The sequence below is a fragment of the Vibrio sp. 10N.261.51.C6 genome (genome assembly GCF_041471785.1).
GTDB lineage: Bacteria > Pseudomonadota > Gammaproteobacteria > Enterobacterales > Vibrionaceae > Vibrio > Vibrio crassostreae_C.
The window spans coordinates 57,672-115,342 of the sequence record NZ_JBFRPB010000022.1 but is presented as its reverse complement, the minus strand read 5'-3'; the positions used below and the strand labels follow the sequence as shown (position 1 = coordinate 115,342).

General features: G+C 44.5%; 51 protein-coding genes and 1 tRNA gene (2 of these 52 cut by a window edge). 25 read left to right on the top strand and 27 right to left on the bottom strand.

Annotation, left to right across the window (positions count from 1 at the left end; genetic code table 11):
* Positions 1–1,266, top strand: partial view of a multifunctional CCA addition/repair protein gene (locus AB4375_RS06775; RefSeq protein WP_017069478.1) — the 3' portion only. It extends 51 nt beyond the left edge of the window; 1,266 of the gene's 1,317 nt are visible here — the last part of the coding sequence; its start codon lies beyond the left edge, outside the window; its stop codon occupies positions 1,264–1,266.
* A gap of 91 nt (positions 1,267–1,357) precedes the next feature.
* Here AB4375_RS06775 and AB4375_RS06770 read toward each other — a convergent pair whose 3' ends face one another.
* From AB4375_RS06770 to folB, 3 genes are read right to left on the bottom strand one after another with little or no spacing between them, the layout of a single operon-like run.
* Positions 1,358–2,161, bottom strand: coding sequence for an undecaprenyl-diphosphate phosphatase (locus AB4375_RS06770; RefSeq protein ID WP_017069477.1), 804 nt, complete (start codon positions 2,159–2,161; stop codon positions 1,358–1,360).
* Positions 2,162–2,176: 15 nt separating this feature from the next.
* Complete coding sequence (gene folK, locus AB4375_RS06765; RefSeq protein WP_017061413.1) at positions 2,177–2,659, bottom strand: 2-amino-4-hydroxy-6-hydroxymethyldihydropteridine diphosphokinase; 483 nt, start codon at positions 2,657–2,659, stop codon at positions 2,177–2,179.
* Positions 2,656–3,015 (bottom strand): dihydroneopterin aldolase, encoded by a 360-nt coding sequence (folB, locus tag AB4375_RS06760; RefSeq protein ID WP_004735969.1) that lies wholly within the window; start codon positions 3,013–3,015, stop codon positions 2,656–2,658. Before folB ends, folK begins: the two co-directional genes overlap by 4 nt.
* Positions 3,016–3,153: 138 nt before the next feature.
* On the opposite strand from folB, the gene plsY reads away from it, so the two are divergent.
* Positions 3,154–3,750, top strand: a complete 597-nt coding sequence (plsY, locus tag AB4375_RS06755; RefSeq protein ID WP_009847793.1) for a glycerol-3-phosphate 1-O-acyltransferase PlsY — start codon at positions 3,154–3,156, stop codon at positions 3,748–3,750.
* A gap of 44 nt (positions 3,751–3,794) precedes the next feature.
* Here plsY and AB4375_RS06750 read toward each other — a convergent pair whose 3' ends face one another.
* Both AB4375_RS06750 and tsaD read right to left on the bottom strand, forming a co-directional pair.
* Positions 3,795–4,610: an alpha/beta fold hydrolase gene (locus AB4375_RS06750; protein ID WP_017069476.1), complete on the bottom strand. Its 816-nt coding sequence runs from the start codon at positions 4,608–4,610 to the stop codon at positions 3,795–3,797.
* Positions 4,611–4,716: 106 nt separating this feature from the next.
* Positions 4,717–5,733 (bottom strand): tRNA (adenosine(37)-N6)-threonylcarbamoyltransferase complex transferase subunit TsaD, encoded by a 1,017-nt coding sequence (gene tsaD / locus AB4375_RS06745; protein WP_017061410.1) that lies wholly within the window; start codon positions 5,731–5,733, stop codon positions 4,717–4,719.
* A gap of 257 nt (positions 5,734–5,990) precedes the next feature.
* Between tsaD and rpsU the strand changes: the two genes are divergently transcribed.
* From rpsU to AB4375_RS06715, 6 genes are all read left to right on the top strand, one after another.
* Positions 5,991–6,206, top strand: a complete 216-nt coding sequence (gene rpsU / locus AB4375_RS06740; RefSeq protein ID WP_004396009.1) for a 30S ribosomal protein S21 — start codon at positions 5,991–5,993, stop codon at positions 6,204–6,206.
* 25 nt (positions 6,207–6,231) lie between these two features.
* A complete protein-coding gene (locus AB4375_RS06735) occupies positions 6,232–6,675 on the top strand; it encodes a GatB/YqeY domain-containing protein (protein WP_017069475.1) in 444 nt (147 codons plus the stop codon).
* 119 nt (positions 6,676–6,794) lie between these two features.
* Positions 6,795–8,558 (top strand): DNA primase, encoded by a 1,764-nt coding sequence (gene dnaG / locus AB4375_RS06730; protein ID WP_372051236.1) that lies wholly within the window; start codon positions 6,795–6,797, stop codon positions 8,556–8,558.
* A 99-nt stretch (positions 8,559–8,657) separates the two neighbouring features.
* On the top strand, positions 8,658–10,502 hold the full coding sequence (gene rpoD, locus AB4375_RS06725; RefSeq protein ID WP_017061407.1) for an RNA polymerase sigma factor RpoD: 1,845 nt from the start codon (positions 8,658–8,660) through the stop codon (positions 10,500–10,502).
* A gap of 163 nt (positions 10,503–10,665) precedes the next feature.
* A tRNA-Ile gene (locus AB4375_RS06720) sits at positions 10,666–10,741 on the top strand.
* A gap of 204 nt (positions 10,742–10,945) precedes the next feature.
* Entirely contained in the window at positions 10,946–12,214 is a 1,269-nt protein-coding gene (locus AB4375_RS06715; RefSeq protein ID WP_372051235.1) for an O-acetylhomoserine aminocarboxypropyltransferase/cysteine synthase family protein, read from the top strand.
* Between the two features lie 102 nt (positions 12,215–12,316).
* Here AB4375_RS06715 and glmS read toward each other — a convergent pair whose 3' ends face one another.
* Positions 12,317–14,149 carry a glutamine--fructose-6-phosphate transaminase (isomerizing) gene (gene glmS, locus AB4375_RS06710; protein ID WP_017067690.1) on the bottom strand — a complete coding sequence of 611 codons (1,833 nt, stop codon included), beginning with the start codon at positions 14,147–14,149 and terminating at the stop codon, positions 12,317–12,319.
* Positions 14,150–14,256: 107 nt separating this feature from the next.
* A complete protein-coding gene (locus AB4375_RS06705) occupies positions 14,257–15,027 on the bottom strand; it encodes a DeoR/GlpR family DNA-binding transcription regulator (protein ID WP_017061404.1) in 771 nt (256 codons plus the stop codon).
* Positions 15,028–15,456: 429 nt separating this feature from the next.
* On the opposite strand from AB4375_RS06705, the gene pykF reads away from it, so the two are divergent.
* Positions 15,457–16,869: a pyruvate kinase PykF gene (gene pykF, locus AB4375_RS06700; protein ID WP_017061403.1), complete on the top strand. Its 1,413-nt coding sequence runs from the start codon at positions 15,457–15,459 to the stop codon at positions 16,867–16,869.
* A 176-nt stretch (positions 16,870–17,045) separates the two neighbouring features.
* Entirely contained in the window at positions 17,046–17,717 is a 672-nt protein-coding gene (locus AB4375_RS06695) for a GntR family transcriptional regulator (RefSeq protein WP_080582236.1), read from the top strand.
* Between the two features lie 581 nt (positions 17,718–18,298).
* Here the strand turns inward: AB4375_RS06695 and AB4375_RS06690 are convergent.
* The 10 genes from AB4375_RS06690 to AB4375_RS06645 all read right to left on the bottom strand — a co-directional run bounded on the left by AB4375_RS06690 (position 18,299) and on the right by AB4375_RS06645 (position 33,355).
* The gene (locus AB4375_RS06690) at positions 18,299–20,182 is read right to left on the bottom strand and encodes a diguanylate cyclase (protein WP_372051234.1); all 1,884 of its coding nucleotides are present in this window, start codon (positions 20,180–20,182) and stop codon (positions 18,299–18,301) included.
* A 113-nt stretch (positions 20,183–20,295) separates the two neighbouring features.
* A complete protein-coding gene (gene ilvN, locus AB4375_RS06685; protein WP_008219984.1) occupies positions 20,296–20,790 on the bottom strand; it encodes an acetolactate synthase small subunit in 495 nt (164 codons plus the stop codon).
* Between the two features lies 1 nt (position 20,791).
* Positions 20,792–22,549: an acetolactate synthase 3 large subunit gene (locus tag AB4375_RS06680; protein ID WP_017062926.1), complete on the bottom strand. Its 1,758-nt coding sequence runs from the start codon at positions 22,547–22,549 to the stop codon at positions 20,792–20,794.
* A gap of 460 nt (positions 22,550–23,009) precedes the next feature.
* Positions 23,010–24,818: a long-chain fatty acid--CoA ligase gene (locus AB4375_RS06675; RefSeq protein ID WP_017068818.1), complete on the bottom strand. Its 1,809-nt coding sequence runs from the start codon at positions 24,816–24,818 to the stop codon at positions 23,010–23,012.
* Between the two features lie 202 nt (positions 24,819–25,020).
* Complete coding sequence (leuO, locus tag AB4375_RS06670) at positions 25,021–25,980, bottom strand: transcriptional regulator LeuO (RefSeq protein WP_017061397.1); 960 nt, start codon at positions 25,978–25,980, stop codon at positions 25,021–25,023.
* A gap of 346 nt (positions 25,981–26,326) precedes the next feature.
* Positions 26,327–27,382 (bottom strand): MJ1255/VC2487 family glycosyltransferase, encoded by a 1,056-nt coding sequence (locus AB4375_RS06665; protein WP_017068817.1) that lies wholly within the window; start codon positions 27,380–27,382, stop codon positions 26,327–26,329.
* 54 nt (positions 27,383–27,436) lie between these two features.
* Positions 27,437–27,961, bottom strand: a complete 525-nt coding sequence (locus tag AB4375_RS06660; RefSeq protein ID WP_017068816.1) for a phosphatase PAP2 family protein — start codon at positions 27,959–27,961, stop codon at positions 27,437–27,439.
* A 293-nt stretch (positions 27,962–28,254) separates the two neighbouring features.
* Positions 28,255–31,362, bottom strand: a complete 3,108-nt coding sequence (locus AB4375_RS06655) for an efflux RND transporter permease subunit (protein ID WP_017068815.1) — start codon at positions 31,360–31,362, stop codon at positions 28,255–28,257.
* Positions 31,359–32,696, bottom strand: a complete 1,338-nt coding sequence (locus AB4375_RS06650; protein ID WP_372051233.1) for an efflux RND transporter periplasmic adaptor subunit — start codon at positions 32,694–32,696, stop codon at positions 31,359–31,361. Before AB4375_RS06650 ends, AB4375_RS06655 begins: the two co-directional genes overlap by 4 nt.
* The gene (locus AB4375_RS06645; RefSeq protein ID WP_017068813.1) at positions 32,696–33,355 is read right to left on the bottom strand and encodes a TetR/AcrR family transcriptional regulator; all 660 of its coding nucleotides are present in this window, start codon (positions 33,353–33,355) and stop codon (positions 32,696–32,698) included. Before AB4375_RS06645 ends, AB4375_RS06650 begins: the two co-directional genes overlap by 1 nt.
* Before the next feature lie 568 nt (positions 33,356–33,923).
* Between AB4375_RS06645 and leuA the strand changes: the two genes are divergently transcribed.
* The 5 genes from leuA (at position 33,924) to AB4375_RS06620 (ending at position 39,741) form a co-directional block, all read left to right on the top strand.
* Entirely contained in the window at positions 33,924–35,471 is a 1,548-nt protein-coding gene (leuA, locus tag AB4375_RS06640; RefSeq protein WP_017066940.1) for a 2-isopropylmalate synthase, read from the top strand.
* A gap of 98 nt (positions 35,472–35,569) precedes the next feature.
* Entirely contained in the window at positions 35,570–36,661 is a 1,092-nt protein-coding gene (gene leuB, locus AB4375_RS06635) for a 3-isopropylmalate dehydrogenase (RefSeq protein ID WP_372051232.1), read from the top strand.
* A gap of 111 nt (positions 36,662–36,772) precedes the next feature.
* The gene (leuC, locus tag AB4375_RS06630) at positions 36,773–38,185 is read left to right on the top strand and encodes a 3-isopropylmalate dehydratase large subunit (RefSeq protein ID WP_017062936.1); all 1,413 of its coding nucleotides are present in this window, start codon (positions 36,773–36,775) and stop codon (positions 38,183–38,185) included.
* Between the two features lie 14 nt (positions 38,186–38,199).
* Positions 38,200–38,802: a 3-isopropylmalate dehydratase small subunit gene (gene leuD / locus AB4375_RS06625; protein WP_017062937.1), complete on the top strand. Its 603-nt coding sequence runs from the start codon at positions 38,200–38,202 to the stop codon at positions 38,800–38,802.
* Between the two features lie 156 nt (positions 38,803–38,958).
* Positions 38,959–39,741 carry a DUF547 domain-containing protein gene (locus AB4375_RS06620; protein ID WP_017061387.1) on the top strand — a complete coding sequence of 261 codons (783 nt, stop codon included), beginning with the start codon at positions 38,959–38,961 and terminating at the stop codon, positions 39,739–39,741.
* Between the two features lie 95 nt (positions 39,742–39,836).
* Here the strand turns inward: AB4375_RS06620 and AB4375_RS06615 are convergent, their stop codons facing one another.
* Positions 39,837–40,382 carry a DUF924 family protein gene (locus AB4375_RS06615; RefSeq protein ID WP_372051231.1) on the bottom strand — a complete coding sequence of 182 codons (546 nt, stop codon included), beginning with the start codon at positions 40,380–40,382 and terminating at the stop codon, positions 39,837–39,839.
* Between the two features lie 57 nt (positions 40,383–40,439).
* Positions 40,440–41,294, bottom strand: coding sequence for a co-chaperone DjlA (djlA, locus tag AB4375_RS06610; RefSeq protein ID WP_017061385.1), 855 nt, complete (start codon positions 41,292–41,294; stop codon positions 40,440–40,442).
* Positions 41,295–41,443: 149 nt separating this feature from the next.
* Between djlA and lptD the strand changes: the two genes are divergently transcribed.
* The 6 genes from lptD to AB4375_RS06580 all read left to right on the top strand — a co-directional run bounded on the left by lptD (position 41,444) and on the right by AB4375_RS06580 (position 48,224).
* Positions 41,444–43,780 carry an LPS assembly protein LptD gene (gene lptD, locus AB4375_RS06605; protein WP_032546258.1) on the top strand — a complete coding sequence of 779 codons (2,337 nt, stop codon included), beginning with the start codon at positions 41,444–41,446 and terminating at the stop codon, positions 43,778–43,780.
* Positions 43,781–43,823: 43 nt separating this feature from the next.
* A complete protein-coding gene (gene surA, locus AB4375_RS06600) occupies positions 43,824–45,122 on the top strand; it encodes a peptidylprolyl isomerase SurA (RefSeq protein WP_136982213.1) in 1,299 nt (432 codons plus the stop codon).
* Positions 45,109–46,101, top strand: coding sequence for a 4-hydroxythreonine-4-phosphate dehydrogenase PdxA (pdxA, locus tag AB4375_RS06595; protein ID WP_372051230.1), 993 nt, complete (start codon positions 45,109–45,111; stop codon positions 46,099–46,101). Before surA ends, pdxA begins: the two co-directional genes overlap by 14 nt.
* A complete protein-coding gene (gene rsmA, locus AB4375_RS06590; protein ID WP_017062942.1) occupies positions 46,098–46,913 on the top strand; it encodes a 16S rRNA (adenine(1518)-N(6)/adenine(1519)-N(6))-dimethyltransferase RsmA in 816 nt (271 codons plus the stop codon). Before pdxA ends, rsmA begins: the two co-directional genes overlap by 4 nt.
* Positions 46,914–47,001: 88 nt before the next feature.
* The gene (apaG, locus tag AB4375_RS06585; protein WP_372051229.1) at positions 47,002–47,382 is read left to right on the top strand and encodes a Co2+/Mg2+ efflux protein ApaG; all 381 of its coding nucleotides are present in this window, start codon (positions 47,002–47,004) and stop codon (positions 47,380–47,382) included.
* 29 nt (positions 47,383–47,411) lie between these two features.
* The gene (locus AB4375_RS06580) at positions 47,412–48,224 is read left to right on the top strand and encodes a symmetrical bis(5'-nucleosyl)-tetraphosphatase (protein ID WP_372051228.1); all 813 of its coding nucleotides are present in this window, start codon (positions 47,412–47,414) and stop codon (positions 48,222–48,224) included.
* Positions 48,225–48,269: 45 nt separating this feature from the next.
* On the opposite strand, the gene folA is transcribed toward AB4375_RS06580, so the two are convergent.
* The 6 genes from folA to rplU all read right to left on the bottom strand — a co-directional run bounded on the left by folA (position 48,270) and on the right by rplU (position 52,361).
* A complete protein-coding gene (gene folA / locus AB4375_RS06575) occupies positions 48,270–48,800 on the bottom strand; it encodes a type 3 dihydrofolate reductase (RefSeq protein ID WP_372051227.1) in 531 nt (176 codons plus the stop codon).
* Positions 48,801–48,871: 71 nt separating this feature from the next.
* On the bottom strand, positions 48,872–49,345 hold the full coding sequence (locus AB4375_RS06570) for a threonine/serine exporter family protein (RefSeq protein WP_017062945.1): 474 nt from the start codon (positions 49,343–49,345) through the stop codon (positions 48,872–48,874).
* Positions 49,345–50,112, bottom strand: coding sequence for a threonine/serine exporter ThrE family protein (locus tag AB4375_RS06565; RefSeq protein ID WP_017061378.1), 768 nt, complete (start codon positions 50,110–50,112; stop codon positions 49,345–49,347). Before AB4375_RS06565 ends, AB4375_RS06570 begins: the two co-directional genes overlap by 1 nt.
* A gap of 164 nt (positions 50,113–50,276) precedes the next feature.
* Positions 50,277–51,449 carry an Obg family GTPase CgtA gene (cgtA, locus tag AB4375_RS06560; RefSeq protein ID WP_017061377.1) on the bottom strand — a complete coding sequence of 391 codons (1,173 nt, stop codon included), beginning with the start codon at positions 51,447–51,449 and terminating at the stop codon, positions 50,277–50,279.
* A 323-nt stretch (positions 51,450–51,772) separates the two neighbouring features.
* On the bottom strand, positions 51,773–52,030 hold the full coding sequence (rpmA, locus tag AB4375_RS06555; protein ID WP_004735905.1) for a 50S ribosomal protein L27: 258 nt from the start codon (positions 52,028–52,030) through the stop codon (positions 51,773–51,775).
* 19 nt (positions 52,031–52,049) lie between these two features.
* Positions 52,050–52,361 carry a 50S ribosomal protein L21 gene (gene rplU, locus AB4375_RS06550; RefSeq protein ID WP_004740823.1) on the bottom strand — a complete coding sequence of 104 codons (312 nt, stop codon included), beginning with the start codon at positions 52,359–52,361 and terminating at the stop codon, positions 52,050–52,052.
* A gap of 268 nt (positions 52,362–52,629) precedes the next feature.
* Between rplU and ispB the strand changes: the two genes are divergently transcribed.
* On the top strand, positions 52,630–53,601 hold the full coding sequence (gene ispB / locus AB4375_RS06545) for an octaprenyl diphosphate synthase (protein ID WP_017061376.1): 972 nt from the start codon (positions 52,630–52,632) through the stop codon (positions 53,599–53,601).
* Between the two features lie 103 nt (positions 53,602–53,704).
* On the opposite strand, the gene AB4375_RS06540 is transcribed toward ispB, so the two are convergent.
* Positions 53,705–53,896, bottom strand: a complete 192-nt coding sequence (locus AB4375_RS06540; RefSeq protein WP_372051226.1) for a hypothetical protein — start codon at positions 53,894–53,896, stop codon at positions 53,705–53,707.
* 124 nt (positions 53,897–54,020) lie between these two features.
* On the bottom strand, positions 54,021–54,956 hold the full coding sequence (gene mdh, locus AB4375_RS06535) for a malate dehydrogenase (RefSeq protein WP_009847834.1): 936 nt from the start codon (positions 54,954–54,956) through the stop codon (positions 54,021–54,023).
* Positions 54,957–55,288: 332 nt separating this feature from the next.
* Here mdh and argR point away from each other — a divergent pair, with 332 nt between their 5' ends.
* From argR to AB4375_RS06520, 3 genes are all read left to right on the top strand, one after another.
* Positions 55,289–55,759: a transcriptional regulator ArgR gene (argR, locus tag AB4375_RS06530; RefSeq protein ID WP_004740827.1), complete on the top strand. Its 471-nt coding sequence runs from the start codon at positions 55,289–55,291 to the stop codon at positions 55,757–55,759.
* Positions 55,760–56,101: 342 nt separating this feature from the next.
* On the top strand, positions 56,102–57,070 hold the full coding sequence (locus AB4375_RS06525; RefSeq protein ID WP_017061374.1) for a TAXI family TRAP transporter solute-binding subunit: 969 nt from the start codon (positions 56,102–56,104) through the stop codon (positions 57,068–57,070).
* 254 nt (positions 57,071–57,324) lie between these two features.
* On the top strand, positions 57,325–57,671 hold the 5' end (the start) of the coding sequence (locus AB4375_RS06520) for a TRAP transporter permease (RefSeq protein ID WP_372051225.1). Its footprint extends 2,233 nt past the window's final position; the window shows 347 of its 2,580 coding nt (coding positions 1–347); the start codon lies at positions 57,325–57,327; its stop codon lies beyond the right edge, outside the window.

The window sequence follows — 57,671 nt, the reverse complement described above, 5'->3', positions numbered from 1 at the left end:
CAAATTTACGATAGCCTACCAAAAGACAACGGGCTACAACGCTATCTAGTCGGTGGAGCAGTGCGCGATAAGCTGCTCAATATTGATAGTTATGATAGAGATTGGGTCGTGGTAGGGAGTACCCCTCAAGAGATGGAAAACCTTGGCTTTACTGCTGTGGGAAAAGATTTCCCGGTATTCTTGCACCCAAAAACCAAAGAAGAGCACGCACTGGCTCGCACTGAGAGAAAATCAGGCTCTGGTTACACAGGCTTCGAATGTTACTTCGCGCCAGACGTGAGTTTGGAAGAAGACCTGATGCGTCGAGATCTGACCATCAACTCTATAGCTCAAGATGATAAAGGCCAACTTCACGATCCTTATCATGGCCAGAAAGATCTCTCGGATCGTATCTTAAGACACGTTTCAGACGCTTTTGTTGAAGACCCTCTTCGTGTACTGCGTGTGGCTCGCTTCGCCGCCAAGCTTCACCATCTTAACTTCACGGTTGCACCTGAAACCATGGATATGATGAGTGAGATCGTCCAATCTGGTGAGCTGGCACACCTTACTGCAGAGCGAGTTTGGCAAGAGTGGCATAAGTCTCTTAGTACACCGCACCCTGAAGTGTTCCTCTCTGTCTTGAAAGAGTGTGGTGCATTGGCAGTCGTATTACCTGAGATTGACGCTCTATTTGGCGTCCCTCAACCTGAAAAATGGCACCCTGAAATCGACACGGGTATTCACACTCTGATGGTTGCTCAGCAAGCCGCACTATTAAGCCCATCGCTACCGGTACGCTTTGCAGCTCAAGTGCATGACTTAGGTAAAGGCGTCACACCACAAGCTGAATGGCCAAGCCATAAAATGCACTGCCACACAGGTGTTAAGATAATCAAGAAACTGTGTGAGCGAGTGAGAGTGCCCAATGAGTTCAGAGACCTTGCGTTGTTAGTGTGCGAGCAACATTCTAATATCCACCGCGCAGGCGAGCTCAAACCAACCACCTTTCTCAAGGTTCTCAACAAGTTCGATGTTTGGCGTAAGCCAGATAGGCTCGACGATATACTACTTTGCTGCCAGGCCGACCACGCAGGCCGAAAAGGATTAGAAGATCAGCCTTATCCTCAAAAAGCGCGCTTTGAAGTCGCCTACCAAGCGGCGCTTCAAGTCGAAGTAAAAGCGATCATTACCGATGGTTTTAAAGGCAAAGATATTCGAGAAGAACAAGAGAAACGCAGAGCCATCGCAATTGAAAACGCCCTATCAGAACTCGCTAGCAGTTAATCGTCGCCGCTCTACCTAAAACGTATAAAAAGCCCGCAGTTAAGCGGGCCTTTTGTTTCAATTCTTACAGCGAGACCGTTGCCTGTGTCTGTTACTGCATCATTAAGAAAGCAAACAGACCACAACCTAGAATCAGGCGGTAGATAACGAACGGTGTCATGCCCATACGAGAGATAAGCTTCAAGAAGAAGTGGATACAGATGTAAGCACTGATGAAAGACACCGCAACGCCCGTTAGCAAAGTGCCAACATGGATTGGATCACCGCTTGTCACCAACTTAAGACCTAAATAACCACCAGCCAGAGTGATGATTGGGATAGACATCAAGAAAGAGAGTCGAGCCGCCGCTTCACGTGTGAAACCAAGGTAAAGCGCCGCGGTAATGGTTGCGCCAGAACGAGACGTGCCCGGAATGATCGCCATTGCTTGAGCAAGACCAATAAACAGCGCCTTTTTCCAACCCGCTTGGTATTCGTCATCGCGCAGGCTTGAGTTCTTGTCCACCCACCATAACAATAGACCAAAGATAATCGTTGTCGTCGCGATCACCCACGCACTGCGTAAGTAAAGCTCAACAATATCTTTCATCAACAAGCCAAAGATACACGCAGGAATCGTCGCGAGAATGATCATCCACGCTAACTTCGCTTCTTTACTACGATCACCTTTAAACACTGAACCAAAGAATGCGCTCAACAGAGAGACCACTTCTTTACGGAAATAGATAACAACAGCTGCCAAAGTACCAACGTGGACAGCGACATCAAAGGCCAAACCTTGATCTTCCCAGCCTAAAACAGCAGAAGGAAGGATTAGGTGTGCAGAACTGGAAATAGGTAAAAACTCTGTAAAGCCTTGCACCAACGCCAATATAAACGCTTCAAAATAACTCATTACTTACCTTAAAAATTATAGTTTTATATCTACGACAGAGAGCGAGTCTAATTGCTGCATCTTCTGCCATATTTCACTGACGGTTCTTCCGTCTTGCGGGATCACTCGCGCAGGACAAAGATCATAAAGCGGTTGTGTTACAAAAGGATATTTGTAGATATCACTGCGTGGTAATTCTGGCTCACGCTCAGAAACCTCCTCTCCAAACAGCACAATATCAAGATCGAGTTTTCGATCTTGTAGTTTGTGCGCATCTTGAGAGCGACCCCATTTAAACTCAATTTTACGCAGCTGCTGTGAAAATTCAGTCAATGAGAGTGACGTGTCGAGCTCTATCACAAAGTTATAAAACGGATGGCTATTAAAACCCACGGGCTCACAGTGATAGATTTTAGAGCATTTAAGGTTAGTCCCTAACGATTGAAGCTCTGTCCATGCCACCCTTGCATGCTTGTCGCGGTCTATGTTCGTGCCAACACCAACATAGGCTACTGTCATGCTTGACCTCGTTCGATGATCACACCAACGGCTTTTGCTTGTGGCACTGCGCCAGGTTTAGCCAATCGGATTTTAATCCACGGCACAGAGAACTGAGTCATAATAAGCTCAGCAACTTCTTCAGCCACACGTTCAACCAATAGGAATCGGCCATTCGCAATATGGTCAAGCACGGCTGTACTCACTGTCGAGTAATCCAAAGCATCAACCACATCATCACTCTTACCCGCTGGGCGGTTGTCATGAGCCATTTCAATATCAAGCACAAGTTTTTGTTTAATCTCTTGCTCCCAATCGTAAACACCGATCGTTGTAATTACTTCTAGCTGCTCAATGAAAACTTTATCCAGTGCCATGACTTGTCCTTTTAGAGGTCGGATACCCAAATTGGGGAAAAAAACGTATTATTTGCGTAATTCGAGATATGATATCAATTACTCTTGGATTGAGCATTATTTTCCCATCGTTAGGCGTATAACCGTTAAAGGACAGACATGACCCCATTGGCACTTATCATGATCATTGCTGCCTACTTACTAGGTTCAATCTCTAGTGCGGTCTTGATATGCCGAGTTTTGAGGCTCCCAGATCCTCGAACAGTAGGTTCTAACAACCCAGGAGCAACCAATGTCCTGCGTGTTGGCGGTAAAGGCGCAGCAGCTGCCGTCCTTTTGTGTGACATGCTGAAAGGCACTATCCCTGTCTGGCTTGGCTACTACCTCAAGATCGACCCAATCATTCTTGGGGTTGTGGCAATTGCGGCGTGTCTTGGCCATATGTATCCGATCTTCTTCCACTTCAAAGGTGGTAAAGGCGTGGCAACCGCACTTGGCGCTATCGCCCCAATAGGATTCGATCTAACCGGAATGATCATGGCGACTTGGTTAGTGGTCGCGTTTTTGTTTCGTTACTCTTCTTTAGCGGCACTGGTTACTGTGCTACTTGCCCCTTTCTACGCTTGGTTAGTCAAACCTCAATACACATTGCCAGTAGCCATGCTGTGCTGTTTGATCGTGTTACGTCACCACCAGAATATCCGCCGCCTACTCGATGGCAGCGAACCAAAACTCGGACAAAAAAAATCGGCTTAAACTGTCACGTCTAAGCCGAACCATAATATTCAGTATTTAAGAACTTACAGCAGATGTTTATCTAAAAACGTCTTCAGCATTGTGTTCACAAACTCTGGTTGCTCTAACGAGCTAATATGACCTGCGCCAGGAATCACCACTAATTCACTGCCCGTAATGCAATCGTGCATTAGGTATGACTCAAGTACCGGACGTGGTTTATCTTCTTGTCCTACAGCAATCAAAACAGGCAAAGCAAAGTTCTCTACCGATTCAATCATATCGCGACGTCCAAACACCATTCGACCAATTCGTGCCACTTCTTCAGCGTTGTCGCCCTCAAGAGCTGATAACTGCTGAGTAAAACCTTCAACTAAAGCTGGCGTGTTGGTTTGAGCATCATTAGCAAAGAACAGTGGAACAACCGCTTCAACAATTGGCTGAGGAACCGTCTTGGTTTGAGTGATGGTATCTAACATGCTGAAGTACTTTGCGTGAGCAACTTCTGGTTCTAAACCCACAAAAGTATCCATTAGAACCAAAGACTTAATACGTGCAGGTGCAAGTTCCGCTAACTCAGTCCCCCACATACCGCCAACCGATAAGCCAACCACTGAGAATTCTTCGATCTCTAAATGATCAAGCAGAGCCAAAACGTGCTGAGCGTAATCTTTCAAGTTACGCATCGAAGTGGGTGCTGCTTGAGATTCACCATGAGACCAAAGCTCTGGAACAATACAGCGATACTGATTTTTTAACGCTTCGATCTGCGGCTTCCACATTGCACTATCCCAAAGGTAGCTGTGGCCGAGTACAACAACAGGGCCTTGACCTTCATCTAGGTACGCCATCGATTGATTGTCTACTGTGAACTTGTTCATTTTCTTCCCTAATCTCTATCAGCAATTATTTATCGACATACAGTCGGTAAGCTAGGATATAAAAACGGCCGCACAAGGCGACCGTTTATCGAAACACTATAGTCAATTACGCAATTGGCTCTAGCTGGTCAATAGGCCAACGCGGTGTGGCATGAACAGACAAATCAGCCGTTTCGCCATTCTTTAGGCGCTGCATGCCCGCATAAGCGATCATCGCACCATTATCTGTACAGAATTCTGTGCGTGGGTAGTACACCTCACCACCGACTTTCTTAGCAAGAGCTTCAAGCTCAACACGCAGTTGTTTGTTGGCACTTACACCGCCAGCAATAACTATACGTTTCATGCCCGTTTCAACCAAGGCACGCTTACACTTGATTACTAAGGTTGCACAAACGGCTTCTTGAAACGCGTAAGCAATATCAGCACGAGTCTGGTCATCATTATCGTTATCACGAATGGTATTCGCTGCGAACGTCTTCAAACCAGAAAAGCTCATATCTAGACCCGGACGATCGGTCATTGGACGCGGGAACTTAAAACGACCCGGAGTGCCTTTTTCCGCCAAACGAGATAACAGTGGACCACCAGGGTAATCTAAGCCCATAAGTTTCGCGGTTTTATCAAACGCTTCACCCGCTGCATCATCAATCGATTCACCAAGGATTCGGTATTCACCAATACCTTTCACTTCTACCATCATGGTATGGCCGCCAGAAACCAGCAGAGCCACAAATGGGAATGGAGGTGGATTGTCTTCTAACATTGGCGCAAGAAGGTGACCTTCCATATGGTGAACAGGCACAGCAGGCACCCCCCACGCATAAGCAATACTGCGACCAATCGTTGCACCAACCAGTAGAGCGCCCACTAAACCAGGGCCAGCGGTGTAAGCCACACCATCAATGTCTTTCGACGTTAGGTTCGCTTCAGCTAATGCCGCTTTAATAAGAGGAATTGTTTTTTTCACGTGGTCACGTGAAGCTAGCTCAGGCACCACACCACCGTAATCGGCGTGCAGCTTTACTTGGCTATATAATTGATGAGAAAGCAGCCCTTGCTCATCATCATAAATTGCGATTCCTGTTTCATCACAAGAGGTTTCAATACCAATAATGCGCATAATTTTCTCGGCACGCTTCGTCTAAAATGGGAAATTAGCGCAATATTACCCTGCCTAAGCTCTTCAAACAAATATTGTACAGACTATAATCGACAAAGTGCTTTACAAAGCCACTGTGATCGGATTAAAATTCCGCACCATTTTTGATCAAGCTGGTTAATGGCCAAACGCGAATAGAGAGTTAGCTCGATGGGTAACTTCTCTGATTTGGTACTGAGTAGCCAGCGATAATGAATAACCCCTGAGGTGAAAGGCATATGCCAATAGTTAAAGTACGTGAAAACGAACCGTTCGACGTTGCACTACGTCGTTTCAAGCGCTCTTGTGAAAAAGCAGGTATCCTTTCTGAAGTTCGCCGTCGCGAGCATTACGAAAAGCCAACTACAGTTCGCAAACGCGCTAAAGCAGCAGCTCAAAAGCGTCACGCTAAGAAGCTAGCTCGCGAAAACGCACGTCGCGTTCGCCTGTACTAATAACTTAATCCATAAGGACTGAGTTATGGCTCTTATTGAACAACTCAAAGAAGAGCAAAAATTAGCGATGAAAGCCAAGGACAAACCGCGCCTTGGCACTATCCGCTTAGCTCTTTCAGCAATTAAGCAACGTGAAGTTGACGAACGGATCACTCTGAACGACGACGACATTCTTGCTGTATTAGTTAAAATGGTTAAGCAACGTCGCGATTCTGTTGCTCAATATGAATCAGCAAATCGTCAAGATCTTGCTGACGTGGAAAAAGCAGAAATTACGGTACTTGAAGGCTTTATGCCTCAACCGCTAACTGATGAAGAAGTTATTGCACTACTTGATAGCGCAATCGCCGAAGCTCAACCAGCGGGCATGCAAGACATGGGTAAAGTAATGGCTATCTTGAAACCACAAATTCAAGGGCGTGCAGATATGGGGAAAGTTAGTGGTTTAGTTCGTTCTAAACTCGCTTAATCCCAAATCAAATTGCAACAAGCCGTGCAATCCTTCGGAACGCACGGCTTGTTTGTATCTGTAACCTATTCAAACTATTATTATCCACACTCTCAGTTAGTGCATTTTTCTAAGGTTTTATGGCAGGACACATCCCGCGTAGTTTCATCGATGATCTCCTAGCGCGTCTCGACATTGTCGACATTGTGGACGCACGCGTGAAACTTAAGAAAAAAGGCAAAAACTATGGTGCTTGTTGCCCATTCCACAACGAAAAGACCCCTTCTTTTAGCGTAAGCCAAGAAAAACAGTTTTATCACTGCTTTGGTTGTGGCGTACACGGTAATGCTATCGACTTCATTATGGAGTTCGAACGCCTCGATTTTGTTGAAGCTATTGAAGAGCTAGCCTCTTTCTTAGGCCTCGACGTTCCTAGAGAACAGCGCAGCGGCGAGATATCAACAGCACCAAGAGCCAACAGCGAACAAAAACGTAACCTCTACGATTTGATGGGCGGCATCAGTAATTTTTACCGCTCTCAACTGAAAATATCAGCCAACAAACCTGCGATTGATTACCTAAAGAATCGTGGCCTTTCGGGCGAGATCGTCCAGAAGTTTGGCATTGGTTATGTGGCCGATGAGTGGGACTTAGTTCGTAAGAACTTTGGCCAACAGAAAGAAGCCCAAGACATGCTCGTAACTGGCGGCATGTTAATTGAGAACGATAAAGGTAACCGATACGACCGATTCCGTGGACGCGTAATGTTCCCGATTCGCGATCGTCGTGGCCGTGTGATTGGTTTTGGTGGTCGTGTATTAGAAGACGGTACTCCAAAATATCTCAACTCACCAGAAACGCCTATCTTCCATAAAGGTAAAGAGCTTTACGGCCTTTATGAAGTGATGCAAGCCTACCGTGAACCGCCTCAGATACTTGTTGTAGAAGGTTACATGGATGTCGTCGCTCTCGCGCAATATGATGTAGATTACGCGGTAGCATCACTGGGCACAGCAACAAGCACAGAACAACTACAAACACTATTCAGACAAACTAATACTGTTATTTGTTGTTACGATGGTGACCGTGCTGGCAGAGAAGCCGCACGAAGAGCTATGGAGAACGCATTAGAGTTCCTTAATGCGAATAAAGTACTAAAAGTTTTATTCCTACCTGATGGTGATGATCCTGATAGCTACATACGAGAACATGGGAAAGGCGCATTTGAAAATGAAATTAAGAATGCGGAATCGTTAATTGACTTTCTATTAACTGAGATAAAAAAAGAAGCTCCCGATACTGACTCGCGACGTTGGGGAACTTATGTTGTTACCAATGCGGCCCCTTTGCTAAATAAGACTCAAGACCCTTCTTTAAAGGCATATTTATGGAAAGAGCTCGCTTTAGGTACGGGTTGGAGTGATTTCCAGCTTCAAAAGTTTCTCAATGCTTTATTAAAGGTTAACAATGACAATAAACCTCAACCGCATAAAGAGCTCAAGCGCACTCCAATGCGTGAAGTTATCGCTTTGCTTATCCAAAATCCGAGCTATGCTGATATGGTACCGGATTTATCAAGTGTCAAAGGCTTACAGCTGCCTGGACTAAGTTTATTCGTCGAAGTACTTGATAAATGCCATGCGCATCCCCATATCAACACAGGCCAATTATTAGAGCATTGGCGACACAATAAACATGAGGCTCTTCTGTCTCGTCTCGCGAGCTGGGAAATCCCCCTCGACGAAGACAATCAAGAAGACATATTTTTAGACTCATTGGACAATATACTTGCCCAGTGCGTTGAAAAACAAATTGAAAACCTGCAGGCCAAAGCAAGAAGCGTCGGTTTATCAGCCGAAGAAAAAAGGGAGCTACTAGCTTTAATGCTAGATCTAAAAGCGTAACCCTGTTTGATTAGTCAGCATTTAATAAATTTGTTAACATAATTGGTTTGCATTTGAGAATGCAACGTCCTTCACCAGACCTGAAGTTGGATATCATCTATGGATCAAAATCCGCAGTCACAGCTTAAATTACTTGTTATTAAAGGCAAGGAACAAGGCTATCTGACCTACGCCGAAGTAAACGACCACCTACCTGCAGAAATCGTGGATTCTGAACAGGTAGAAGACATCATTCAAATGATTAACGACATGGGTATCAAGGTAGTTGAAACTGCACCTGATGCTGATGATCTAGCACTTAATGATGACGATGCCAATATAGATGAAGATGCAGCCGAAGCTGCAGCTGCTGCGCTTTCAAGCGTAGAAAGCGAGATTGGCCGTACTACTGACCCAGTTCGTATGTACATGCGTGAAATGGGTACAGTTGAACTACTGACTCGTGAAGGCGAAATCGACATTGCGAAGCGTATTGAAGATGGTATCAATACAGTTCAACTATCGGTTGCTGAGTACCCAGGCACTATTCCATACATCTTGGAACAGTTTGACCGCGTACAAGCAGAAGAGATTCGCTTAACAGACCTAATCAATGGCTTTGTTGACCCAGACGACGATGGCACAGCTGCGCCAACGGCGACTCACATCGGTTCAGAACTTGCTGAAACTGATCTGGAAGACGAAGACAAAGAAGACGCTGAAGACGACGAGGAAGAGGAAGAAGAAGATACAGGTATCGATCCTGAGCTTGCTCTTGAGAAGTTCACAGCGCTTCGTACTAGCTACCAGAACCGTCAGCTAGCGATCAACGAGTACGGCCATGAAAGCCCGAAAGCAACGCTTGCAACGACAATGATGCAAGACGTATTCAAAGAGTTCCGTCTAACACCAAAACAGTTTGATTACCTAGTAAACGAACTGCGTAACTCTATGGATCGTGTACGTACTCAAGAACGCCTAATCATGCGTCAAACGGTTGAGTACGGCAAAATGCCGAAGAAATCTTTCATTGCTCTATTTACTGGCAACGAATCTAGCGAAGCATGGTTGGATGAAGTTCTTGCTTCAGACAAGCCATACGCAGAAAAGATTAAACGTAACGAGCACGACATCCGTCGCTCTATCCAAAAGCTGGATATGATCGAACGTGAAACGTCTCTTACTGTTCAAAGCATCAAAGATATCAGCCGTCGCATGTCTATCGGTGAAGCGAAAGCTCGTCGTGCGAAGAAAGAGATGGTTGAAGCGAACTTACGTCTAGTAATCTCGATTGCTAAGAAGTACACAAACCGTGGTCTACAATTCCTGGATCTAATCCAAGAAGGTAACATCGGTCTGATGAAAGCGGTAGATAAGTTTGAATACCGTCGTGGTTACAAGTTCTCTACTTACGCTACTTGGTGGATCCGTCAAGCAATCACTCGTTCGATTGCCGACCAAGCTCGTACTATCCGTATTCCGGTTCACATGATCGAAACGATCAACAAACTAAACCGTATCTCTCGTCAAATGCTACAAGAGATGGGTCGTGAACCACTTCCGGAAGAACTGGCTGAACGCATGCAAATGCCTGAAGACAAGATCCGTAAAGTACTGAAAATCGCTAAAGAGCCAATCTCAATGGAGACACCAATCGGTGACGACGAAGATTCGCACCTAGGTGATTTCATCGAGGATACAACGCTAGAACTACCTCTAGACTCTGCAACGGCAACCAGCCTACGCGGTGCAACTAAAGACGTTCTTGCAGGCCTAACACCTCGTGAAGCTAAAGTACTGCGTATGCGTTTCGGTATCGACATGAACACTGACCACACTCTTGAAGAGGTTGGTAAACAGTTCGACGTAACTCGTGAACGTATCCGTCAGATCGAAGCAAAAGCACTGCGTAAACTTCGTCACCCAAGCCGCTCAGAAACTCTGCGTAGCTTCCTAGACGAGTAATCGCACACTCAAGTGTGGTTAGCTTTTAAGCATAAATAAGAAAAGGTGAGCGTTGGCTCACCTTTTTTTTATCTGTGTGATTTAAGTGGCTAAGATGTAAGCGGAATTGCCCCTTATAGTGTCTAGACACCATTGAACGCTTCCCCTATAATCTATGCCCTACGGCCCCTTAGCTCAGTGGTTAGAGCGCACGACTCATAATCGTTCGGTCCCCAGTTCAAATCTGGGAGGGGCCACCAAATTAGAAAAGCCAGAACAGTTCATGCTGCTCTGGCTTTTTGCTTTTCTAAATCTGTACAACTTACGCCCTGCATTTCCTAACCAATAACGAATCATCCCGCACACAATTCCAATTGCCTCTCTGTGACTAAACATACTTTTCTTTTATAAAAAAATCGGCAATATGAGTGTACACAAATCATTCAATAGTTCAGGGAAGAAACATGAAAGACGAAACACTCTCGATTCACTTCGGCTACGAAACTGATCCAACAACCAAATCGGTTGCGACTCCTATTTACCAAACCGTCGCTTACGAATTCGATGACGCACAACATGGCGCCGACCTGTTTAACCTTGCGGTGCCAGGTAATATCTACACACGGATAATGAATCCAACCAATGATGTGTTGGAAAAACGCATGGCAGCCTTAGAAGGTGGTATTGCAGGCCTAGTGGTGAGTGCAGGCAGCGCGGCGATCAACTACGCGATTCAGACGTTGGCACAAATCGGTGACAACATTGTCTCAACGCCTCAGCTTTACGGTGGTACTTACACCCTATTTGCTCACATGTTGCCAAACCAAGGAATTGAAGTTCGTTTTGCTAAAGACGACAAACCAGAAAGCTTAGCGGCACTGATCGATGAAAAAACCAAGGCGGTTTACTGTGAAAGTATTGGTAACCCTGCTGGTAATATCATCGACTTAGAACGTGTTGCAGAACTTGCCCACGCACAAGGAGTGCCTGTGATTGTTGATAACACAGTCGCGACGCCTGTGCTGTGTAAACCTATCGATTTTGGTGCTGACATCGTGGTGCACTCACTAACCAAATACGTGGGTGGTCACGGTACAACGTTAGGTGGCGTGATTGTCGACTCAGGTAAATTCCCATGGGCAGAGCACAAAGAGCGCTTCCCTGTTTTTAATCAGCCAGAGTCTTCTTATCATGGCGTGGTTTATACCGAGGCATTTGGTGAGGCTGCGTTTATTGGTCGAGCTAGAACGGTTCCCCTACGTAATACAGGTGCAGCACTGTCACCAATGAATGCTTTCATGTTGATGCAAGGTTTGGAGACGTTGTCGCTACGCATGGAGCGACACACAGAGAACGCCTTGAAAGTAGCGGAATACCTCAAGCAACACGAGAAAGTCAGTTGGGTAAGTTACGCTGGCCTGCCTGATTCAGAATTCTATCCACTCGCTGAAAAGTACATGCAGGGTAAGCCATCGGCTATTCTATCTTTTGGTTTAAAAGACGGTTATGAAGCCGGTGTTCGCTTCTATGATGCACTGCAAATCTTCAAGCGCTTAGTTAACATTGGCGATGCGAAATCTCTCGCTTGTCACCCAGCTTCGACGACACACCGTCAACTAAGCGAAGCTGAACAGAAACAAGCCGGTGTATCACCGGAGATGATTCGCCTATCAGTAGGTATCGAGCACATTGACGATATCTTGGCTGACCTAGAGCAAGCACTGAGCGCTTAATGACGCTACAGCTAGCTCTAACACTGATCGTTAACTAACAGACATAAAAAAGCCCATCACAGGATGGGCTTCTTATTATCTATATCTTAGGTAAGCTGTCGATTACTCAACTGTTACCGCTTTCGCTAGGTTACGAGGTTGGTCAACGTCGGTACCTTTTATTAGTGCGACATGGTAAGACAGCAGCTGCATCGGTACTGTGTAGTAGATAGGCGCTGTTACTTCACTTACGTGAGGCATCTTGATGATCTTCATGTTCTCATCGCTTTCAAAGCCCGCATCTTCATCAGCGAATACGTAAAGTAGACCGCCACGAGCACGCACTTCTTCAACGTTCGATTTCAGCTTCTCTAGCAAGTCGTTGCTTGGTGCAATAACGACTACAGGCATATCTGCATCGATAAGAGCCAAAGGACCGTGCTTAAGCTCACCAGCTGCGTATGCTTCTGCGTGGATGTAAGAGATCTCTTTCAGTTTAAGAGACGCTTCCATCGCGATTGGGTAGAACTCACCACGACCCAAGAACAGTGTGTGATGCTTATCAGCAAAATCAGGTGCCAGTGCTTCAATTTCTTTATCGAACGCTAATGCTTTCTCGATATCAGCAGGCAGTTGGTGAAGTGCTTGAACGATTTCCGCTTCTTTTTCTTCATTGATACGACCTTGTAGACGACCAATTGACGTTACCATCATCAGCATCGCTGCTAGTTGAGTTGTGAAAGCTTTAGTAGAAGCAACACCGATCTCTGTTCCTGCGCGAGTCATGAAGGCAAAATCAGATTCACGAACCAGTGAAGAACCCGCAACGTTACAGATAGTCATTGCAGACATATAACCCTTCTCTTTTGCAAGACGAAGTGCAGCAAGCGTATCCGCCGTTTCACCAGATTGAGACAGAGTCACCAATAGGCTGTTCGGACGAACAACGAAATCACGGTAACGGAATTCAGAAGCAATCTCTACGTCACAGCTTACGCCAGCTAGAGATTCAAACCAGTAACGCGCTGCCATGCCTGAGTTGTAAGACGTACCACATGCGATGATCTGCACGTGTTCAACCTTGCTTAGGATCTCTTCAGCTTTAACGCCGATCGCGTTAGTGATAACCGAAGTGTCAGAGATACGGCCTTCCATTGTATTGATCAGCGCTGTTGGCTGCTCGAAGATCTCTTTCTGCATGAAGTGGCGGTATTGACCTTTGTCACCTGCGTCGTGTTCAGCGTTTGACTCAACGATTTCACGCTCAACACGCTCACCCGCTACATCAAATACCGTAACATCACGACGAGTTACCTCAGCAACATCACCTTCTTCTAGGTACATGAAGCGACGAGTTACGCTCAGTAGCGCCAGTTGATCAGAAGCAAGGAAGTTCTCGCCGACACCAAAACCGATAACGATCGGGCTACCAGAACGAGCTACAACGATACGGCTAGGATCTTTACGATCAACCGCAACCGTGCCGTACGCACCGTCTAATTGTTTTGCTGTTTTCTGTAGCGCTTCAACCAAAGAAGCTGAAGTGCGAAGTTCCCACTCAACTAAGTGAGCAATAACTTCTGTATCCGTTTGTGAAGTAAATACGTAACCACGCTCTTGCAGCATAGCGCGCAGTGCTTCGTGGTTTTCGATAATGCCATTGTGTACAACGGCAATATCACCAGACATATGTGGGTGTGCGTTCGCTTCAGACGGCTCACCGTGTGTCGCCCAACGTGTATGAGCGATACCTGTACCACCAATCACTTGTTGCTCTTCTACTGCGTCAGCTAGCTCTTGTACTTTTCCTAGGCGGCGTACACGAGTTAGGTTAGATGCAGTATCGACGACAGCGACACCAGCTGAATCGTAGCCACGGTATTCTAGACGACGAAGGCCTTCTACTAAAATTTCAGCTACATCACGCTGTGCTACTGCACCAACAATTCCACACATAGTTTCACTCCATCAATTTTGTTTTATTCCTATTGGCAGCAAGCAAAGGCCAAATCTTCATTAAGATCAATTATAGGAAGGTAAATGCATAATACTTAAATTTGTTTTTACGCTGGATCGGTCAGGATCACTCGAACATCATGTGATTCGATACTTGCTTTGGATTCTTCGCCTAAGTCTGTATCGGTAATTAAGATGTCAATGTGTTCCCATGCCAGCTCTAAGTTCGGGATCTTTCGTCCCACCTTTTCCGACTCAACCATCACGATCACTTCTCGTGACACTTCAGCCATTACTTTGCTCAGGCCAACCAGTTCGTTAAACGTGGTTGTGCCTCTATCGAGGTCGATACCATCAGCCCCAATAAATAGTTGGTCAAAATCGTAAGCACGAAGTACCGACTCTGCAACTTTGCCTTGGAAAGAGTCCGAATGGGTATCCCAAGTGCCGCCAGTCATTAATAACGTCGGCTCGCTTTCAAGCTCATTAAGCGCATTAGCAACGTGCAATGAGTTGGTCATAACAACCAAGCCACGCTTAGCATTAAGCTGCTGAATTAGAGCACCGGTCGTACTGCCACTATCGATCACGATGCGGTTATGGTCGCGAATTAAATCTGCAGCGGCTTTTGCCAATGAAATCTTTCGAGTCGAAACTTGTTGACCCAGTTCTTCGTTGACAACCTCTTTCGGTAACGAAATCGCACCACCATAACGGCGTAAAAGCTGACCGTTTTTCTCTAAAGACGCCAAGTCCTTTCTAATAGTGACTTCTGAGGTTTCGAACTTAGCGGATAATTCATCAACACTAACCTCCCCTTTTTCATTCACTAGGTTAGAAATTGCATGTCTTCTGAGCTGGGTGTTTCGTTTCGACATTTAAAAAAGGCCATTAAGTTTCGATATGAAACATATTATAGTTACAACGAAACTATTTAGTCTATTTATTTTGATCCAAAAAATTAATAAATAGCGATAAAACCTTGTCCTAAGACAATTGTTAAGCAGTGATATTGAACTCATTAGGTGGTAGAATCCGCACCCGAAAAGAAAAAAAATTACAAAACTGACTGTTATTTTTTTGCAACTTACCCCCTATATAGTGGGGTAAGTCACAGAAAACCGATATTGAATCAAAATCTTTTAGTCATAAAATGACTAAAATTGATGAAAGACTTACAACTCTGAAGGACATATTGGAAGTCCCGCGCTTTTACACAACAGGCACAAAATGTTGATGTAGCGGACCAATCTTCAGAACTTAAATAAATTTCAAATTGTAACAATACTTACCGGAGAGTACCTTCCATGAAAAAGACCAAAATCGTATGTACGATTGGCCCTAAAACTGAATCTGTAGAGAAGCTAACTGAACTAGTAGATGCTGGCATGAACGTTATGCGTCTTAACTTCTCTCACGGTGATTTCGCAGAGCACGGCACTCGTATCGCGAACTTCCGTAAAGTAATGGAAAACAAAGGTGAGCAACTTGCTATCCTTCTAGATACTAAAGGTCCAGAAATCCGTACTATCAAACTTGAAGATGGTAACGACGTAGATCTAGTAGCTGGTCAAGAGTTCACTTTCACAACTGACGCAACAGTTGTTGGTAACAAAGACGTAGTAGCAGTAACTTACCTAGGTTTCGCTAAAGACCTAACAGCAGGTAACACTATCCTTGTTGATGACGGCCTAATCGAAATGGAAGTTATCGCAACAACAGAAACTGAAGTTAAGTGTAAAGTTCTTAACAACGGTGCTCTAGGCGAAAACAAAGGTGTTAACCTTCCTGGCGTTTCTGTTCAACTTCCTGCTCTTTCTGAGAAAGACAAAGCTGACCTTAAGTTTGGTTGTGAGCAAGGCGTAGATTTCGTTGCTGCTTCTTTCATCCGTAAAGAAGAAGACGTTAAAGAAATCCGTGAGCTTCTAAACGCTAACGGCGGCGAGAACATCCACATCATTTCTAAGATTGAAAACCAAGAAGGTGTAGATAACTTCGATTCAATCCTTGAAGCTTCTGACGGCATCATGGTTGCTCGTGGTGACCTAGGTGTTGAAATCCCAGCTGAAGAAGTAATCTTCGCTCAGAAGATGATGATCGAGAAGTGTAACCGTGCACGTAAGATGGTTATCACTGCAACTCAAATGCTTGACTCTATGATCAGCAACCCACGTCCAACTCGTGCTGAAGCGGGTGACGTTGCGAACGCAATCATGGATGGTACTGATGCAGTAATGCTTTCTGGTGAAACTGCTAAAGGTAAGTACCCAGTTGAAGCTGTTACTATCATGGCTCAAATCGCGAACCGTACTGATTCAGCTCTTAAAGCTGAGCTAGGTTCTCGTCTAGACAGCCCACGTCTACGCATTACTGAAGCAGTATGTAAAGGCGCTGTAGACACAGCAGAGAAGCTAGCTGCTCCTCTAATCGTTGTTGCAACTGAAGGCGGTAAATCTGCACGTTCAGTACGTAAGTACTTCCCAACTGCAAACATCCTAGCTCTAACAACTAACGAAAAGACAGCTGCACAGCTAGTTCTTACTAAAGGTGTTAAGCCAGTTCTTGTTGACTCTATCGAGAACACAGACGCGTTCTACATCAACGGTAAAGAAATCGCTCTACAATCTGGCCTAGGTAACAAAGGCGACATCGTAGTTATGGTTTCTGGTGCTCTAGTAGCTTCTGGTACTACAAACACGGCATCTGTTCACGTTCTATAAGAATGAACCGATTCGCATAAAATATAAAAGAGGGCTTCGGCCCTCTTTTTTTATGAAACAAAATCTTGCCTAACTTTTCAGTACGCTGTATTATCAATCACAATAGAACTACGTACTGTTAACCTCCAACTGACTCTTTCTAAGAGACGGATTAGCAGACTAGAAATCATATATAGATGAGGTTTGTAATGTCTAGTCCTACGCTCACTGACAAAGTATCAAAGATGATTCGCCAAGATATTCTTAATGGTGAGTTAACCCCAGGCCAAAAGCTTGTTGTTGCTGATCTAAAAGCACGCTACAACGTTGGCGCATCCCCTATTCGCGAAGCCTTGGTACAGTTATCTTGGAGCAAATACGTAAAGCTAGAGCCACAAAAAGGCTGCTGGGTATCTCCTGTATCAAAGAAAGAACTGAATGACCTATACGAAAGCCTTCGTGTTGTATCATCGGTTCTGCTTAAAAAAGCGATTGCAGCAGGTGATGAGAGCTGGGAACTGGATGTACTAACGTCTTACCATAAACTATCGCGAGTACAGTACGTATCTGAAGAGTTTGACTGTGTAGAATGGGAAGAGCGCCACCAGCAATTCCATGTCGCACTGCTTGAAGGTGCAGATTCAGAGAACATGTTTAAGTTCTTTGATGACCTAATTAACCAAGTGAAACGTTACCGCTTCCTCGCTATGTCTGCAGAAAGCGCATCTGATGATCTGTTCAATATTGATGAGCACGAAATGATCATGAAACTAGTACTCTCTAAGAATGTAGAACAAGCAACAGAACTGCTTGATCAACACTTACTAGGTTCAATGAAACGAATTGAAGAAGTTATCGAAGCGGCATGATGCCAAGATAGATTCTAACCAAATAAAAACGGAGCCCAGCGGCTCCGTTTTTTTGTTTCCAGTACCACGACTGAACTACCACCCAAAAAACTCTTTGTGATGAGTATTGAGTAGCACAACCATAGGTAAAAAATACAAAGCACTCAATTGAAAGCCAAGAATGGCTAATGTGCCTATGGTTAACCTCACTAAAAAATCGACAAACATACCACGCCTCTTTTAACCAGACTGTATGATCCCCAAACTCTTGCTCCAGCTAACCTAATTCTACTGCTGCCTTTCAAACCATTGAAAAGGCTAGCTAATCAGTTGAATTAAGTTAACGGTGTCATCCTTTTACATCTGGTAAACACTCTATTTACTACACCGTTAAGCACGATGTAATCTGAAGCAAGGTAGTTTACTTATTGTTCATTTTAGCTCAAATTTCCACCAGCATTAGACTTTAGTCTAACTGTATAGATTTTGTGACATAGGTCGCTCAAAAGTGAGATTCCTATAAAAAGGGGGAGAGATAAAGTGAGTCGGGGCCAGCTTGAAGAGGTGAAGCAAAGAGAAGAAAGGATTAGATAGAAGCGAACCTAAGCGACATCATCGTAGCTAGGACACATAGAGACCGTATTACGACCAGACGATTTAGATTCGTAAAGCGCAACATCGGCACACTTGTATGAGCGAGTACTGTTACTTGTTAAATCAGTAAAGCCAACACTCACCGTTACCTTAGTTCCGGCTGCCAGTTCAATCTCTATTCGCAAGCGATCCAATACGCGCTTTGCTTCTGGCAGAGACGTGTGTGGCATCAACAGTGCAAACTCTTCTCCTCCGACACGTGCAACAAAATCCGTCCCACGAAGACTGTCTTGCAGAAGCTTAGCAACACCAGCAATCACTCGGTCGCCTTCGTCATGACCAAGTTCGTCGTTGATTCGCTTGAAGTTATCGATATCGACTAAAGCTAAGCAAGTCGTCGATTCATTAGGGTAACGCTCAACCAAGCGAGAATAATACGCGAGCTGCTCTTCGAACTTTCGTCTATTCCAAAGATTACTCAAAGAGTCACGTTCACTTAAGATCCTCAAACGTACTTCAAGCTCCTTCCTTACCGAAATATCCACCAAAGAGGTGATGTAATAGCTGACTTTACCCGAATTGTTTTTGACCACATGCACTCGCATGATCGCTGTAAAAGGAATACGCAGTTTGTTCTTACACTGAACTTCCCCTTCCCATACTTCTTCTTGCTCTAAATGACTCCAGATAGCCGAACTTGAGAGTACTTGGTCGGTATTCTCAAGCAACAACTGCAGGGCATTCTGACCGATAACTTGTTTTTTGCAGTACCCAGTCATGTTCTCAAATTCGTTATTGATCATCATTGTGCGGTGCTGCTTGTCAGAGATCATCACTGCCGACATACCATTCAATGCGGCTCGTGCCAATTTACTCTCTAGGCTTCGGCGTCGGCAGTGCGTCACCAGGTAAGCAAACGGGAAAGCGAATATCAGCACCGTAATCAGAACAATGATCTCTTCATGGGTCAAATCATCTAGATCACGCTCAGCCCGATCCATCAGTTGCTTTTGATTAAGTTGAATCAGTAAATGGACCTTTTGACTGTTCGCGAGCATAACCGTGTTAAAGGCAAACAAATTACCATCTTCAAAAACGTATCCCACCTGATCATTGGAGATCGCATCCCACGTCTTCGGCGCGATATTTTTCAGGTTATAGCCTTTTCTTTCAGGAATAGAGTCTCCGAACAACTTACCGCTGTTGTTACTCGCGATGAAGTAACCCGCGTCATTGAGAACTTCTGCTCTAAGATCGTTATCTGGTGAAAAGCTCAGACGCGACGATAAGCCCCATACATCAAGATTGATGACGAGGTAGCCTACTCTTTCGTCAGGGGTTTCTACTGGGGTAAAGACACGGATTACCGGCGAATAAGGGAAGGTGACTTCACCATGCTCAGTTTCAAGCTCAATACCCCAACCGCCAATCTGTTCGGCTTCTAGTTTTTGAGCGTATTGGAAGTAGTTAGAATCCGACCTATCTTGCAGCTGTTGAGGAAACGTCACTCTACCGGTATCAGAGGAATAGTTAACACGCACCAATTCTTTGCCAGTGACATCTAACAGATGGATTTGTGTATACCACTTCTGGTTCACGAGAACAGATTGCCAGACCTCTTCAAGTAGATGTTTGGTTTGGTCTGAGGGAGAGGAAGCAAAGTTAACCAAGCTCTGGCTATGACTGAGTAGCTCCATGACCGAGACTAACTGAGTCTTGAGAAGATCATAATCTCGCTTGGCATACACTAACTGATGAACGGCTTGCTTAGCTGAGTAGTCAAAGCTCTGCTGTTTTACTTCTTTGTAGCGCTGCAAATAATACAGACATACTGCAGAAGACAATATGATAGAGATAATCAGCAATGTAATTATTGATTTTTTATTTCGCATTGCTAACTCAGATGAATGGAAGTGCAGCGCGGGATTATAGCACTCTAAAAAATTAACAAAATAAAAGCCGCTTAAAAAAGCGGCTTTAAAGTTATTTTTTAAAGACTTATCGTCTAGGCTTTCAACGCACGTTCGCCTCGTGCGATGCCAACAACACCACTTCGAGCTACTTCAAGCACTTCCGTCACTTCAGACAGCGCCTGAATGAAGGCATCCAGTTTCTCGCTAGTACCCGCCATTTGAACCGTATATTGAGAAGCCGTAACATCAACGATCTGACCACGGAAGATATCCGCTGTGCGCTTCACTTCCGCACGAGCAAAGCCGCTCGCACGTACTTTTACCATCAACAGCTCACGTTCAATGTGTTCAAGTTCAGACACTTCTTGTACTTTAAGTACGTCGATTAGCTTATGCAGTTGTTTCTGAATCTGCTCAAGCTGCATTTCGCTCGAGTTAGTAGTGACGTTCAAACGAGACAGCGTCGGATCATCGGTTGGAGATACGTTCAAAGACTCGATGTTGTAGCCACGCTGAGAAAACAAGCCAACCACACGAGAAAGCGCACCAGGTTGGTTTTCCATTAGTAGTGAAATAATGTGTCTCATATTATGTTCTCTCCGTTTTGCTTAGCCACATGTTATCCATACCCTCGCCTTTGATCTGCATTGGGTATACGTGCTCGGTGTCATCCACACTAATATCGACAAATACCAAACGGTCTTTCATCGCCAGTGCTTTTTCCAAACCTGATTCCAATTCATCCGGAGATGAAATGCGCATACCAACGTGGCCATAAGCCTCAGCGATAGCAGCAAAATCAGGAACAGAGTCCATATATGAGTTAGAGTAACGGCCTTGATAAACAATGTCTTGCCACTGTTTTACCATGCCTAGGAAACGGTTGTTAAGGTTAATAATCTTAACCGGGATATTGTATTGCAGCGCAGTCGACAGCTCTTGGATATTCATTTGAATACTGCCGTCACCGGTTACCACAACCACCTCTTCATCTGGCTTAGCAAACTTAACGCCCATACCAGCAGGCAGGCCAAAGCCCATCGTGCCTAGACCACCAGAGTTAATCCAACGACGTGGCTTGTTAAACGGGTAGTATAAAGCAGCAAACATTTGGTGTTGACCTACGTCAGAAGCAACATAGGCATCGCCATTGGTTACTTTATGCAGTGTTTCAATTACTTGCTGTGGTTTGATGCGCTCAGACGATTTCTCGTAAGCTAGGCAGTCACGCTCTTGCCACTGCTTGATTTCACTCCACCAGCTTTCAATCGCTTCTGCATCGTTAGTGCCGCCTTGCTCAACGAGCAAGTTCACCATGCTCTCTAGAACCTTTTCAGCAGAACCTACAATCGGTAGATCCACTTTTACGTTCTTAGAGATCGAAGATGGGTCGATATCAATGTGCATGATCTTCGCATCAGGGCAGTACTTATCTAGGTTATTAGTCGTTCGATCATCGAAACGTACGCCAATACCAAAGATCAAATCCGCATTGTGCATCGCCATATTGGCTTCATATAAACCATGCATGCCTAACATACCCAAAGAGTTCTTATGGGTGCCAGGGAAAGCGCCAAGCCCCATTAGGGTGCTTACCACAGGTAAATTCAGTGCCTCTGCTAATTTTAACAGCGGCTTATCTGCCTCAGAAATAACCGCACCACCACCGACATAAAGTACCGGCTTCTTCGCTTCAAGAAGGGCTTTTAGCGCCTTTTTGATCTGACCTTTATGACCCGTAACCGTTGGGTTATACGAACGCATTTTGAGCGTTTCTGGGTATTCATAAGGAAGCTTGATTTGTGGGTTTAAGATATCTTTCGGCAGATCAATAACCACAGGACCGGGACGCCCTGTCGTTGAAATATAGAATGCTTTTTTAACGACTTCAGGGATATCTTCCGCTTTCTTAACTAAGAAGCTGTGTTTAACGATCGGGCGTGATACACCCACGATGTCACACTCTTGGAAGGCGTCGTTACCAATAAGGTTATTTGGTACGTTACCAGAAATAACAATCATTGGGATTGAGTCCATGTAGGCGGTTGCAATACCAGTAACGGTATTGGTCGCACCTGGACCAGAACACACAAGTACTACACCCGGTTTACCAGTAGAACGAGTATAGCCATCTGCCATGTGGGTAGCGGCTTGTTCGTGTCGTACTAATACGTGTTTAATTTCAGCAGTTTTAGCATGCAGCGCATCGTAGATATCAAGTACAGAACCACCTGGATAACCAAAGATTTGTTCTACACCCTCTTCAATTAGAGACTGCACCACCATCTCAGCGCCGGATAACATTTCAGCGCCGGATGACATGGCTGTTTCAGGTTTTGTTGTCATATTGCTCTCCTCACCAGTTTCCAATCATATTTGGTGAACATGTTGGGCTGGTTTTTCATAGTCTAGGTCTTATTCGTAGCCTAATTCGAAATACTTCCACTTTTTCGGCTATGGCTGTCTGTCGTGATAACAACAAACAGTAATACGAAACAACTTTAACGCTTTATTATCATCTGGTCTAACACCTGTTATTCGGCAACTGTGCCAAAAAACCAACTATTAGCTCAAAGCATTAAATAAAACCCAACCCAGCCCCCCACGCTAGGTTTAAACACTAGTTAGCGAACAAAAAAAAGCACTTAATATTTAAATGAATCGCTAATTATCGATAAATAACGAGCTTATCTGTGTGCGCTTTCGCACATTGTGCTTGATCACTAGATACAAAAAATCCCCCTAAAAATGCAATCACATTCGTAGGGGGATTTTTAAACAACTGAAAATTTATCTCAGTAGAAAACTACTTATCTTTCGACTTTTCAGTGTACATTTCTTCGATTTCGTCTTGATACTTATCGTTGATAACCTTACGGCGCAGTTTCTGGGTCGGCGTCAGTTCGCCATCATCCATAGAAAACGCTTTTGGCAGTAGCTTGAACTTCTTCACTTGCTCAAACTTCGCGAGCTCTTGCTGTAGGTCATTCACACGCTTTTCTAGCATCTCGACGATTTGGTGGTGCTTAACAAGTTCAACGCGATCGTGATACTTGATATTAAGCTCTTTGGCGTACTCTTCTAGCGAGTCATAACAAGGAACAATCAGCGCAGAAACGAATTTGCGTGTATCAGCGATAACAGCAATCTGTTCGATAAAGTGATCTTTACCAATCGCACCTTCAACCACTTGCGGGGCAATATACTTACCACCAGAAGTTTTCATCAGCTCTTTGATACGATCAGTAATGAACAGGTTACCATTTTCATCAAAATGACCCGCATCACCGGTTTTCAAGAAACCGTGCTCATCGAATGTCTTAGCTGTCTCTTCTGGCATCTTGTAGTAGCCACGCATCACCATTGGACCGCGAACAAGAATCTCGTCCTTAGCACCAATCTTAACTTCTGCGCCCGGCATCGACATACCGATAGAATCAGGGTTAAAGCAGCGGTCATCCCAGCAAGACACCGTTGCTGTGGTTTCTGTCATGCCGTAGCCAAGTTTTACGTTGATGCCGATAGCATGGAAGAAACGACCAATCGTCTCATCAAGCTTCGCGCCACCACAAGGCATGAAGTTGATATTACCGCCCAGCAGCGCACGCAATTTAGAGAGTACTAGCTTATCTGCTAATGCATGGCTCTTCTTCAGCATTAGCGAAGGAGTGCGACCTTCTTGGTGACAAACAGAGAGTTTCGCTCCCATGTTCACCGCCCAAGTAAATAGAACCTTGCGGATAAATGGTGCTTTAGATACCTTCTCGTGAATCGCAGAGAAAATCTTCTCGTAGAAACGTGGAACCGCACACATTACGGTTGGCTTCACGTCGCTCAGCGCGTCACGCACCTGCATGGTATCTTGCAAGTAACAGTTGGTTGCGCCTTTATAGAGAACGTAGAACGTCCACGCACGCTCAAATACGTGTGATAACGGTAAGAAACACAATGAGACATCGTCTTTGCTTAAACTTAGACGCTCGTCATGGCCTTCTAATTGATAGCCAATATTGGTGTAATCAAGCATTACGCCTTTCGGCTGGCCAGTAGTACCAGAGGTATAGATAAGAGTCAGTAAGTCGTCCATGCTTGCATCTGCAAGACGCACGTCAAGTTCAGCTTGTTGTGCTTCAACACCGCGCGCCATGAAATCAGCCCAAGATACCGCAAAGCTATGGCCTTGAAGATCGATATCATCAGACATCGCGACAACCACTTCTAGCTGTTCACACTCTTCGAATAGGCTCACCGCCGCGTCAAATTGAACTTGCTCACCAACGAATAAGATCTTCACATCCGCATTTTGGATGATGTAAGACGACTGTGCTGCTGTGTTGGTTGGATAAATCGGCACAGTCACAAGACGAGCTTGTAAAGATGCAAAATCTGCCACGGTCCATTGAGGCATATTATTTGAATAGATACCGATCTTATCTTGAACTCTCAGTCCCTGAGCCAATAGTGCTAATGAAAGCGTATCGATTTGTTGTCCAAACTGTTCCCAGCTAATGCCTTGCCATACATTGTCTACTTTGTGCTTCAAAGCTGTACGGTTGCCGCCTTGGGCAATTTGGTCACGAAGTCTTTTTACGATATGAAAATCTAAATTGGCCATCTCTTTACCTTTAGGCTTACACCTGTAAGCTTTTTTGAGCGCACAAGTGTACCTCTGATCATGGAAAAGGCAACTGATGAAGCTCAAAGTTATAAGTAATAGTACGTCTAACGCTTAGTTTTCTACCTACTAAAATAGCGCGCATAAAAAAGCCCTAAGCCAGTCTCCTAGCTTAGGGCTTATAAATCATAGGGATTAGTGTCTAGTTAAGTGCCACTACTTCGCCACAGATCATCATTAACTGATCTCGTAACCAAATGTGTCCTTTATCCTTTTCACTTGATTCGTGCCAGCTTAGGAAGCCAGAAATCGCCGCATTATCGAATGGGAAATCTAGAATCTGAAGCTGCTCTTTGTTTGCTGCATGTTCTACCATCCAACGAGGAGCAATTGTTACTAGTTCAGATTGGCCTACAACGTAAAGAACGTTGCTTAAGCTCGTGCCTTCGTAGAAAGGCGTGCAATCTAGGTCACGGTAAGCTTGCTCAGAGAAGCTACGTTGACCATGGATGCGAGACAGTTTTGCGTGCTTTTCGTTAAGCAGCTCTGCCGCAGAAACTTCACCGTTGATACGTGGGTGAGAAGCAGAAGCAACCACAACTAATTCGTCTTGGAAGATTTCAGTGCTTGAGAAGCCTTGCTCATCAAAACGAGCGTAATCAATAACGAAGTCGATTTCTTGGTAGCGCATACGCTCAGAAAGTTGACGATCGAATTCAGCATCCATGTGCAGTTTCACGCTAGGTGCTTGCTCGTTGATTGTCGACATAATCTTAGGAGCAAAACGCATATCACAAGGGCTGCAAATCGCTAGTTTGAACAGGCGAGAAGACGACTCTGGAGAGAACACAGAACTTGGTAGTTCGTTGCGTACTAACTGTAGCGCTTGGCGGATTGGACCAAACAACTGACGAGCACGTTGAGTCGGTTGAATACCACGACCTTGACGCATGAATAGTTCGTCGTTGAACATCACTTTTAGACGAGCAACAGCATTACTTACAGCAGGCTGAGACATACCCAGATTGTGAGCTGCACGTGTAATGTTTTGCTCTTGCATAACTGCATCAAATACAGTCAAAAGATTTAAGTCGACTCCACGAAGTGTGCTTTCCATTCTGTAGCTTGCAATAGCACTCATTGCGTCTTTCTTATCTAACATTCAAGTTGCCTCTTGTCGGTTCGACAGCGTTAAATTGGTAATGGTATGAGAATAGATAACCACTAATTCTTATATTTATCAGACCGATGTTTTTCGGATTGACATTACTATTAACCAATGCATCTCGAGCTACCAACAAGATTGATAAAGAATAATTTTATTTTACCTTAATGATTAAACAACATCTAAAAATCAATTATTTATAGAGTTATAAAAAAACATAAAATGCGTCACTTATGAGTTTAATTTCGACTTATTTAGCTGTTCTATCGTTTGGTTACATTTGTTACAATTTATTGAACTCGTGAATTGTTCAACCGGTCAATTCAGAAATAGCACTTATGAGTTAGGTGAGCGATGCATAACTTGGAAAGTCGACCTTGTCCCAAAGTTGCTTTCTTAAATCATCTTGATTAGACCAATTCCCTGCTAATACCCACTCAACGAGTGCACTTGCCACGTCTGGATAGGTGACCACTTCGGCCTGTTTTTCACTGAGCCAAGCGCGCAAGATAGCCGCATCTAAAAACGTCATGGTTTGAGCTAACCCAAGGGCCTCTAGCGTCGCCACATTGCTCTGTTGTTCGAACTGTCCTTCGAGTGGTTTGAGAAGCAATTTCTTCCCCAAAGTTAGGGCTTCAGATGGCAATTCAAAGCCGCCATTTGCGACCACACCAGAGCACTGATTGAGGTCGAATTGAAAGCCCGCATGACTCAGTGGTTTGAACTCAATATTTTCAACTCGGCTATGCTCAATCACATCCGGGTGGTAACAGACAAAGTTTTGCGAAATGAACTTCATCAGCAGCTCTGAGATCGACTCAAGATCCTCAAATGGCAAATAGACCAACGTAAAGTCTTGTGCTGTTTTGGTTTGTTGCTCACCAACCAGCGTGTGAACGATAGGCGGCAAAATCGGCTGTTCAAAGTGATACCAGTGCAAGCCAATAGAGTGCTCGGTTGGGGCGAAATGTTGAATCACTGAATGTTCAATCCAGTTGCCCCCTTCTTTGGGTACATCATAACGAAACGCATTCTGGTGGCTTATCCCAATGCATGGCACACCTTGTCTCTTAGCCGCCCATGCAGTGACAGGCTCAAAATCATTAATCACTAAGTCATAAGGCGTAAGATCGATCTGGTTAATCTCACGGAGAAATCGCCAGATGTTGTTCTTCATGAATGTTTTGCCGTATTTAACCTGCCCCTGCTCGCTGTAAAAAGTTAAGCCGCTGCGGGTCTGATAGTTGCCAAACGCTTCCATCGAAAAGTATTTGCTCTCATCTCGCCCAGAGAACAGAAAATCGACATCAATATTTTGCTGACGAAAAGCGACGGCCATTGCTCTCGCTCGAGCGATGTGCCCATTTCCTGTGCCTTGTACGCCATATAAAATTTTCATGCATGTTCCTTTAAGTTTGCCACTTAAACTCGGCAGTGGTTGCCAACAAAATAATTACAGGATGAAGCTGATAGCAAGGCTAGTACAAGCGATGCCCAAAGCTGCGCCAATCAATACATCCGTTAAAAAGTGCACACCGAGCAGGATTCGAGAGCCTGCAATCGCAGTTGCCCACACCAAGCTAAAGAGGTACAAGCTCGGATAGAAATGTCCAATTAAGGTCGCCATAACAAAAGCAGCAGCGGAATGCCCTGAAGGCAGGCTGTATTTATCGGATGGCACAATATGAGAGTGAAGTAGTGAAGAGAATTCAGCTGGTCGACGGCGCTTGAGGGTATTTTTAGCAAACCAGTAAATAGGCAGTTCGATTGCGAAGGCGGTTAAGCCCACCAATAGAAAGTCTCGACCGGTGTTGCTATCGGCCAGTAGTGCAATCAAGGCAATCAAAACATAAAGGTGTCCATCTCCAGTATGAGACACCGCTTTACTGAGCGTTGCATGTTGCCCGCCATAGCGGTTGTTTAAACAGAAAACAGAAAATGCCACATCCCAGCGGACAATAGGTTCGATAGTACGCATACGATCTCCTTAACAATCCTTATTCAGTTAAGGCTCAAGTTATGCTCAACAAATGACAGTTAAGTGACATTTTGAATGAACTAAAATGAAATTTCCCATGCTTGATAGGCTGGTCAATGGATCAAGTCAGGATGGCGATAGAAGCGACCGATAAAAATAAAGCGACCCAAGGCCGCTTTATTCTTCTATGTTTTCAATTCTTTATATAAGCAAGCAAACGCTACTTCTATCGTGTTAATGGTTATAGCGTTCGCTAATGATAATAGAGCTCGCAAATAATTAAACGCTAAAGGCTATAGCGCTAGTGGCTCGTGCTTTTTAACCAAACCGAAATCCGCCAATATCGCGTAAGCAGCAGGGGTCATAAACAGCACCAGTAAGGTCGAGGCAAATATGCCGAATACGATCGAAATAACCAATGGCTGGATAACCTGAGCCTGTAAGCTGGTTTCCGTCAACAGCGGTAGCAAACCTGCCGCAGTCGTCATTGAGGTCAAGAATACCGCTCGGAAACGCTCGCGACTGGCTTTCACCACCGAGTCATGCACGCTATCTCCCTCATCGACATGGTGACGAATGTACTGCACCAACAAGATGGAATCATTAACCACAATTCCGGCAAGCGACACAAAGCCCATCATGCTTGGCATACTCAAAGAGTGCCCAAGTATCCAGTGACCAACGACCACCCCAATAAAAGCGAGTGGAATCGCTAACATCACGACCACAGGCTCTAAATAGCTTCTGAACTGATAGCTAAGAATCGCAAACACGCCGAATAAGCCGAGCAAGAATCCTTTGCCCATCGAAGCGCCAGTCTTGGCTGCATCCTTGGCCTCCCCTTCGAAATCAAAGCGTAAACCCGGGTACTTCTGAATAAGTTTGGCAGCTTCATCTTTTTGGAACTGAGCCAAAATCGCGGATGAACTCGCTTTCTTATTATCAATATCACCAAAAATACTGATGGTTCTCAGCCCATCAATACGCTGAATTCGCACGTAGTTACGCTGGAAATCTAATGTCGCCAACGTTGCTAGCGGGATCTGACTGCCATCTGCGGTAATGATTGGGAAGTTAGCTAGCTGCTGTATGTCGCCCGCTTGTTCCTTATCAAGACGCACTTCAATCGAGATATTTTCAACGCCGATTTGAATCTCATCCGCCGTTTGCCCAAAGAAAGCCGCTCGTAACTGAGACGCAATCATCTGCCCATTCACATTGTAGGTTTCGGCTCCAGGGCGCAGCTTAACCAAAATCTCTTCTTTACCCATGCGCATATCATCAAGCACGCCGTGCACCCCATCGAACTGATTAAGGTACTCCTGAATATCCAAAGAAGCGGATTTCAATGCGCTCAGGTCATCGTGTTTGGCGCGGATTTCAATAGCACGACCGCCCGGCCCCATAGTCGGTTGCTTGAACACCAATGAAATAGGATCCGCTAAATCGCCAATATCCTCTCGCCACGCATCAATGAAATCATCGATAACCGTATTACGACTCTCTGCTCCGCGTAAATCTAAGCGCACTGTGGCTAAGTGCGGGCCGGATTCATTGGCATCGGCGTTAGCATTGAATTGGCTAGTTATGTGCTCGACCAGTGTATTGCCTTCTTCAACCTCTTCGCTCCATTGCTTGTTCAAACGCTCAGCAGACGCGACAATTTTGTCGACCACTTTCTCGGTTTGAGACAGTGATGCGCCCGGCGGAAGAATAATACGCGCCTCGGCAATATCACCATCCAGCTCTGGGAAAGGTTGAAACTTAACAACACCACCAGCAATCAAGGCGACTGAAAGCAACAACAGCGTAATCACTCCGCCCATAAAGGCGTAGCGGAAGGTCACGACTTTCTCAACCATGTTCATCAAAGTGGTATTACGGAAGTTCTCAAACTTCTCAAGCAACACCACTTTAAAGCGCAACGCTGGCTTATCATTTTTTTCTTTATGTAATGAATGAGATAAGTGATTAGGTAGAATCAGGAAGGCTTCAATCAAGCTCAACGACAGCACCAAAATCAATACTTGAGGAACGGCCTTAAGCACCGCGCCCATCTCGCCATCAAGAAACAGTAAGCTACCGAAAATACACACCGTGGTTAAGAAAGAAGACAGTACTCCGGGAAGCACTTTCTTAACGCCGTTGTACACCGCATCATCGACGCTTTGTCCCCTATCTAAGTGGGAGGCTATCGATTCGGCGATCACGATGGCGTCATCCATCATAATACCGATTGCCATTAACAACCCGACCAGCGACATAATGTTGATCGACAAACCAAGGTTGGCCATTAAGAACAAGCCACCAAGGAAGGCCACTGGCAACCCTGCCGCCACCCAAAATGAATAACGTAAGCTGAAGAACAGCCACATGGTGGCGAACACCAGCACAATACCTTGCCAGCCATTGCTCACCATCATGGTTAGACGATCCCAAAGTACAGATGAGAGATCGTTGGTCATTTGTAGTGTCACGCCATCAGGAGCAATCGCGCTCTGATCTTCAACGAATCGTGTTACGTTCTCTTTGATTCGCAGCGCATCGTCTTCTTTGTTCTTACTGATCTTAAGCAGCGCTGAAGGCTTGCCATCAAATAGCACCTTTTGCTCATCAAGCTCAAAGCGGTCGGTTATTTTGGCTATGTCTCTCAAACGAATCACCGAGCCATTAGGCGCAGATCCAACCACGATGCTTTCCAGCTCAACAGGCGTAACTCGTCTCTCGTCGAAACGAATCAGAAAGTTTTTGTCTGGTGTTTCAACGTTACCACTCGGCAGTTTTACATTCTGTCGACCAATTTGATCCGCGATATCACCGACACTCAAACCCAACTGACGAATAGCTTGGGTATCCAGTTCCACTCGATATTGATGATCCGAGAAGCCGCTAACCTCGACCAAAGAGACATCGTAATCAAGCTTCATGGTGCGCTTAAGATCTTCCGCGTAGGCCTTAAGTTCTGGCCACGACGTTTCGGCTGTTATAGCGATATCGACAACCGGTTCATTCCAATCTAGCTCTTGAACAACAGGCGATTCAATCTCAGTTGGGAAATCATTGATCGAGTTGATCTGGGTTTGCACATCCACCAGCATTCGGCCGATGTCCGCTTTTTCATTTAACTTTAGAATTAAACGAGCGCTGCCTTCGATGGCTTCACACTGAGTTTCTTCAATGTTGGCTAAACCATCTACCGCGTCTTCCATTCGCACACATAGGCTCTCTTCCACTTCTTGTGGAGAGGCGCCGGGATAAACAATCGCAGCCATAATGTAAGGCGGATCGTAAGCGGGGAAGGTTTCACGTTTGATGGTTGATAGTGAGCTTATACCCAAGATCAACAACCCAAGCATCAACAAGTTTGCTGCTGTTGGGTGCCGAGAGAAAAACTTGATCATGACGCACTCTCCTGAGTATCTGATTCAAGCTCAGCCTCTTCAGAGTTGGACTCTCTCAGTAACATGCCTTCTATTGCTGGCAGGACATCATTGAGAACCAGTTTATCTCCAGTTTGTAGCTCTCCACTCACAACCACTTGATTGTCTCTGCGATAAAGCACTTCAACATTGACCACTTGCAAACGCTGGTTGTCATCCATCAGGTAAACCTTATCACCATGCAGTGCTCGCTCTGGAACCACCCAACTTAGATTGGCGACACCCTCAATCTCAGCTTTGACAAACATACCGTTAACCAAAGGCGTCGCGCTGTCTGGTTGCAATTGTGAGTAATCTTGAGGGATCTCGAGAATAATCCCCGCCGTCGCTTGGTTTGCATCAACTGTTTCGCTGATTCTTGCCACCTTCGCTGGCCAACTGAGGTTCAGGTTGCCGCTGTTAAGTTGAATGCTTGCTTTGATTGGCGCTTCATAAGGATTAGGAATTCCTGCGGTATCGCGAGGGAACTGCTTAAAACTGGAGGCTAAAGTTTGTATATCGTGAATAGAAAGTTGCGCCTCCACTTCCATGACATCAATCCCGTGAGCAATAAACATCTCCTGCTGAAGGTTTACTACTTGATTTTGTTCGATATCAACCTGAGCAATTCGCATCGCTCTTGGCAAAGTGATCGTGGTCTTATCGAGAGAGCGCTGCGCCTCTTTTACCTTAGACACGTTGACCTTAATCACCGCTTCCGCAACACGCTTTTCATCTGGCATCAACGCGATTTGGTTCGCGATATCTAATACCAACTTCTGCTGAGACAATGCGCTTTGTTGTTGCAGGTCGACATCCGATTGAGAGGTGAGCCCTTTCTTACGCAGATCCTGTTTACGTTGTAGCTCTTTATTGCTGATCACCAAACGATTCTTTTCGATCTTAAGAGTCTGATTAAGGTTGTCTTCTTCTTGATTCAATTTCGCTAATGAGGTTTGGCTTGATTTTAGATCCGCCTCTGCTTGTATCAGTTTCAATTCGTAATCCAATGGATCAACCTTGAGCACGACCGTTCCTGCAGGGATCACCTGGCCTTTTTCAAGATCTGGATGTCGATACACGATCTGTCCTGTCACCTCTGCAATCGCTTTCCATTCGACTTTAGGCACCACTTTGCCAAAGCCGACCGCTAACGGCGCTATCAGTTGTTGTTCTAGGCTCACAGTATCAACTAAGCGAGCCCTATCACCCGCAGGTTTGGTTGGAAGATCCGGCTTCAAGTTAATCGCGGCGACAAGGCCAATCACACCAACCGCAAGTGCTGGAAAGAAGAGTAGTTTTCTATTTATTTTCATTATCTTTGGTCCTGCACGGAAGAAGGGCTCGGTGCGTTAATAAAGCCTTCAGTCATCAATTGAATGTTGTGTTCGATTAAACGATTAAGAAATTCTTCATTAATCTCAATCCCATGAATTGCCAATAAAGGCGGCGGAGCGATGAAAGGAAACACCATCAAGCTTACATACGAAACACGGCACAATTTTGGATCCATGTTCTGTTTTAAGATGCCTTGTTCAACCAGCTTTTCAAAAATGACATCTTGGGCTGGCTTTGCAACATCGAGGAAAACCTTTTCGAGCAACTCTCTTTGCACTTCAGAGGGAGGCATATTCATCACTTGGGCTATCAAGCGAGGAAACTTCGGCACCTTGACCATCTCTTTGTAGTAAGTCCTCATTAAATCAAGAAAGTTCTCATGACTGCTTTCTTCAACCAACCTCTGCATCTGGAATTGCATCGGTCGTAGCGTTTCACGCAGCATCGCTTCAAACAGCCCGGCCTTACTACCAAAGTAATAGCGGATCATCGCTATATTCACACCCGCACGCTCAGCAATCAGGCGCGTCGAGACCTTGTCGTATGCTTGAACGACAAACAGATCACGAGCATGCTCAATCAATAACTGTCGAACATCTAAGTTTTTTTGAGGTCGCCCCGCTTTACGCGCTGCCATCACTGAGACCTATCCCTATAATTAATCACACGATTAATTATAGGGATAAATCGACATGGTTGTAGAAGATTAATTACTCACTATTTAATCAAATGATTAATTAATTTAGCCACCCTTTTAATTTTATTGGTGAATCGTTCCATCAAAAAGATTTACTACAAAGTTTTAACCTACACATCAGCCAAACGATAAACTAACCGCCCAGTACAAAACACTCAATCAGCTGATAACACCAGCAAACAACACGCAAGCAGCACAAACCAAAAAAAAACACCGCCAAAGCGCGCTGATATTGGATTTTCTTGTTTGACGCTCAGAATAAATTGCGGTAAATATGGTGTTAACAGTTTATTTACGGATATTTGTGTAATGATTTTTTCTTCTTCTCGACTGCTGAAACTTCTCCTTATCGTGAACCAATCGCGCGGGTAAGTTGTGGGTCAAGAACTACACAAATATTAAAACCCGCGCTGAGCGGGTTTTTTTGTAACTGGCACTTTTAAAAGAACATCATTCTTAATAATAATTTGGATAGCAATCGATTCATTATCGATATAAGGAAGCACCCATGAACGATCAAGTGATAATTTTTGACACGACCTTACGTGATGGCGAGCAAGCGTTGGCTGCAAGCTTAACGGTAAAAGAGAAATTACAGATCGCTTATGCACTTGAACGACTGGGTGTAGATGTTATTGAAGCGGGCTTTCCGGTGTCATCACCAGGCGACTTTGAGTCAGTACAAACCATCGCAAAAAATATTAAAGACAGCCGAATCTGTGCACTTTCTCGTGCTGTAGCGAAGGATATCGATGCCGCTGCAGAAGCGTTAAAAGTCGCTGAGCAGTTCCGTATTCACACCTTCATTTCTACATCAACGGTTCACGTGCAAGATAAATTACGCCGTAGCTACGACGATGTTGTCGATATGGCAGTAAAAGCGGTAAAGCATGCGCGCAACTACACAGACGATGTTGAGTTCTCTTGTGAAGATGCAGGTCGTACGCCTATCGATAACCTATGTCGTATGGTTGAAGCGGCAATCAACGCGGGCGCGAAAACCATCAACATTCCAGACACAGTGGGCTACACAGTACCTAACGAGTTTGGTGGCATTATCAAAACGCTATTTGATCGCGTTCCAAACATCGACCAAGCAATCATCTCTGTTCACTGTCACGATGACTTGGGTATGTCGGTTGCTAACTCAATTGCTGCGGTACAAGCCGGTGCTCGTCAAGTTGAAGGTACTATTAACGGTATCGGTGAGCGTGCGGGCAACTGTTCTTTAGAAGAAATCGCAATGATCATCAAAACTCGCCAAGAGTTACTAGGTGTTCATACTGGTTTGGATCATCAAGAGATTCACCGTACCAGTAAGTTGGTTAGCCAGCTTTGCCACATGCCAATTCAAGACAACAAAGCAATCGTCGGTGCTAACGCATTCAGCCACTCTTCAGGTATCCACCAAGACGGCATGCTAAAGAACAAGAACACTTACGAGATCATGACTCCTGAGTCTATTGGCTTGAAAAACAAGGCATTGAACCTAACAAGTCGCAGTGGTCGTGCAGCCGTTAAGAGCCACATGGACGCAATGGGCTACAAAGACAATGAGTACAACCTAGATTCATTGTACGAAGACTTTTTGAAACTGGCTGACCGTAAAGGCCAAGTATTCGATTACGACCTAGAAGCACTAATGCACTTCGCAAATCTACGTGACGAAGATGACTTCTATAAACTTAACTACCTAAGCGTACAATCTGGTAGTGTTATGTCAACCACCAGCATCAAGCTGCAATGTGGTGATGAAGAGAAATGCGAAGCGGCTGTCGGTAACGGCCCTGTTGATGCTTTATACCAATGTATCTACCGCTTAACGGGTTACGAAATTGCATTGGATAAATTCGACCTTACCGCGAAAGGTGAAGGCGAAGATGGCTTAGGCCAAGCTGATATTATTGCGAACTACAAAGGCCGCAAGTACCACGGTACAGGCGTTTCAACGGATATCGTTGAGGCCTCTGGTCAGGCGCTACTGCACGTTATTAATAGCATTCAACGCGCAGACACCATTGCTGAAATGAAACAGCAAAGAATCGCAACAGTTTAAACACCCAATAACAGAGCCCTAGAGCCGATGTTATTGGCTTTAGGGACAAAATTTAAAACGAGCTAAATAGCTCAGTAACAAAGAATTAAAGGATTAACATGACTGATAAATCATACAAAATTGCCGTACTACCTGGTGATGGCATTGGCCCAGAAGTAATGCAACAAGCACACAAAGTGCTAGACGCGATTGAAAAGAAACACGCAATTAGCTTTTCTCGCGAAGAGTATGATGTTGGTGGTATCGCAATTGATAACCACGGCTGTCCACTTCCAGAAGCAACAGTTGCAGGTTGTGAAGAATCTGACGCGGTACTTTTTGGTTCTGTCGGCGGTCCTAAGTGGGAACACCTGCCACCAAACGATCAACCAGAGCGTGGTGCCCTACTTCCTCTCCGTAAACACTTCCAACTGTTCTGTAACCTACGTCCTGCACAAATCCACAAAGGTCTAGAGTCTTTCTCGCCTTTGCGTGCTGACATTTCAGGTAACGGCTTCGACATCGTTGTAGTTCGTGAGCTAACAGGCGGCATCTACTTCGGCCAACCTAAAGGTCGTGAAGGCAAAGGCGCAACGGAAAAAGCATTTGATACCGAGGTTTACCACCGTTACGAGATCGAACGTATTGCCAAGATTGCGTTTGAATCTGCACGTCTACGTAACAAAAACGTTTACTCAATCGATAAAGCAAACGTTCTGCAGAGCTCTATCTTATGGCGTGAAGTGGTTGAAGAGATCGCTAAAGATTACCCAGATGTAACGCTAAACCACATGTACATCGACAACGCGACCATGCAGCTAATCAAAGACCCGTCTCAGTTTGACGTAATGCTATGTTCAAACATCTTTGGTGACATCATTTCTGATGAGTGCGCAATGATCACTGGTTCTATGGGTATGCTTCCTTCTGCAAGCTTGAACGAAAGCAACTTCGGTCTATATGAACCAGCAGGAGGCAGTGCACCAGACATCGCAGGTAAGAACATTGCAAACCCAGTTGCACAAATTCTTTCTGCAGCGCTAATGCTTCGTTACAGCCTAGGCGAAGAAGCGGCAGCACAAGACATCGAAGCAGCGGTATCTAAAGCACTTTCAGCAGGCGAGCTAACAGCTGACCTTGCAGGCGACAAACAAGCGCTAACCACCTCTGAAATGGGTGACAAGATCGCTGAGTACATCTTAGCTTCATAAGCATAACGCTCTTAAGAAAGTACATAAGAATAATATCAAGCCAAGTCATCCAGAGTGCCTGACTTGGCTAGAAACAAACACTGGGACTGATGCTCCCAAGGAAGAAAAGCTATGTCGACAAACCAGCACGCAAAAACCTTATACGAAAAAGTTTATGACGCTCACGTTGCGGTTGCAGCGAAGGGCGAAACACCAATTCTTTATATCGATCGTCACTTAGTCCACGAAGTAACGTCACCTCAAGCCTTTGATGGCCTGCGTGAAAAAGGCCGTAAAGTTCGCCAAGTAGGCAAAACTTTTGCGACCATGGATCACAACGTATCGACACAAACTAAAGACATCAACGCTTCTGGTGAGATGGCTCGTATCCAAATGGAAACGCTATCGAAGAACTGTGAAGAGTTTGGTGTCACGCTTTACGATCTAAACCACAAATACCAAGGTATTGTGCACGTAATGGGTCCTGAGCTAGGTATTACGCTACCGGGCATGACCATCGTATGTGGTGACTCGCACACGGCTACACACGGTGCATTTGGTTCACTAGCATTTGGTATCGGTACTTCAGAAGTGGAACACGTTCTAGCTACGCAAACGCTAAAACAAGCTCGCGCTAAAACCATGAAGATCGAAGTAAAAGGCAAGGTTACTCCTGGCATCACTGCAAAAGACATCGTGCTAGCGATCATCGGTAAAACAACGGCTGCTGGCGGTACTGGCTACGTAGTTGAATTCTGTGGTGAGGCAATTACCGACCTTACGATGGAAGGTCGTATGACAGTATGTAACATGGCAATCGAGCTTGGCGCTAAAGCAGGCTTAATCGCTCCAGATGCAACGACATACGAGTACATCAAAGGTCGTAAGTTCTCTCCAGAAGGCGAAGACCTAGAAGCAGCAATCGAATACTGGGATACGTTAAAAACCGATGCTGATGCAGAATTCGATGCAGTTGTTACATTAGAAGCGGCAGACATCAAACCACAAGTCACTTGGGGTACCAACCCAGGTCAGGTTATCTCAGTAGACACACCAATCCCTGCACCAGAAAGCTTCGCAGACCCTGTAGAAAAAGCATCAGCTGAAAAAGCGCTGGCTTACATGGGTCTTGAAGCCGGTAAATCTCTATCTGATTACAACGTAGATAAAGTGTTCGTGGGTTCTTGTACTAACTCTCGTATCGAAGACATGCGTGCAGCAGCAGCGGTAGCGAAAGGCCGTCAAGTAGCGAAACATGTTCAAGCGCTTATCGTTCCGGGTTCAGAGCAAGTTAAAGCACAAGCTGAGGCTGAAGGCCTAGATAAGATCTTCATCGAAGCAGGCTTTGAATGGCGTTTACCGGGTTGCTCTATGTGTCTTGCGATGAACAACGACCGTCTAGGTCCACAAGAGCGCTGTGCTTCTACATCAAACCGTAACTTTGAAGGTCGCCAAGGCCGTGATGGTCGTACGCACCTAGTTAGCCCAGCAATGGCAGCCGCAGCGGCTATCGCTGGTCACTTTGTCGATATTCGTGAACTTTAATTAGAGGATTTAACATGTCAGGTTTTCAACAACACACCGGATTAGTCGTTCCTCTAGATACGGCCAACATCGATACTGATGCGATCATTCCAAAGCAGTTTCTACAGAAAGTAAACCGCATCGGTTTTGGTAAGCACTTGTTCCACGATTGGCGCTTCCTAGACGATGCAGGCCAACAGCCAAACCCTGATTTTGTAATGAACGAAGCTCGCTACCAAGGCGCTTCAATTCTTTTAGCTCGTGAAAACTTCGGTTGTGGTTCATCTCGTGAACACGCACCGTGGGCGCTTGCCGATTACGGTATCCAAGTAATGATCGCACCAAGCTTTGCCGACATTTTCTACGGTAACTCGATCAACAACCAAATGGTGCCAGTTCGATTGACTGAGCAAGAAGTGGATGAGCTATTCCAATTCGTTGAAGCGAATGAAGGTGCAGAAATTACGGTTGATCTAGAAGCAATGAAAGTCAGCGCGAACGGCAAAGAGTACTCGTTTGAAATTGATGAGTTCCGTCGTCACTGCTTACTGAATGGTTTAGATAATATCGGCCTTACACTTCAACATGCCGATAAGATCTCAGAGTTTGAAGCTAAGATTCCTAGCTTCCTAAAATAATGAGACGTTTCTGAATAAATCTAAAGGTTGGCCAAGTGCCAACCTTTTTTATTTGGCTAAGCTTTTAACTTAACTTCATATGTTTATTTAAATGAAGAGCAATGAAAGAAAATGGTAAGCCTTAAGGTCTTAGTAGTCAGTCATCAGGAGAATGCCATGAAACAACTACTTTTTATTGTCAGCCTACTTTTCTCAACCTTAGCTTGGTCTGCGCCTAAATCCGATCTTTGGCCATACTGGAAGCAAAGCGACGAAACCAACCTAGAACAGGTATCTCATCAAGATTGGCAGCAATTCCTCGATAGCTACTTGGTTAAACAGGGGCAAAATACGTTAGTTAGCTATAAAGCGGTGAACACTGCCGATAAGACCAAACTTAAGCAATACATCAAGCAACTCGAACAGGTGAATCCGCTCAACTATTCAAAAGCGGAGCAGTATGCCTACTGGGTTAATCTATATAACGCCGTGACTGTCGATTTGATTCTTGATGCCTACCCGATCAAATCCATAACTAAACTTGGCGGACTATTTAGTTTCGGTCCGTGGGGAGATGATGTGGTAGTCGTTAATGGGAAATCACTGACACTCAATGACATTGAACACCGAATCCTAAGACCAATTTGGCAAGATCCTCGCACGCATTATGCAGTGAACTGTGCCAGCCTAGGTTGCCCTAACTTACAACCTGACGCTTTTACCTCTAAAAATACTGAAGCCTTGCTAGAGCAAGCTGCAACTGAGTTTGTAAGCAGTGACAAAGGCGTGATGGTTACAAACAATAAGCTTCAACTATCATCGATTTACGAATGGTTTGCTGTGGATTTTGGTACGAAGAAACAGCTTATTCAGCACTTAGAACAATATCGAATTGAAGCAGTAACCAATACTCAAAACATCAGTTATGAATACGATTGGTCGCTCAACCAAGCAAACTAGCTCTAAGGCTAAAGTTGATCACTAAAGTAAAAAAGAGGCGAGAGGTTTTTATTAACCTCTAGCCTCTTCTCAATTCTTTGACCGTATTTCTACAATTAAAAGCTTGAGCCCGGTTGCTGCAAGAACTCAATCTCTTCGGGAGTCGAAGCTCGCCCTAACACCTCATTACGGTGCGGATAGCGACCAAATCGCTCAATGATAACCTTGTGCTTAAACTCAAAGTCCAGATTATGCTCTAATCCCGTTTGAGAAAAGAGTTCCACGGCTTGTTCATGGACTAACAAAGATTCACTGTGCATATAAGGCATATACAGGAAGCTTTTCTGTTGCTCGTTAAGCTGGTGATCAAAACCACCCGCTACCGCCTCTTGGGCTAGAGCCAACGCCATCGGTTCAGCAGAAAATGCTGTCGGACTTTTTCTACCAATATTTCGAGAAAACTGATCAAGTACGATAATCTCAGCCAATCGTCCTTGCGCAGTTTGGCGCCACTCAAATAGCTCGCCTTGAATGGCTGCTTTATGCAATTCAGAAAATCGAGACTCTATCAAAGTGTCAATCTCGGCGCCGCCAGTAAACCAATCTTTAGGCGTCAACTCATCGAACCAAAACTCTAGAACATCCTGATACGTTACCGTCATATAATTCCCTTTAATAAAAAACCGAGTAACTTTGTTATTACTCGGTTTAGTGTTCAATTACTTAAAACCTTTTACTTTCTTTATCAGGTCATAAGCATTCTGAATTTCTTGCGATTTCTCTTTCGCAACATTCATCATCTCAGGCGGTAAGCCCTTCGCCATCAGTTTATCTGGGTGATGTTCATTCATCAGCTTGCGGTAGGCTTTCTTCACCTCTTTACCGTCAGCACTTTCACTCACACCAAGAACCTTATATGCGTCGCCAAGTTGGTTCTGTTGCGAAGCCTGTTGCCAACCTGATGATTGCCCATGACCCTGATGGCCACCAAAGCTTCCACCTTGCTGTTGGAAACGGAACGCAGCTTCTTGCATCTGCAAGCGGCGTTCTAGTTGTGCTGCCGAAAACCCAAGCCCTTGCGCTATTTTATGCAGAACTTGACGTTCACTCGGGTGCAAACTTCCATCCGCAAATGCGGCAGATACCTGAAGCTCTAGAAAGAACTGCAGAAGATCAAAACGACCACCCGATGAGATTTTAACTCGCTCAAGTACGTCGTTCAGAGGGAAGTCGCTCTCTTTGCCGTCACGGAATGCATCTTGCGCTGCTTTACGCTGTTCGCCATGCAGGTTCATACGCTCCATCATGGTAGAAGCGAGTTGAATCTCTTCTGGCGTTACCTGCCCTTTCGCTTTAGCAACGTGCCCCATAACCGCAAAAGCGGATTTAAAAAACTCGTTCTGTCTTTCTGCTTGGCTTGGACCTCGACCAAAACCAGAGCTATTGAAGCCTGATTGGTTCAATCCGCGAGCTTTATCGAATTGGTGTCCTAAAAACAGACCAAAAACTAAACCGAGTGGCCCTCCAAATAAAAAGCCAAAAAACGCGCCCAAAATTTTGCCAAATATTTGCATTATGTGTTCTCTATCTATGAATTTTATCTGAGTAATGCTGTCTGATGATGCTGAATGCTATTATTTCCTTTATCATAAGGAAAATGCTTTATTAATTGGATTGATACTAGATCAACCCTTCATCTAGTGACACAGGATAGTTCAACTTCATGCAATCTTTTTCCCGCACCTTGTTAGCCGCGTCTATAAGTACGGCGTTATACGTGTCGACAACTCAAGCTGAAACAATCACCGATAGTAGTGTGCAGGAAATGCCCTCTATAGATCAATGCTTGATCGAGCCCGCTGCAGAAAACGAGACACAGCTACCCGCTCATGTTGAGTCAGATCGCTTAGAAGCTATCAATGGTGACAAGGCAATATATTCAGGTGACGTAGTCGTTACGCAAGGGAACAAGACCATCGTTGCCGATAACGTAACCCTGCACCAACAAGAAAATATCGTTGTAGCTGAAGGCAACGTAAACTTTAGTGATGGTCAAATCAAATCTATCTCAGACAGAGCGACCAATAATCTGACTACAGATGAAATGACGCTTGAGAACACCGATTACGAATTCCTTTGCGAGCCCGGTCGCGGAGATGCTGTTTATATAGCAAAAACAGGTAAAGCGGTTTATGAGATTGAAGATGGCTCCATTACCTCTTGCCCTATCGGCGATAATGCTTGGCGCCTAAGAGCATCGAGCATCAGTGTCGACCAAGACGAAGAACAAGCCACTTTTTATAATCCACGTTTTGAAATTCAAAGTGTTCCGGTGTTTTACCTACCGTACTTAACTGTTCCTATTGGTGATACTCGTAAAACCGGCTTCTTATACCCAACAGTTTCATACGGTTCAAGCGATGGTTTTGAAGCTGAAATCCCAGTTTATTGGAACTTAGCACCAAACTACGACTTGGAAACCACCTTCAAGTACATGCAAGAACGTGGCACTCAACTTAATAGTAAATTCCGTTACTTAACTGATTTTGGTTCAGGTAGCATTGAGTCAGAGTACCTCCCCGATGACAAAAAGTTCGAAGACAAAGGTGATCGTTGGGGCGCTCAGCTACAGCACTCAGGTATATTCCAGCAATCGTGGTTGTTTGAAGTCGACTACTCGAAAGTCAGTGATATCGACTATTTCACAGACGTTAGTGGAAGTAGTATTGGTAATCGTGAAGATGGCCAACTATTACAAGAAGGAAAAGCTACCTACCGTTCTCAAAACTGGGATGCGTCTGTACTTGTACGAGATTTCCAAGTTCTTACTACGAGCAACAATCTACCTTATCGTCTGATGCCACAACTCGAGTACAATTACTATGCTCCTGAGGTGATGGAGTATTTAGACTTCGACATGATCAGTCATGTTTCACTCTTTGATACCGACGCTTCAGGTAAACCTTCTGCGACTCGTGTTCATGTTGAGCCTGGTATCACCATCCCTCTAGGCAATACTTGGGGCACATGGACAACAGAAGCTCGACTACTTGGTACTTACTATCAACAAGACCTTGACGGCGTTGATACAGGTGCGGGTTCTGATTATGAAGGCTTAGAAGAATCGGTAAGCCGAGTTATTCCAGAGTTTAGAAGCCACGCAGGTATCGTCCTAGAACGCGACACCACTATTGTTGGCAACTATACTCAAACACTCGAACCGCAAGTCCAGTATCTTTACGTGCCAGAAGAAGATCAAAGCGATATTGGTCTTTATGATACTACGCTGTTACAAACCGATTACTACGGCCTATTTAGAAGCCGTAAATACAGTGGTGTAGACCGTATCGCATCTGCGAATCAAATTAGTTATGGTGCATCGTCTCGTTTCTTCGATGATGAGTATAAAGAGCGTTTGAATATTTCTTTTGGTCAGATTTTTTATATCGATAAAGATACAAAACAGACTTTAGACAACGACGACTCTAATAAGAAAACTAATTATTCGTCTTGGGCTATTGAAATGGATTTCAACTATGATGACTATCTGTTCTACCATGGTGGCGTGCAATACGACATCGATTCCACTGCGATGCAACTTGCCAACAGCACATTAGAATATCGCTTCGCAGGCGGTTACATACAAACCAACTACCGCTATGTAACAGAAGAGTACATAAATGAAACTGTAGATTTTGACGTATCATCAATTACGAGGGATGGTATCTCACAAGCAGGTCTACTCGGAGCCTACCAAATTTCGCCAAAGTGGAATACCAGTGCTCAATATTTCTATGACTTAACCACACAAGAAGATCTAGAGTGGTTAGCTCGTTTAAACTACAAATCGGATTGTTGGTACATCGGCTTTACTTATAGTAACCGTTTGACAAACAACATTAGTAATCCAAATACTACGCCTGAATATGAAAATAACTTCAGCGTTAACTTCGGTATTGTAGGCTTTGGTACCAACATTGGTTCTGACTCTGGAGCCGTTGGGGATAGCAGCTCTGACAACTCTCTAAGCTATGGTCGCCCATTCTTCTTAAACAACTAATTTTCTTTATTGATAAAACGTCAGTAAATTTAAAGGATTACACATGACATTGTGGAAACGCACATTAATTGCTATCGCAGCGACTTGTACTTTATCAACAAGCTTTGCAGCGCCAGTCGAGCTAGACAGCGTAAAAGTTATCGTTAACGAAGGCGTTATCTTACAAAGCGACATCGATGCCTCGATGAAGACGCTGCGCGCAAACGCTAAGAAAAGCGGGCAAACATTGCCATCGCAAGATGTGCTCAATGAGCAAGTACTAGAAAAACTGATCATCGATACTATTCAAACTCAAGAAGCAGAACGTATCGGTGTTCGTATTGATGATGCTCGACTTGATCAAGCAATTGAAGGTATCGCTAAAGACAACAACCAAACGGTAGAACAACTTACCGCATCGGTTGCTGAAGAAGGCCTTAGCTACAATGCATTTCGAGAGCAAGTAAGAAAAGAAATTGCGGCAAGTGAGGCTCGCAATGCTCTAGTTCGCCGTCGTATTAACATCCTTCCTGCAGAGGTCGATAACCTAGCGGATATCTTAGCGCAAGAGACTAACGCAACCGTTCAATACAAGATTGGACACATTCAACTTCGCTTCAATGATGACCAAACCAAAGAAGAGCTAGAAGCCCAAGCTAAAGAACTTGTCGAAGAACTGAACTCAGGCAAAGATTTCAGCACCATGGCATATACTTACTCTAAGGGTCCTAAAGCGCTGCAAGGTGGTGATTGGGGTTGGATGCGTAAAGAAGAAATGCCAACCATTTTTGCTGACCAGATCAAAATGCAAAATAAAGGCAGCATCATCGGTCCTTTCCGTAGCGGTGTAGGTTTCCACATTCTAAAAATTGAAGATGTGAAAGGCTTAGAAACCGTAGCAGTAACGGAAGTGAATGCTCGTCATATCTTGATTAAGCCAACCGTAATCTTGAGTGACGATGGCGCGAAAGAACAACTTGAAAAGATCACGCGCCGCGTAAACGCAGGTGAAGCGAGCTTTGGCGACCTTGCACAGCAATACAGCCAAGATCCAGGTTCTGCAGTACAAGATGGTGAGCTAGGCTACCAAACACCAGATTTGTATGTACCAGAATTCAAACACCAAGTAGAAACGCTACCAGAAGGCAAAATCAGTGCGCCATTCAAAACCGTACACGGTTGGCACATTGTTGAAGTACTAGACCGTCGCGAAGTCGACCGTACCGATTCAGCTTTGAAAAACAAAGCTTACCAAATTCTATTTAACCGTAAATTCAACGAAGAAGCTGGTGCTTGGCTACAAGAAGTAAGAGCAAGTGCCTTTGTTGAGATGGTTGAGGACGACCAAGATGACAACAACTAAACGTATTGTCATAACCGCAGGTGAACCAGCAGGGATAGGCCCAGATTTAACTTTGGCTCTATCTCAAGAAAGTTGGCCTCATCAACTCGTGGTTTGTGCTGATAAAACACTGCTATCCGAGCGAGCTAAAATTCTTGGTATCGAAGTCGATCTTCTGGACTACGATGCAAATGCAGCTAATCAACCGCAACGCGCTGGCACACTGGTAGTGAAACACGTTCCACTTGCTAAAACGGCAGTTGCAGGTCAACTCAATGAGGCTAATGGTCATTACGTATTAAATACTTTAGAAACCGCAGCAATTGGCTGTATGAATGATGAATTTGATGCTATTGTCACCGGCCCCGTTCACAAGGGTGTAATTAACCGAGCTGGCGTTGCTTTTAGCGGCCATACCGAGTTCTTTGCAGAGAAGTCCAATACACCACTGGTGGTGATGATGTTGGCAACTGAAGGGCTGCGTGTTGCGCTAGTAACAACGCACATCCCACTAGCTTATGTATCTCAAGCTGTGACCGAAGACAGATTAGAGCAAATTATTGCTATTCTAAATAAAGACTTGGTTGAAAAATTTGCTATTGAGAAACCAACTATCTATGTGTGTGGCTTGAATCCACATGCTGGTGAAGATGGTTGTTTAGGGCGTGAAGAGATTGAAACTATCACCCCGACGCTAGAAAAAATTCGCCAAAAAGATGGCATCAATTTAGTTGGCCCATTGCCAGCAGACACCATCTTTAATGAAAAATATTTGCAAGATGCAGATGCTGTTTTAGGTATGTATCACGACCAAGTACTCCCGGTATTGAAATACAAAGGGTTTGGTCGCTCAGTGAACATCACGCTTGGCTTACCGTTTATTCGCACATCAGTCGACCACGGTACCGCCTTAGACTTGGCAGGGAAAGGCCAAGCCGATACAGGGAGCTTTAGAACAGCGCTCACGCACGCCATTGAATTAGTAGAGAAAAAGCAATGAGAAATGATGTCCACTTAGGGCACAAAGCGCGTAAACGTTTTGGTCAAAACTTCCTTAACGATCCATACATTATTGATGGCATCGTATCGAGTATTAACCCACTACCAGGTCAAAACTTGGTAGAGATCGGTCCTGGTTTAGGCGCAATTACTGAGCCTGTGGGTAAGCTTGTCGATAAATTTACTGTTATCGAATTGGATAGAGACCTTGCAGAACGTCTTCGTAACCATCCAGATCTTGCGGACAAGCTAACGATCCGTGAAGGCGATGCGATGAAGTTCGATTTCCAAGAACTGGTTAAGCCAAACAATAAGCTACGCATCTTTGGTAACTTGCCATATAACATCTCTACACCATTGATGTTCCACCTTTTTGAATTCCATAAAGACGTGCAAGACATGCACTTTATGCTTCAAAAAGAAGTGGTTAACCGTCTAGCTGCTGGCCCTGGCAGTAAAGCTTACGGTCGTCTTACTGTAATGGCTCAATACTACTGTAAAGTAACGCCTGTGTTAGAAGTTCCACCAACGGCCTTCGTTCCGCCACCGAAAGTAGACTCAGCAGTCGTGCGCCTACAGCCATACGAAGTGCTGCCTTATCCGGCAAAAGATCTGAAATGGCTAGATCGCGTCTGTCGTGAAGGCTTTAACCAACGTCGTAAAACAGTTCGTAACTGCTACAAGAGCTTAATCGATAAGGAAGTGCTTGAAGAGCTAGGTATCAACCCAAGCATGCGTCCTGAGAACTTAACGCTCGAGCAGTTTGTCGACATGGCAAACTGGTTGTACGACAGTCATAACGCTGACAAATAAATAAAAAAGGCTCCTACACTTCGGTTAGGAGCCTTTTTTATGTAATACTTTAATTACATTAAGTATATCAACAACAAAAGGTGCGAATATGGATATATCTACGCCTTGTATCAGATGCCAGGTTCACTCTAAGTACATAGAAGAACAATCTGAGCCAACGAAGAATCGTTATGTCTTCGCCTACATTATTACCATCAAAAATCTAAGTAAAACAACGGTGCAACTTATGTCTCGCCGCTGGTTAATTACAGACTCTAACGGCAAGCAGCTCACCATTGAGGGTGATGGTGTAGTTGGTCAACAACCCGTGATTGAAGCCAACGACGAGTACACCTACACAAGTGGTACGGTCATCGAAACCCCTGTTGGCGTTATGCAAGGTCACTATGTGATGACCGATAACAAGGGCATTGATTTTATTACCGAAGTTGACCCATTCAGACTCGCAATCCCTAATATTCTTAATTAGCCGTACATCCGTATCTATAGGAAATTATTGTGTCGAATTATATTGTCGGAGACATCCAAGGGTGCTTCGACGAACTTCAATTACTGCTTGAAACCATCAACTTTGATAAACACCAAGATACTTTATGGGTCGCTGGAGACTTAGTTGCTCGAGGCCCTAAATCATTGGAGACGTTACGCTTTATTCGTAACCTTGGTGACGCAGCTAAGGTTGTATTAGGCAACCACGACTTACATCTTCTGGCGGTGTCCTTAGGGCTATTTCCAGCGAAACCAAAAGATAAGACTCAAGCGATTCTTGATGCTGAAGATCGTGAACTGCTAATCGAATGGTTAAGACAACAGCCTTTGCTTCAAGAACACCCAGAGTTCGTGATGTGCCATGCGGGTATCTCACCGCAGTGGAATCTAGAAAGAGCACGTGTTGAAAATCGAGAGATCGTATCCTTGTTAAAGTCCGATAAATGGCAATGGCTAATCGAAAACATGTACAGCAACGCGCCTGATTTATGGCATCAGGATTTACATGATATTGAGCGCTATCGCTATGCGATCAATAGCCTGACAAGAATGCGTTTCTGTTTTGAAGATGGCCGTCTCGACATGGCATGTAAGCTACCACCGAATGAGATTACCGATGAACCATTAGTGCCATGGTTTGACCTTCCGCAACGCATAAAGCTCGATAAAACCGTTGTTTTTGGACACTGGGCTGCGCTTGAAGGCTATAACGGAAAAGACGTAATTGGACTTGATACTGGATGCGTCTGGGGAGGTGAATTGACAATTCTTCGCTGGGAAGATAAACAGTTTTTCACTCAGAAAGCTCTAACTATAGTTTAATATAGGGCCTGTTTTATATTTCAATAAATCAAGCCCTACTAAAAATTATCGCTCTAATATAACAAAGTGCATATCAAATCGGTTCTTAGCATCATGAGTGTAATATTCATCATACTCACAAGTCCAACCTTCACTTCCCCAGCTAGGAAAGCGAGTATCACCTTCAATTTCCGCTTCAATAAATGTTAGATATAGTTTATTTGCTATAGGAAGGTAAGATTCATATATAGAACCGCCACCTATAACCATTACCTCTTCAACGTCTCCAACAGCTTTTAGAGCTTCCTCTGTAGATGTAACTGTCGTTACCCCATCGATGGATAACTCAGGATCACGACTTATAACTATATTCTGTCTTCCAGGAAGAGGGCGACCTATAGAATCATAAGTTCTACGCCCCATAATTACTGGTTTTCCTAGAGTGTGTTTTTTAAACCAAGCAAAATCAGCAGGTAAGTGCCATGGCATGGCATTCTCTTTACCAATAATTCTGTCACCAGCTTCAGGTAAATAAAAACCATTTTCCTTGTCAATTTTCCCACCATGAGCCATAGCTGCAATTAAGCTAATTTTCACAACTCTATACCTCTGTAATTTCTGAGACACAGATTATACCGATTTCCCTCATAGGGTAAATCATTATGCGATTATACTATCGGTCTTCTTCTATAAAAGAGTAGCCCAGGCACCGCCAAGCCAACCGCCAGTCCAGCGATAATGAACATCGATTTTAAAAAGTTCTCCATCAACATTGCCAACAACTCAGGCGTGTAGCCTGCCCTGTTAATCTCCACCATCGCAATCATCGCCTTGAAGGCAAACACACCTGGCACCATAGGAATTAGCGCTGCAACCGTAAACACCTTCGGATGTGCTAACAGTTTATGTGACCAATGAACCCCTATCATACCAACCACGGTTGCGGCGAAGAACGTCGCCCATTCGATGGGAATACCAAAGTGCATCATCAGATACCGGCTACCATGACCGATAGAACCACCGAGTGCACAATAAATTAAAGCACGTTGCGGAACGTTAAACACCAATGCAAACCCAACCGCAGGAATAGCGGCGAAAAACATATCGTTGAGCAGACCTAAAAACAGTTCGAAAATACTCATTAGCTTGCCCACCCCCAAACATCTGATAGACTCATCGCCGCGACAATGCCCAAGCTCGTCGCCAGAGTTAATAAGCTGGCCATGGTAAAGCGCGCTAACCCCATATTAATATGGCCTTTAAGCATATCAGCGACGGAGTTAATCAGAGGAAAACCAGGTACTAACATTAATACAGATGAAGCCATCACGATCGTGGGTTGGCCGCCAATATTGTAAAGTACGGCTTGAGCTGAAATGGTCGTGGTAACGAATGCTGTGATAGCAAAGTTTAATAGCGGATTGAAATGGCGGTGCCCAATCTCTTGCCTGACGATCATACCGCAAGCTGAAGCAATAAAAGTCATCATGAAGACTTGCCAGTCTCCGCCCGCAAGGTGGCTAAAAGAGGCGCACGACAACCCTATCATCACAACCACTAACCAACGGTTGTAGCGCTCGGGGCTGATGTTTTGAATCTTTTTATACGCCAAATCATAATCGAGAATTCCCTTCTCCATCATGATGCAAATGCGTTGAATGTCGGTGATAACCTGCATGTTAATGCCACGATCAGCACAACTTCGAGTAGTGGTAATACAGTGATCATCCATTACGGTAGTTACAACAAGCGCATTGGCTGACAGTGCGACTTCAACCTCATTCACCCCACAAGCAATACCGATGCGACGCATGATATCGCCGACCAGTGTGCTCTCTGCCCCGTGCGCCAATAACATTTGTCCTGATTGAGCGACGAGTCTTGAGATCGCTCTTTGCTTTGATGCCATGATTTCCTTCCCATAGGCGTTAATTATCTAAAGATAAATTTTGCATAAAAAACAGTAAGACGTCATGATTTAGATACAAAAAAACCGCAATTTTCATTGCGGTTTAATAAAACTATCAGTGTACTTGTAAGAAGCGACCGATGCGTTATGAGAAACTAAGAGGATTAGTCACGAACATAGATAACATGGCCGTCATCCTCTTCGTCATCCCAATCGTCCCAATCGTCGTCATCTTCAGTAACGACATTCTTACCGCTCATCGCATCTTTATGGTAGTCATCCCACATAAAGTCTACTTTTTCTTCTTCTTCAACTTCTACAACTTCACGAGGTAGGTTTTCCATAAACTCACCTAGTTTGAAGCAAAGGTCTTTGGTGCCGATTTTATTCACAGCAGAGATCTTGAAGTACTCGCCTTCCCAGCCCAAAGCATCGATGATTTCTTGAATCTTTTCGTCTGCTTCGTCTTCTGGCATTAGGTCAACTTTATTGAACACTAACCAGCGAGGTTTTTGTGAAACTTTTTCACTGTATTGCTCAAGCTCATCGATGATCGTTAGTGCATTCTGAATAGGATCAGATTGATCGATCGGCATAATGTCGATCATATGCAGAAGAACACGACAACGCTCAAGGTGCTTAAGGAATCGGATACCAAGGCCAGCGCCATCAGCTGCGCCTTCGATTAGTCCTGGGATATCGGCAACAACGAAGCTCTTTTCAGGGACAACACTTACCACACCCAAGCTTGGGATCAAAGTAGTGAACGGGTAATCAGCCACTTTTGGTTTCGCAGCAGATACTGAACGAATAAAAGTAGATTTACCTGCGTTTGGTAGGCCAAGCATACCAACGTCAGCTAATAGAAGAAGCTCTAAACGCAGTTCACGAACTTCGCCTTTAGTACCCATTGTCTTTTGACGAGGAGCGCGGTTAACAGACGATTTAAAACGTGTGTTACCAAGACCGTGCCAACCACCTTTACCAACCATTACTTTCTTGCCGTGTTCAGCAACTTCAGCAACGATTTCGTTGGTGTGGATATCAACTGCACGCGTACCAACTGGTACTTTCAGCGTAATGTCTTTACCACGTTTACCAGTACAGTTACCGCCGCGACCATTCTCGCCACGCTCTGCATTGTAAAAACGTTGGAAACGGTAATCGATCAGTGTGTTTAAGTTCTCATCCGCTTGGATGTAAACATCACCGCCGTCACCACCGTCGCCGCCATCAGGACCACCTTTAGCGACGAATTTTTCGCGCCAAAAGCTAACTGTACCATTACCGCCATCACCGGCTTCTATTTTTACTACCGCTTCATCAACGAATTTCATTTTTTAACTCCGCACTTACGTTGCGTTACCACTCATCAAGGAGTGATATAAATTCTAGCAGATCCGTGTTTAGATCGATCACCTAAGATCTAGGCCGACCTGCAACCAAGGAACAAATAAGGAGAGGTTCTTTGCTTCTTATTTCTTAAAAACAAACGGCTTCTTAAAAACTAATCTGTTTATCAAAAAATAAAACGGCTTCTCAAAACCAAAACAAGAGCGTCTGCTTTTTTATTCTTGCTATAAATAAAAAACCCTGCCGAATCGGCAGGGCTTTTGAATTCAGCTTGAAAGCTAATAAAATAATCTAGTTAAAGATTAAATTACTCAGCTTCGATGCTTACAAACTTACGGTTTTTAGGACCTTTAACAGCAAATTTCACTTTACCTTCAGTAAGAGCGAAAAGAGTGTGGTCTTTACCGATGCCAACGTTTGTGCCAGCGTGGAACTTAGTACCACGTTGACGAACGATGATGTTACCTGCAAGAACAGATTCACCACCAAAACGCTTAACACCAAGACGTTTGCTTTCTGAATCGCGGCCGTTATTAGTAGAACCGCCAGCTTTTTTATGTGCCATTGTTAAACTCTCCTAATACTTAAGCGTTAATGCCAGTGATTTTCACTTCAGTGAACCACTGACGGTGACCAGCTTGCTTACGCGAGTGCTTACGACGACGGAACTTAACGATTTTTACTTTATCGCCACGACCGTGTTGTACTACTTCTGCAGTAACCTTGCCACCTTCAACAAGAGGTGCACCAACAGCGATTTCTTCGCCGTTAGCAACAAGAAGAACTTTATCAAATTCAACAGTTGCACCAGTTTCAACGTCTAATTTCTCTAAACGAAGTGTTTGACCTTCGCTTACTCGGTGTTGTTTGCCACCAGATTGGAAAACAGCGTACATATTTTACTCCGCTTTTTCCGCACAGCCTATGGTTGTTAATTGTACAACTCGGGTGTGCGCTAAACTAATCAATAGGGCGCAGATTCTACGGGAATCATGGCGCTATGACAAGTCATATTTTTAAAAAATTGGCGAAAACCTGTTCGCCAAAGAAAAGTGTGGCAATCATGCCCTTTAGCGATGTATTAATCAACGTTTTTTAGTGTATTATTCAACAATTGAATACAACGTATAAGCCTTACAGGGTCTAACTTCAGCCGGATGAACAATGGATTTTAAAGCTATCCAAACGCTTACTGCCAATGATATGGCAAAAGTGAATGAAACAATTCAAGCCCAACTTAATTCTGACGTAAGTTTAATCAACCAGCTTGGTTTTTATATCGTTAGCGGTGGTGGAAAGCGCCTACGCCCTTTGCTTGCTCTTTTATCTGCCCGCGCACTTGGTTACCAAGGTGAAGCTCATATCACCTCTGCAGCCTTTATCGAGTTTATTCACACCGCAACCCTGCTTCATGACGACGTTGTCGACGAATCGGACATGAGACGTGGTAAAGCGACGGCCAATGCCGCTTTTGGTAATGCCGCTAGCGTTTTGGTGGGTGACTTTATCTACACACGCTCATTCCAAATGATGACAACGCTAGGATCCTTAAAGATCCTTGAGTTAATGAGTGAAGCGGTAAACGTGATTGCCGAGGGTGAAGTTCAACAATTAATGAACTGCAATAACCCAGACACCACAGAAGAAAGCTACATGCAGGTGATCTACTCTAAGACTGCTCGTTTGTTCGAAGCTGCGACCCAAATCGGTGCGATTCTTACTGAGTCATCACCAGAGATCGAAACAGCAATGCAGAACTATGGTAAATACCTAGGCACCGCTTTCCAACTGATTGACGATGTGATGGATTACACTGCAGATGGTAAAGAGATGGGTAAAAACGTTGGTGACGATCTAGCCGAAGGCAAACCAACACTGCCTCTACTTTACGCAATGCATAATGGCTCTCCTGAACAAGCAAGCATGATTCGTGAAGCGATTGAGAAAGCGAACGGCATGGAACGTCTTGACGATATTATGGCTGTAATGAAAGAGACAGGCTCTTTAGAGTACACAACAAATAAAGCCTACGAAGAGGCCGATAAAGCCATCGCTGAGCTTTCTGTACTTCCTGACTCAGAATATAAGCAAGCGCTAACCACGCTCGCACACTTAGCTGTTAAACGCAGTAAGTAAGCAGGTTAATAGACAACTCGCTTCTAGCTTCTATATAAATAACAAAAAGAGCCTCAGGGCTCTTTTTTTTGGTTTTCAACAAATATTTGTAGGTGAGCCAAATTCAATATCGACTGGCTTCTAATGATAACGGCAGTTGTGCTTCAATCTCTTCAAGCTCTTCCATTGGCACCGCGTACTGATCATGCCCGTTGTAAGTCTCTACTAGCGCGTACTGCTCTTGCTCATCAATTACCAATACTTTTCCTAAGTGCCCCAAATATTCGACATTCATACCCTTCTGAACAGTAGCCATAACATTTACCTTCACATTAATTGTAAAGCTAAATACGAGTAGCTTGAACTTCAGGATCAAAAAAGCCGATCATAATGACCGGCCCTTATTAATTAGCTTAAGTCTGAGTTAAATAGCGTTTCGCTTATTTAGCGAATTCAACACCAATCTCGATGTCACCATTTAGCGTTTCAAGCATGCTATCTAAAGCGTTACGTTCGAAGTCACTTAGCTCACCGTAGCTAAGGATCGCTTCAGCGCCCTCTTTGCCTAGTTTAACTGGCTGTGCGAAGAATGGAGCGTGCTCGCCTTCACCTTCAACGTATGCACATTCAATCACGTTTTCTTCACCTTGAAGTGCTTTAACTAGTGCAAGACCGAAACGACAAGCCGCTTGACCCATAGACAGTGTCGCACTGCCGCCGCCAGCTTTAGCTTCTACTACTTCAGTACCTGCATTTTGGATGCGAGTCGTTAGCGCTGCAATTTCTTCATCAGTGAACTCTACGCCTTCAACTTGAGAAAGTAGAGGAAGAATCGTTACGCCTGAGTGACCACCGATAACAGGAACACGGATGTCGCCTGGATCTTTGTCTTTCAGTTCAGCAACGAACGTTTCAGAACGAATCACATCAAGAGTCGTAATACCGAATAGACGACGCTTGTCGTAAACGCCCGCTTTCTTCAGTACTTCAGCCGCGATTGGCACTGTTGTGTTTACTGGGTTAGTAATGATACCAACACAAGCAGTCGGACAAGTAACTGCGATTTTCTCTGCAAGAGACTTAACAATGCCAGCGTTCACATTGAAAAGATCCGCACGATCCATACCAGGCTTACGAGCAACACCCGCTGAAATAAGTACAACATCCGCACCTTCTAGTGCTGGTGTTGGATCTTCACCCGCGTAACCTTTGATCGAAACAGGCGTTGGGATATGGCTAAGATCGGCAGCAACACCCGGTGTTACCGGAGCGATGTCGTAAAGTGCAAGATCTGAACCAGCAGGTAGGCGGTTCTTAAGTAGTAGGGCTAGGGCTTGACCGATGCCACCAGCGGCACCAATAACAGCTACTTTCATTGTTATTCTCCTTGAGAGCTTTCTCTTATAGATTCTTTGTAGGGTAATTCTTGAGCTAAATCTAAGTTAAAAAACTATATTAATCACAAAGTGATTACAATCAATTAACGCTAGCTTTGCGACTTCGCGCAAGTCAATAAAACCGTGCTACACAGCAAGTTCGCATTATGGCGATAATCGACTGAAATAACAAAATAAGTCGTCGCAAATAACACATTATTCCATTAAATATTTACAGTGATATGACTAACAAATTACAGGGATGTTTTGGCTAAAATTGAATATGTATGCGAGAATATGCAAACATCTTTGTTAATGAATAAGAATGACATATGCGCAATACAGAAAAGCAAGACAACTTAGTTCGTGCATTTAAAGCCTTACTAAAAGAAGAACGTTTTGGCTCACAAGGCGAAATTGTTGATGCTCTAAAACACGAAGGTTTTGAAAGCATCAACCAGTCTAAAGTCTCGCGTATGTTAACCAAATTTGGTGCCGTTCGAACTCGTAACGCAAAAATGGAGATGGTTTACTGTCTTCCTGCTGAGCTAGGTGTTCCGACCGTTTCTAGCTCTCTAAGAGAATTAGTACTAGATATTGACCACAACAATGCATTGGTGGTGATACACACAGGTCCTGGTGCGGCGCAGCTGATTGCTCGTTTATTAGACTCACTAGGTAAGTCGGAAGGCATACTGGGCGTAGTCGCGGGTGATGACACTATCTTTATTACCCCAACGTTATCGGTTACCACTAAGCAACTGTTTGATTCAGTGTGTGAACTGTTTGAATACGCAGGATAATTGATCGCTGTTTCATAACTATCAGCCTTATTAATGGATCACGAGTATCTATTTGCTTCGTGATCCAAATCACATCCTAGAATATCCATACCTCCCTTCCAAAATCACACTAAACCATTGATTTTAAAAAACTCAGTAGCAAATCAAACACGAGATCAAGACATCATTTGTTAGATTTTTTAGCTATATCTTTTAACATTCGAGTAATTTTCTGCCAATTTTTGATATTATTCAGCCACTTTTTCATCACATGGATTGAAAAAGGTGCCGTTTCCAAATAGGAAACTCCTGAGGCAACTACACTTGTTTCAGGGTTAATAATGAATAAAGGAAGGGAAATTCATGGCATTTACCAAACTTATTAAAGTTGGTGCTATTGCAGCTGCTGTAATGGGCGCTGGCGCTGTTAACGCTCAAGAGTTCATCACGATTGGTACTGGTTCAGTTACGGGTGTTTACTACCCAACTGGTGGTGCGATTTGTAAGCTAGTGAACAAGGGCCGCAAAGACCACAACATTCGTTGTTCTGTAGAGTCTACTGGTGGTTCAATCTACAACGTTAACACCATCCGTGCTGGTGAACTAGATTTCGGTGTTGTTCAATCGGACTGGCAATACCACGGCTACAACGGTACAAGTAAGTTCAAAGATCAGGGCGAATACAAGAAACTTCGCGCGATGTTCTCTCTACATACAGAACCGTTCAACATCATCGCTCGTACTGATGCTGGCATCAACAATGTGTCTGACCTAGCAGGTAAGCGTGTAAACATTGGTAACCCAGGTTCTGGTGACCGTGCAACGATGGGTGTTGTAATGGACGCTATGGGCTGGACTAACGACAGCTTCAAGCTTGCTTCTGAACTTAAAGGTTCTGAGCGTTCACAAGCACTTTGTGATAACAAGATTGATGCATTCATCTACATGGTTGGTCACCCGAACGGATCAATCAAAGAAGCAACAACGTCTTGTGATGCAAAACTGGTTTCAGCAACAGGTCCACAGATCGACAAGATCGTAGCTGAAAACCCATACTACGCTTACAGCACAGTTCCTGCTGGTATGTACCGTGGTACTGACGCTGACGTAAACAGCTTCGGTGTTGCAGCTACTATGGTAACAACTTCAGACGTTTCTGAAGAAGTTGCATACAACGTTGCTAAGGCAGTATTTGAAAACTTTGACACTTTCAAACGCCTACACCCAGCATTTGCTAACCTGAAAAAAGAAGACATGGTTAAAGCGGGTATCTCTATCCCTCTTCACCCAGGCGCAGCAAAATACTACAAAGAAGTGGGCCTTCTAAAGTAACTCTACTTTAAGCCTACTACACCAATAAGGAGGCTAGCCCTCCTTATTGGCTTTTCACGTTTTATAAAAATAATTTAAGTGAAAAGAACAGCCCTTTAAGTTTCTCCAATTTGGCGGACTTACCTTCGTATCAAGCCTAAGACAAAGACGAGCAAAAAACGCATTTCCCTATCCATTCACTACACTAGATAGGAAAGAAATAACGTCTCGTTGTTCGTAAGAAAGGCAGACCATCAATAATAAGGATAAAGTACATGACGCAGACAACATCACCGTCTCCAGATGTGCAAGAAATGGTGGCACAATCAGACACTGGTGCGCGTAGCCCTCGCGGTATCCAAGGCCGTATTTTATGGTTTGTGCCTCTATGCTGGTCACTGTTCCAACTTTGGTATGCATCTCCGCTGCCGTTCATTTTTAACTTCGGAATTTTAAACGATACCGAAGCTCGAGCAATTCACCTTACCTTTGCTATTTTCCTAGCATTTACCGCTTATCCAGCTATGAAGAACTCGCCGCGGGACCATATCCCGGCAGTCGACTGGGTATTAGCGCTTGTAGGTAGTTTTTCAGCTTCTTATATCTATATTTTCTACACTGA

What these genes read in the sequence shown, in the direction of transcription:
- AB4375_RS06770 (WP_017069477.1), bottom strand. Translation starts at nt 2,161, where the DNA reads ATGAGTTATTTTGAAGCGTTTATATTGGCGTTGGTGCAAGGCTTTACA.
- AB4375_RS06665 (WP_017068817.1), bottom strand. Translation starts at nt 27,382, where the DNA reads ATGAAAATTTTATATGGCGTACAAGGCACAGGAAATGGGCACATCGCT.
- AB4375_RS06750 (WP_017069476.1), bottom strand. Translation starts at nt 4,610, where the DNA reads ATGAACAAGTTCACAGTAGACAATCAATCGATGGCGTACCTAGATGAA.
- AB4375_RS06675 (WP_017068818.1), bottom strand. Translation starts at nt 24,818, where the DNA reads ATGGCCAATTTAGATTTTCATATCGTAAAAAGACTTCGTGACCAAATT.
- ispB (WP_017061376.1), top strand. Translation starts at nt 52,630, where the DNA reads ATGGATTTTAAAGCTATCCAAACGCTTACTGCCAATGATATGGCAAAA.
- surA (WP_136982213.1), top strand. Translation starts at nt 43,824, where the DNA reads ATGACATTGTGGAAACGCACATTAATTGCTATCGCAGCGACTTGTACT.
- cgtA (WP_017061377.1), bottom strand. Translation starts at nt 51,449, where the DNA reads ATGAAATTCGTTGATGAAGCGGTAGTAAAAATAGAAGCCGGTGATGGC.
- dnaG (WP_372051236.1), top strand. Translation starts at nt 6,795, where the DNA reads ATGGCAGGACACATCCCGCGTAGTTTCATCGATGATCTCCTAGCGCGT.
- AB4375_RS06715 (WP_372051235.1), top strand. Translation starts at nt 10,946, where the DNA reads ATGAAAGACGAAACACTCTCGATTCACTTCGGCTACGAAACTGATCCA.
- pykF (WP_017061403.1), top strand. Translation starts at nt 15,457, where the DNA reads ATGAAAAAGACCAAAATCGTATGTACGATTGGCCCTAAAACTGAATCT.
- leuC (WP_017062936.1), top strand. Translation starts at nt 36,773, where the DNA reads ATGTCGACAAACCAGCACGCAAAAACCTTATACGAAAAAGTTTATGAC.
- AB4375_RS06645 (WP_017068813.1), bottom strand. Translation starts at nt 33,355, where the DNA reads ATGGCAGCGCGTAAAGCGGGGCGACCTCAAAAAAACTTAGATGTTCGA.
- AB4375_RS06525 (WP_017061374.1), top strand. Translation starts at nt 56,102, where the DNA reads ATGGCATTTACCAAACTTATTAAAGTTGGTGCTATTGCAGCTGCTGTA.
- ilvN (WP_008219984.1), bottom strand. Translation starts at nt 20,790, where the DNA reads ATGAGACACATTATTTCACTACTAATGGAAAACCAACCTGGTGCGCTT.
- rplU (WP_004740823.1), bottom strand. Translation starts at nt 52,361, where the DNA reads ATGTACGCTGTTTTCCAATCTGGTGGCAAACAACACCGAGTAAGCGAA.
- AB4375_RS06615 (WP_372051231.1), bottom strand. Translation starts at nt 40,382, where the DNA reads ATGACGGTAACGTATCAGGATGTTCTAGAGTTTTGGTTCGATGAGTTG.
- rpoD (WP_017061407.1), top strand. Translation starts at nt 8,658, where the DNA reads ATGGATCAAAATCCGCAGTCACAGCTTAAATTACTTGTTATTAAAGGC.
- leuD (WP_017062937.1), top strand. Translation starts at nt 38,200, where the DNA reads ATGTCAGGTTTTCAACAACACACCGGATTAGTCGTTCCTCTAGATACG.
- mdh (WP_009847834.1), bottom strand. Translation starts at nt 54,956, where the DNA reads ATGAAAGTAGCTGTTATTGGTGCCGCTGGTGGCATCGGTCAAGCCCTA.
- lptD (WP_032546258.1), top strand. Translation starts at nt 41,444, where the DNA reads ATGCAATCTTTTTCCCGCACCTTGTTAGCCGCGTCTATAAGTACGGCG.
- AB4375_RS06695 (WP_080582236.1), top strand. Translation starts at nt 17,046, where the DNA reads ATGAGGTTTGTAATGTCTAGTCCTACGCTCACTGACAAAGTATCAAAG.
- leuO (WP_017061397.1), bottom strand. Translation starts at nt 25,980, where the DNA reads ATGTTAGATAAGAAAGACGCAATGAGTGCTATTGCAAGCTACAGAATG.
- folB (WP_004735969.1), bottom strand. Translation starts at nt 3,015, where the DNA reads ATGGCACTGGATAAAGTTTTCATTGAGCAGCTAGAAGTAATTACAACG.
- plsY (WP_009847793.1), top strand. Translation starts at nt 3,154, where the DNA reads ATGACCCCATTGGCACTTATCATGATCATTGCTGCCTACTTACTAGGT.
- glmS (WP_017067690.1), bottom strand. Translation starts at nt 14,149, where the DNA reads ATGTGTGGAATTGTTGGTGCAGTAGCACAGCGTGATGTAGCTGAAATT.
- AB4375_RS06565 (WP_017061378.1), bottom strand. Translation starts at nt 50,112, where the DNA reads ATGGCATCAAAGCAAAGAGCGATCTCAAGACTCGTCGCTCAATCAGGA.
- AB4375_RS06620 (WP_017061387.1), top strand. Translation starts at nt 38,959, where the DNA reads ATGAAACAACTACTTTTTATTGTCAGCCTACTTTTCTCAACCTTAGCT.
- AB4375_RS06705 (WP_017061404.1), bottom strand. Translation starts at nt 15,027, where the DNA reads ATGTCGAAACGAAACACCCAGCTCAGAAGACATGCAATTTCTAACCTA.
- djlA (WP_017061385.1), bottom strand. Translation starts at nt 41,294, where the DNA reads ATGCAAATATTTGGCAAAATTTTGGGCGCGTTTTTTGGCTTTTTATTT.
- leuB (WP_372051232.1), top strand. Translation starts at nt 35,570, where the DNA reads ATGACTGATAAATCATACAAAATTGCCGTACTACCTGGTGATGGCATT.
- AB4375_RS06650 (WP_372051233.1), bottom strand. Translation starts at nt 32,696, where the DNA reads ATGAAAATAAATAGAAAACTACTCTTCTTTCCAGCACTTGCGGTTGGT.
- AB4375_RS06690 (WP_372051234.1), bottom strand. Translation starts at nt 20,182, where the DNA reads ATGCGAAATAAAAAATCAATAATTACATTGCTGATTATCTCTATCATA.
- AB4375_RS06680 (WP_017062926.1), bottom strand. Translation starts at nt 22,549, where the DNA reads ATGACAACAAAACCTGAAACAGCCATGTCATCCGGCGCTGAAATGTTA.
- AB4375_RS06570 (WP_017062945.1), bottom strand. Translation starts at nt 49,345, where the DNA reads ATGAGTATTTTCGAACTGTTTTTAGGTCTGCTCAACGATATGTTTTTC.
- argR (WP_004740827.1), top strand. Translation starts at nt 55,289, where the DNA reads ATGCGCAATACAGAAAAGCAAGACAACTTAGTTCGTGCATTTAAAGCC.
- rsmA (WP_017062942.1), top strand. Translation starts at nt 46,098, where the DNA reads ATGAGAAATGATGTCCACTTAGGGCACAAAGCGCGTAAACGTTTTGGT.
- AB4375_RS06655 (WP_017068815.1), bottom strand. Translation starts at nt 31,362, where the DNA reads ATGATCAAGTTTTTCTCTCGGCACCCAACAGCAGCAAACTTGTTGATG.
- apaG (WP_372051229.1), top strand. Translation starts at nt 47,002, where the DNA reads ATGGATATATCTACGCCTTGTATCAGATGCCAGGTTCACTCTAAGTAC.
- leuA (WP_017066940.1), top strand. Translation starts at nt 33,924, where the DNA reads ATGAACGATCAAGTGATAATTTTTGACACGACCTTACGTGATGGCGAG.
- rpmA (WP_004735905.1), bottom strand. Translation starts at nt 52,030, where the DNA reads ATGGCACATAAAAAAGCTGGCGGTTCTACTAATAACGGCCGCGATTCA.
- AB4375_RS06540 (WP_372051226.1), bottom strand. Translation starts at nt 53,896, where the DNA reads ATGGCTACTGTTCAGAAGGGTATGAATGTCGAATATTTGGGGCACTTA.
- AB4375_RS06735 (WP_017069475.1), top strand. Translation starts at nt 6,232, where the DNA reads ATGGCTCTTATTGAACAACTCAAAGAAGAGCAAAAATTAGCGATGAAA.
- rpsU (WP_004396009.1), top strand. Translation starts at nt 5,991, where the DNA reads ATGCCAATAGTTAAAGTACGTGAAAACGAACCGTTCGACGTTGCACTA.
- tsaD (WP_017061410.1), bottom strand. Translation starts at nt 5,733, where the DNA reads ATGCGCATTATTGGTATTGAAACCTCTTGTGATGAAACAGGAATCGCA.
- AB4375_RS06660 (WP_017068816.1), bottom strand. Translation starts at nt 27,961, where the DNA reads ATGCGTACTATCGAACCTATTGTCCGCTGGGATGTGGCATTTTCTGTT.
- pdxA (WP_372051230.1), top strand. Translation starts at nt 45,109, where the DNA reads ATGACAACAACTAAACGTATTGTCATAACCGCAGGTGAACCAGCAGGG.
- folK (WP_017061413.1), bottom strand. Translation starts at nt 2,659, where the DNA reads ATGACAGTAGCCTATGTTGGTGTTGGCACGAACATAGACCGCGACAAG.